Source organism: Candidatus Avelusimicrobium sp. (assembly GCF_051874775.1).
Lineage (GTDB): Bacteria > Elusimicrobiota > Elusimicrobia > Elusimicrobiales > Elusimicrobiaceae > Avelusimicrobium.
The window spans coordinates 1-56857 of the sequence record NZ_JBJEGE010000012.1 but is presented as its reverse complement, the minus strand read 5'-3'; the positions used below and the strand labels follow the sequence as shown (position 1 = coordinate 56857).

60 protein-coding genes and 1 tRNA gene (1 of these 61 cut by a window edge) are annotated in these 56857 nt (G+C 46.3%); 41 read left to right on the top strand and 20 right to left on the bottom strand.

Annotated elements, in window-relative coordinates; genetic code table 11:
- Positions 1-1028, bottom strand: the 5' end (the start) of a protein-coding gene (locus ACI351_RS03150; RefSeq protein WP_439733810.1) for a valine--tRNA ligase. The gene continues 1684 nt to the left of window position 1, outside the view; the window shows 1028 of its 2712 coding nt (coding positions 1-1028); its start codon is at positions 1026-1028; its stop codon lies beyond the left edge, outside the window.
- A gap of 114 nt (positions 1029-1142) precedes the next feature.
- Positions 1143-2792 (bottom strand): phosphoethanolamine transferase, encoded by a 1650-nt coding sequence (locus ACI351_RS03145; RefSeq protein ID WP_439733809.1) that lies wholly within the window; start codon positions 2790-2792, stop codon positions 1143-1145.
- Positions 2793-2880: 88 nt separating this feature from the next.
- Here ACI351_RS03145 and ACI351_RS03140 point away from each other — a divergent pair, with 88 nt between their 5' ends.
- From ACI351_RS03140 to ACI351_RS03065, 16 genes are all read left to right on the top strand, one after another.
- Positions 2881-3429 carry a hypothetical protein gene (locus ACI351_RS03140; protein ID WP_439733808.1) on the top strand — a complete coding sequence of 183 codons (549 nt, stop codon included), beginning with the start codon at positions 2881-2883 and terminating at the stop codon, positions 3427-3429.
- A gap of 49 nt (positions 3430-3478) precedes the next feature.
- The gene (locus tag ACI351_RS03135; protein WP_439733807.1) at positions 3479-3745 is read left to right on the top strand and encodes a hypothetical protein; all 267 of its coding nucleotides are present in this window, start codon (positions 3479-3481) and stop codon (positions 3743-3745) included.
- An 89-nt stretch (positions 3746-3834) separates the two neighbouring features.
- A tRNA-Ser gene (locus ACI351_RS03130) sits at positions 3835-3921 on the top strand.
- Positions 3922-4639: 718 nt separating this feature from the next.
- A complete protein-coding gene (locus ACI351_RS03125; protein ID WP_439733806.1) occupies positions 4640-5155 on the top strand; it encodes a cysteine hydrolase family protein in 516 nt (171 codons plus the stop codon).
- 9 nt (positions 5156-5164) lie between these two features.
- On the top strand, positions 5165-5941 hold the full coding sequence (locus ACI351_RS03120; protein WP_439733805.1) for a ribose-phosphate pyrophosphokinase: 777 nt from the start codon (positions 5165-5167) through the stop codon (positions 5939-5941).
- Positions 5942-5950: 9 nt separating this feature from the next.
- The gene (locus tag ACI351_RS03115) at positions 5951-7429 is read left to right on the top strand and encodes a nicotinate phosphoribosyltransferase (RefSeq protein WP_439733804.1); all 1479 of its coding nucleotides are present in this window, start codon (positions 5951-5953) and stop codon (positions 7427-7429) included.
- Position 7430: 1 nt separating this feature from the next.
- Positions 7431-8171, top strand: a complete 741-nt coding sequence (gene nadE, locus ACI351_RS03110; RefSeq protein WP_439733803.1) for an NAD(+) synthase — start codon at positions 7431-7433, stop codon at positions 8169-8171.
- The gene (locus ACI351_RS03105; RefSeq protein ID WP_439733802.1) at positions 8168-9055 is read left to right on the top strand and encodes an NUDIX hydrolase; all 888 of its coding nucleotides are present in this window, start codon (positions 8168-8170) and stop codon (positions 9053-9055) included. Before nadE (ACI351_RS03110) ends, ACI351_RS03105 begins: the two co-directional genes overlap by 4 nt.
- 12 nt (positions 9056-9067) lie before the next feature.
- Positions 9068-10078 (top strand): radical SAM protein, encoded by a 1011-nt coding sequence (locus tag ACI351_RS03100; protein WP_439733801.1) that lies wholly within the window; start codon positions 9068-9070, stop codon positions 10076-10078.
- A 172-nt stretch (positions 10079-10250) separates the two neighbouring features.
- Positions 10251-10754 (top strand): hypothetical protein, encoded by a 504-nt coding sequence (locus tag ACI351_RS03095; protein WP_439733800.1) that lies wholly within the window; start codon positions 10251-10253, stop codon positions 10752-10754.
- Entirely contained in the window at positions 10741-11298 is a 558-nt protein-coding gene (locus tag ACI351_RS03090) for a hypothetical protein (protein ID WP_439733799.1), read from the top strand. Before ACI351_RS03095 ends, ACI351_RS03090 begins: the two co-directional genes overlap by 14 nt.
- Before the next feature lies 1 nt (position 11299).
- Positions 11300-12172: a radical SAM protein gene (locus ACI351_RS03085; protein ID WP_439733798.1), complete on the top strand. Its 873-nt coding sequence runs from the start codon at positions 11300-11302 to the stop codon at positions 12170-12172.
- The gene (gene nadE, locus ACI351_RS03080; RefSeq protein ID WP_439733797.1) at positions 12169-13194 is read left to right on the top strand and encodes an NAD(+) synthase; all 1026 of its coding nucleotides are present in this window, start codon (positions 12169-12171) and stop codon (positions 13192-13194) included. Before ACI351_RS03085 ends, nadE (ACI351_RS03080) begins: the two co-directional genes overlap by 4 nt.
- Complete coding sequence (locus ACI351_RS03075) at positions 13157-14821, top strand: hypothetical protein (RefSeq protein ID WP_439733796.1); 1665 nt, start codon at positions 13157-13159, stop codon at positions 14819-14821. Before nadE (ACI351_RS03080) ends, ACI351_RS03075 begins: the two co-directional genes overlap by 38 nt.
- 367 nt (positions 14822-15188) lie before the next feature.
- Positions 15189-16430, top strand: a complete 1242-nt coding sequence (locus tag ACI351_RS03070) for a PD-(D/E)XK nuclease family protein (RefSeq protein WP_439733795.1) — start codon at positions 15189-15191, stop codon at positions 16428-16430.
- Between the two features lie 126 nt (positions 16431-16556).
- Entirely contained in the window at positions 16557-17531 is a 975-nt protein-coding gene (locus tag ACI351_RS03065) for a nucleotidyl transferase AbiEii/AbiGii toxin family protein (RefSeq protein WP_439733794.1), read from the top strand.
- A gap of 67 nt (positions 17532-17598) precedes the next feature.
- Here ACI351_RS03065 and ACI351_RS03060 read toward each other — a convergent pair whose 3' ends face one another.
- The 4 genes from ACI351_RS03060 to ACI351_RS03045 all read right to left on the bottom strand — a co-directional run bounded on the left by ACI351_RS03060 (position 17599) and on the right by ACI351_RS03045 (position 20678).
- A complete protein-coding gene (locus ACI351_RS03060) occupies positions 17599-18222 on the bottom strand; it encodes a DUF4405 domain-containing protein (RefSeq protein ID WP_439733793.1) in 624 nt (207 codons plus the stop codon).
- Positions 18223-18257: 35 nt separating this feature from the next.
- On the bottom strand, positions 18258-18854 hold the full coding sequence (locus tag ACI351_RS03055) for a flavodoxin (protein ID WP_439733792.1): 597 nt from the start codon (positions 18852-18854) through the stop codon (positions 18258-18260).
- Between the two features lie 26 nt (positions 18855-18880).
- Positions 18881-19264: a MerR family transcriptional regulator gene (locus ACI351_RS03050; protein WP_439733791.1), complete on the bottom strand. Its 384-nt coding sequence runs from the start codon at positions 19262-19264 to the stop codon at positions 18881-18883.
- Between the two features lie 112 nt (positions 19265-19376).
- Positions 19377-20678, bottom strand: a complete 1302-nt coding sequence (locus tag ACI351_RS03045; RefSeq protein ID WP_439733815.1) for a multidrug effflux MFS transporter — start codon at positions 20676-20678, stop codon at positions 19377-19379.
- Between the two features lie 7 nt (positions 20679-20685).
- Here ACI351_RS03045 and ACI351_RS03040 point away from each other — a divergent pair, with 7 nt between their 5' ends.
- The 6 genes from ACI351_RS03040 (at position 20686) to ACI351_RS03015 (ending at position 25703) form a co-directional block, all read left to right on the top strand.
- Positions 20686-21672 (top strand): HAD family hydrolase, encoded by a 987-nt coding sequence (locus tag ACI351_RS03040; RefSeq protein WP_439733790.1) that lies wholly within the window; start codon positions 20686-20688, stop codon positions 21670-21672.
- Positions 21673-21812: 140 nt separating this feature from the next.
- Positions 21813-23027, top strand: coding sequence for an iron-containing alcohol dehydrogenase (locus tag ACI351_RS03035; RefSeq protein WP_439733789.1), 1215 nt, complete (start codon positions 21813-21815; stop codon positions 23025-23027).
- Positions 23028-23181: 154 nt separating this feature from the next.
- Complete coding sequence (locus tag ACI351_RS03030) at positions 23182-23493, top strand: ArsR/SmtB family transcription factor (protein WP_439733788.1); 312 nt, start codon at positions 23182-23184, stop codon at positions 23491-23493.
- On the top strand, positions 23486-24475 hold the full coding sequence (locus ACI351_RS03025; RefSeq protein ID WP_439733787.1) for a permease: 990 nt from the start codon (positions 23486-23488) through the stop codon (positions 24473-24475). The genes ACI351_RS03030 and ACI351_RS03025 overlap by 8 nt, the downstream gene beginning before the upstream one ends.
- A 44-nt stretch (positions 24476-24519) precedes the next feature.
- Positions 24520-25068, top strand: coding sequence for a DUF3592 domain-containing protein (locus ACI351_RS03020; protein ID WP_439733786.1), 549 nt, complete (start codon positions 24520-24522; stop codon positions 25066-25068).
- A 26-nt stretch (positions 25069-25094) separates the two neighbouring features.
- On the top strand, positions 25095-25703 hold the full coding sequence (locus tag ACI351_RS03015; protein ID WP_439733785.1) for a hypothetical protein: 609 nt from the start codon (positions 25095-25097) through the stop codon (positions 25701-25703).
- Between the two features lie 40 nt (positions 25704-25743).
- Here the strand turns inward: ACI351_RS03015 and ACI351_RS03010 are convergent, their stop codons facing one another.
- Entirely contained in the window at positions 25744-27057 is a 1314-nt protein-coding gene (locus ACI351_RS03010; RefSeq protein ID WP_439733784.1) for an ATP-dependent DNA helicase, read from the bottom strand.
- Positions 27058-27128: 71 nt separating this feature from the next.
- Between ACI351_RS03010 and zupT the strand changes: the two genes are divergently transcribed.
- Positions 27129-27902, top strand: coding sequence for a zinc transporter ZupT (zupT, locus tag ACI351_RS03005; protein ID WP_439733783.1), 774 nt, complete (start codon positions 27129-27131; stop codon positions 27900-27902).
- Between the two features lie 48 nt (positions 27903-27950).
- Here the strand turns inward: zupT and ACI351_RS03000 are convergent, their stop codons facing one another.
- On the bottom strand, positions 27951-28709 hold the full coding sequence (locus ACI351_RS03000; RefSeq protein WP_439733782.1) for a hypothetical protein: 759 nt from the start codon (positions 28707-28709) through the stop codon (positions 27951-27953).
- Between the two features lie 62 nt (positions 28710-28771).
- Here ACI351_RS03000 and ACI351_RS02995 point away from each other — a divergent pair, with 62 nt between their 5' ends.
- Entirely contained in the window at positions 28772-29977 is a 1206-nt protein-coding gene (locus tag ACI351_RS02995; RefSeq protein ID WP_439733781.1) for an aminopeptidase, read from the top strand.
- A 113-nt stretch (positions 29978-30090) separates the two neighbouring features.
- Complete coding sequence (locus ACI351_RS02990; RefSeq protein ID WP_439733780.1) at positions 30091-30570, top strand: hypothetical protein; 480 nt, start codon at positions 30091-30093, stop codon at positions 30568-30570.
- A gap of 195 nt (positions 30571-30765) precedes the next feature.
- Here the strand turns inward: ACI351_RS02990 and ACI351_RS02985 are convergent, their stop codons facing one another.
- The 3 genes from ACI351_RS02985 to ACI351_RS02975 form a co-directional block, all read right to left on the bottom strand.
- The gene (locus tag ACI351_RS02985) at positions 30766-31389 is read right to left on the bottom strand and encodes an anaerobic ribonucleoside-triphosphate reductase activating protein (protein WP_439733779.1); all 624 of its coding nucleotides are present in this window, start codon (positions 31387-31389) and stop codon (positions 30766-30768) included.
- Between the two features lie 28 nt (positions 31390-31417).
- On the bottom strand, positions 31418-31639 hold the full coding sequence (nrdD, locus tag ACI351_RS02980) for an anaerobic ribonucleoside-triphosphate reductase (RefSeq protein ID WP_439733778.1): 222 nt from the start codon (positions 31637-31639) through the stop codon (positions 31418-31420).
- A 154-nt stretch (positions 31640-31793) separates the two neighbouring features.
- Positions 31794-33854, bottom strand: a complete 2061-nt coding sequence (locus ACI351_RS02975; RefSeq protein ID WP_439733777.1) for a ribonucleoside triphosphate reductase — start codon at positions 33852-33854, stop codon at positions 31794-31796.
- A 435-nt stretch (positions 33855-34289) separates the two neighbouring features.
- On the opposite strand from ACI351_RS02975, the gene ACI351_RS02970 reads away from it, so the two are divergent.
- Positions 34290-34544, top strand: a complete 255-nt coding sequence (locus tag ACI351_RS02970) for a hypothetical protein (RefSeq protein WP_439733776.1) — start codon at positions 34290-34292, stop codon at positions 34542-34544.
- Between the two features lie 46 nt (positions 34545-34590).
- Here ACI351_RS02970 and ACI351_RS02965 read toward each other — a convergent pair whose 3' ends face one another.
- Positions 34591-35067, bottom strand: coding sequence for a TspO/MBR family protein (locus ACI351_RS02965; RefSeq protein ID WP_439733775.1), 477 nt, complete (start codon positions 35065-35067; stop codon positions 34591-34593).
- Positions 35068-35194: 127 nt separating this feature from the next.
- Here ACI351_RS02965 and ACI351_RS02960 point away from each other — a divergent pair, with 127 nt between their 5' ends.
- The 7 genes from ACI351_RS02960 (at position 35195) to ACI351_RS02930 (ending at position 42018) form a co-directional block, all read left to right on the top strand.
- Positions 35195-35569, top strand: a complete 375-nt coding sequence (locus ACI351_RS02960) for an acetyl-CoA carboxylase biotin carboxyl carrier protein (RefSeq protein ID WP_439733774.1) — start codon at positions 35195-35197, stop codon at positions 35567-35569.
- A 9-nt stretch (positions 35570-35578) separates the two neighbouring features.
- Positions 35579-36973, top strand: a complete 1395-nt coding sequence (gene accC, locus ACI351_RS02955; RefSeq protein ID WP_439733773.1) for an acetyl-CoA carboxylase biotin carboxylase subunit — start codon at positions 35579-35581, stop codon at positions 36971-36973.
- Positions 36957-37421 (top strand): D-glycero-beta-D-manno-heptose 1-phosphate adenylyltransferase, encoded by a 465-nt coding sequence (rfaE2, locus tag ACI351_RS02950; RefSeq protein ID WP_439733772.1) that lies wholly within the window; start codon positions 36957-36959, stop codon positions 37419-37421. Before accC ends, rfaE2 begins: the two co-directional genes overlap by 17 nt.
- A gap of 45 nt (positions 37422-37466) precedes the next feature.
- A complete protein-coding gene (locus ACI351_RS02945) occupies positions 37467-38657 on the top strand; it encodes an aminotransferase class I/II-fold pyridoxal phosphate-dependent enzyme (protein ID WP_439733771.1) in 1191 nt (396 codons plus the stop codon).
- Between the two features lie 59 nt (positions 38658-38716).
- The gene (locus ACI351_RS02940; RefSeq protein ID WP_439733770.1) at positions 38717-39826 is read left to right on the top strand and encodes a GNAT family N-acetyltransferase; all 1110 of its coding nucleotides are present in this window, start codon (positions 38717-38719) and stop codon (positions 39824-39826) included.
- Between the two features lie 988 nt (positions 39827-40814).
- Positions 40815-41318 carry a type IV pilin protein gene (locus tag ACI351_RS02935; RefSeq protein ID WP_439733769.1) on the top strand — a complete coding sequence of 168 codons (504 nt, stop codon included), beginning with the start codon at positions 40815-40817 and terminating at the stop codon, positions 41316-41318.
- 289 nt (positions 41319-41607) lie between these two features.
- Positions 41608-42018 carry a hypothetical protein gene (locus tag ACI351_RS02930; RefSeq protein ID WP_439733768.1) on the top strand — a complete coding sequence of 137 codons (411 nt, stop codon included), beginning with the start codon at positions 41608-41610 and terminating at the stop codon, positions 42016-42018.
- Between the two features lie 61 nt (positions 42019-42079).
- Here the strand turns inward: ACI351_RS02930 and ACI351_RS02925 are convergent, their stop codons facing one another.
- Genes ACI351_RS02925 through rlmN form a run of 4 tightly spaced genes read right to left on the bottom strand, consistent with a single transcriptional unit; the run spans position 42080 to position 46108 of the window.
- Positions 42080-42595: a hypothetical protein gene (locus ACI351_RS02925; RefSeq protein ID WP_439733767.1), complete on the bottom strand. Its 516-nt coding sequence runs from the start codon at positions 42593-42595 to the stop codon at positions 42080-42082.
- Between the two features lie 9 nt (positions 42596-42604).
- Positions 42605-44659, bottom strand: coding sequence for a 7-cyano-7-deazaguanine synthase QueC (gene queC, locus ACI351_RS02920; protein WP_439733766.1), 2055 nt, complete (start codon positions 44657-44659; stop codon positions 42605-42607).
- Positions 44640-45077: a hypothetical protein gene (locus tag ACI351_RS02915; RefSeq protein WP_439733765.1), complete on the bottom strand. Its 438-nt coding sequence runs from the start codon at positions 45075-45077 to the stop codon at positions 44640-44642. The genes queC and ACI351_RS02915 overlap by 20 nt, the downstream gene beginning before the upstream one ends.
- A gap of 8 nt (positions 45078-45085) precedes the next feature.
- Positions 45086-46108, bottom strand: a complete 1023-nt coding sequence (gene rlmN / locus ACI351_RS02910; protein ID WP_439733764.1) for a 23S rRNA (adenine(2503)-C(2))-methyltransferase RlmN — start codon at positions 46106-46108, stop codon at positions 45086-45088.
- A gap of 145 nt (positions 46109-46253) precedes the next feature.
- Here rlmN and ACI351_RS02905 point away from each other — a divergent pair, with 145 nt between their 5' ends.
- The 6 genes from ACI351_RS02905 to ACI351_RS02880 are packed head-to-tail and all read left to right on the top strand — an operon-like array spanning position 46254 to position 51656.
- Complete coding sequence (locus ACI351_RS02905) at positions 46254-47741, top strand: hypothetical protein (RefSeq protein WP_439733763.1); 1488 nt, start codon at positions 46254-46256, stop codon at positions 47739-47741.
- Between the two features lie 33 nt (positions 47742-47774).
- Positions 47775-49046 carry a phosphopyruvate hydratase gene (eno, locus tag ACI351_RS02900; protein WP_439733762.1) on the top strand — a complete coding sequence of 424 codons (1272 nt, stop codon included), beginning with the start codon at positions 47775-47777 and terminating at the stop codon, positions 49044-49046.
- Positions 49046-49339, top strand: coding sequence for an FtsB family cell division protein (locus tag ACI351_RS02895; RefSeq protein WP_439733761.1), 294 nt, complete (start codon positions 49046-49048; stop codon positions 49337-49339). The genes eno and ACI351_RS02895 overlap by 1 nt, the downstream gene beginning before the upstream one ends.
- Positions 49340-49348: 9 nt before the next feature.
- On the top strand, positions 49349-49957 hold the full coding sequence (locus ACI351_RS02890; protein WP_439733760.1) for an MBL fold metallo-hydrolase: 609 nt from the start codon (positions 49349-49351) through the stop codon (positions 49955-49957).
- A 9-nt stretch (positions 49958-49966) separates the two neighbouring features.
- Positions 49967-50755: a prolipoprotein diacylglyceryl transferase gene (gene lgt / locus ACI351_RS02885; protein ID WP_439733759.1), complete on the top strand. Its 789-nt coding sequence runs from the start codon at positions 49967-49969 to the stop codon at positions 50753-50755.
- Positions 50748-51656, top strand: coding sequence for an RluA family pseudouridine synthase (locus ACI351_RS02880; RefSeq protein WP_439733758.1), 909 nt, complete (start codon positions 50748-50750; stop codon positions 51654-51656). The genes lgt and ACI351_RS02880 overlap by 8 nt, the downstream gene beginning before the upstream one ends.
- A gap of 70 nt (positions 51657-51726) precedes the next feature.
- On the opposite strand, the gene ACI351_RS02875 is transcribed toward ACI351_RS02880, so the two are convergent.
- On the bottom strand, positions 51727-52521 hold the full coding sequence (locus ACI351_RS02875; RefSeq protein WP_439733757.1) for an inositol monophosphatase family protein: 795 nt from the start codon (positions 52519-52521) through the stop codon (positions 51727-51729).
- Complete coding sequence (locus ACI351_RS02870) at positions 52518-54008, bottom strand: TM0106 family RecB-like putative nuclease (RefSeq protein WP_439733756.1); 1491 nt, start codon at positions 54006-54008, stop codon at positions 52518-52520. The genes ACI351_RS02875 and ACI351_RS02870 overlap by 4 nt, the downstream gene beginning before the upstream one ends.
- A 98-nt stretch (positions 54009-54106) precedes the next feature.
- Here ACI351_RS02870 and ACI351_RS02865 point away from each other — a divergent pair, with 98 nt between their 5' ends.
- Positions 54107-54595 carry a PTS sugar transporter subunit IIA gene (locus ACI351_RS02865; protein ID WP_439733755.1) on the top strand — a complete coding sequence of 163 codons (489 nt, stop codon included), beginning with the start codon at positions 54107-54109 and terminating at the stop codon, positions 54593-54595.
- Between the two features lie 4 nt (positions 54596-54599).
- The gene (gene def, locus ACI351_RS02860) at positions 54600-55124 is read left to right on the top strand and encodes a peptide deformylase (RefSeq protein WP_439733754.1); all 525 of its coding nucleotides are present in this window, start codon (positions 54600-54602) and stop codon (positions 55122-55124) included.
- 70 nt (positions 55125-55194) lie between these two features.
- Here the strand turns inward: def and ACI351_RS02855 are convergent, their stop codons facing one another.
- Together ACI351_RS02855 and gpmA are read right to left on the bottom strand one after the other, a co-directional pair.
- On the bottom strand, positions 55195-55728 hold the full coding sequence (locus tag ACI351_RS02855; protein WP_439733753.1) for a pilin: 534 nt from the start codon (positions 55726-55728) through the stop codon (positions 55195-55197).
- A 354-nt stretch (positions 55729-56082) separates the two neighbouring features.
- Positions 56083-56829, bottom strand: coding sequence for a 2,3-diphosphoglycerate-dependent phosphoglycerate mutase (gpmA, locus tag ACI351_RS02850; RefSeq protein WP_439733752.1), 747 nt, complete (start codon positions 56827-56829; stop codon positions 56083-56085).
- Positions 56830-56857 lie beyond the last annotated feature (28 nt).

Here is a 56857-nt window from a genome sequence, read left to right as displayed (position 1 = left end):
GTGGAAACGGCGTTGTTATATTTTTCTTCTTTCACAAGCAGTCCCGCCGCGTCCAAATCTTTGACGGTTTCTTTGCGGCACAAATCGCGGTCCATACCCAGATATTTTTCGGGGCAGTTGATCATCTTGCCTTTGTCGTTAATCACGCTGACGGCGGGCAGGTTGTGGCGCTGGCCGACTTCGTAGTCGGTCGCGTCGTGCGCGGGCGTGATTTTTAAGGCGCCGGTACCAAATTCCAGTTCCACCGCTTCGTCGGCAATAATCGGAATTGCGCGGTTCGCCAGCGGGATGATTACCTTTTTGCCCACCATATTTTTATAACGTTCGTCTTTGGGATTGACGGCGATAGCCGCGTCGGCGTAAATGGTTTCGGGGCGCGTGGTGGCGATGACGATTCCGTCGGACCCGTCCTCCCCTTTATAGCGCAGGTGCCACAGTTTTCCGGCGTGTTGTTCGTGTTCCACTTCAATGTCAGACAACGCGGTCGAGCAGCGTACGCACCAGTTGATTAAGCGTTTTCCGCGGTAAATATATTTTTTCTCCCACCATTGGCGGAAACATTCGTAAACGGCTTTGGCGCGTTTGTCGTCCATCGTAAAGCGAATATCGGACAAGTCCAAACTCCAGCCCATTTTGCGAAACTGGTTGAAAATGGCGTTGCCGCATTCGTTGTACCATTCCCAGACGGTTTCCACAAATTTTTCGCGGCCCAGATCGTGGCGGGATTTGTGTTCTTCTTTGGCGAGTTTCTTCTCGATTACGTTCTGCGTGGCGATGCCGCCGTGGTCCGTTCCGGGCACCCAGAAGGCTTCTTCGCCAAACATACGGTGGGAGCGGATGAGAACGTCCTGTAAAGTGTCGTTGAGAGCATGGCCCATGTGTAATGCGCCCGTGATGTTGGGCGGCGGGATAACGATAACAAAAGGTTTTTTGGTTTTATCGGCTTTGGCGGCGAAAAGTTTGGCGTTTTGCCATTTTTCGGCCAGCTTTTTTTCTACTTCTTGCGGTTCATACGCTTTGGGTAACATTTTTTATTCCTCGGTTTTTTAAATTACGTGATGTGACTTCACGCGTAACCTATTTATATTTTATCAATTATGAAGGGCAAAAAAACGCCCCCGCTTTTGGGCGGGGGCTAAAGGTTAGTTTTTGCGCGGTAGCGGATACGTTCGGCATTCTTCAAAGAAATCTAAACTCTTGTCGTATGCCGTGCTGTCTACTTCCATTAATGAAAGAAGCGAATGGGAGATGTTGTCGTGCGAAAATTCTCCTTCTGCCGCTTTTTTCTTTAAACATTCATAATCCAAGTGGTCGGATTTTTTCATTACATCGCTCATCCAGATGACCATTGGAACGGATGTCTGCTCTTTTGGCGCGATGGAGTACGGAAGCCCGTGCAGGTAAACGCCGTTTTTGCCCAAGGATTCCCCGTGGTCGGATACGTACATCATACCGCTTTCGTATGCGGGAAATTTTTTAAGGATTTCAATGACGCGCGCGGCGATATAATCCGCGTACAAAATGGTGTTGTCGTATGTGTTGCGGATTTGTTCCTGCGTACAGGTTTGGATTTCTTCCGTGTCGCAGGTAGGGGTGAATTTCTTAAATTCCGGCGGATAGCGGCGGTAGTACGTTGGGCCGTGGCTGCCGATGGTATGCAGAACAATGAAAGCGTGGTCTTTAATGTTTCTAAGGTATTCTTCCAATCCGTCCAGCAGAATTTCGTCTTTGCAGTAGGTACCGTCGCAGAAGCGTTTGTCTTTCAAGTCCATTTCCACGTTGGGTACGCGCTGGCAGACGCCTTTGCAGCCGTTGTCGTTTTCTTTCCACAAAATTTCATAGCCGGTTTGCTGTAAAAGGTCCAGCAGGTTTTCGGTATATTTTGCGTCGGTGGGGTTGAAATCTTTGCGGGAGGTAAAGGAAAAAATCGCCGGAACGGATACCGCCGTCGCCGTGCCGGCGGATTGGACGTTTCTAAAGTTGACGATATCGTGTTTTTTCAGCTCGGGATTGGTTTCCCGTTCATATCCGTTTAACGAAAAATTCATCGCGCGGGATGTTTCTCCCAGCACTACGATAAATACCGTTTTTTCTTCGTCCGGATAGGGCACGTGTTTGGCTGTTTCGTCCAGTTTCGTAAACGGACGTTTCTTTTGGTGCTCGATTTGAAAATAGCGGACTGTGGCGTACAGATAGTTGTGCGGATTGACGAGTCGGCGGACTTGATTGTTATTGCGTCCGAACGAGGCGTATTCCTTATATACAAACGGTGTAAGGACAAGTAAGCCTGATAAAAGTATGCCGCATCGCGCCAGACGGGCTAAAATTTCTTTCCAAAACGGTTTAAAAACGAGCTTGACGCGCGCCAGCCATACGGCGGGTAAAATGCCGCCTAAAAATAACCACAAAACGGACAGCGGCGTAATTAAATCTTTCACTTCACCCGGGTGCGTTTCAAACGTGTTGCGGATCATATCTGCATCAATAAATGTGCCGAACTGAAACATCAAGTAATTGGTTGCGCCGGAAACAATAAGCAGCAGTATCAGCAGCGGTTTGCCCACATACGGAAGGAGCAGCAGGCTGAACGCCAGATACATCAGCGTAAACACCACAAGCGGTATGGAAAGCATAAACAGTATATCCGTAAAGCCGGAGATTTCAGTACGCGTCCACACAAAGCGCCAGAAACTGCAGTTTAAAAACAGCAGAAACCAAGCACTGAGTAACGCCGCCACGCGGACGGCGGGAATTTCGGGCCTTTTTGCCAAAAGGGAGAATAGTTTTCTCATATATTAATATTGTACTTTTTGTGCTTGAGACTGTATAGTGTGGAGTAAAGTCCAAGCAAAAGGCGCCAAATTATGCGAAAATATACGTATGAAGAAAGTTTTAATCCATTTAATTGCTTACCCCGCTGTAGGCAAGTTTACTGTAGCTAAGGAACTGGTGCCGATAGCGGACGGACTGTTAATTGACAACCACTTAATCAATAACGTGTTTTTCAGCGTGACGGATTTGTCCAAAACGCTTCCGCCCCAGGTGTTTGGGTATTTGAATAAAACATATGATTTATTATTTGATTATTTGGTTTCTATTTCGCCCGACAAACCGCTTATTATGACGAATTGTCTAACGGATGACGAGAACGATTTGTCGTTCGTGGAGCGCGTGCGCTCGTTTTGCCGCGCGGCGGGGTACCGGTACGCGCCCGTAAAACTGCTTTTGGGGGAAGAAGAAATTTTAAAGCGTCTGCCGTCTGCCGACCGCAAAGCCAAAATGAAATTAACCGATGAAAAATTATTTAAATCGTTCTGTGCAAAACACCCGCTCATTACAAAACTGCCGGAAGCCAAAGAGCTGGACGTAACGGGTTTGTCCGCTGCCGAAACGGCGCGCGCGGTGCTTGAACTGGCGGCGGAAAACTAATCCGTTTTTTTTGTGTGCGGACGAAAGAAATTTGGACCAAACTAAGGAAATGAAAAAACACGACATTACCGCTTCGCAGGAAATTGTGGAAGCCGAAGTGCTGGACGAAAACGGCCGGCCGGTATTTGAAAGGCAAACGCCGAAAGATTCCGCCCGCCCCAAAGGGGATACGGGGGGAGTATTGGGCGGAATTTTGGTGCTTTCGTTTGGGTTTATTATGACGCTTTTCGTAGCCGTTTTCAGCATTTGTATTCTCCTGCCGCTGATGCTTATCGGGCGGTTATTGGGAATGGAAATCAAGCGGTTTACGCGTTAAGCTGTATAGGGATTGCGGAAAACGCGCTTCCAACGCCTGCGCTAATTTGCTATAATAAACAAGTAATCAGTATACCGCACACCGATTTTGGAGAGGTGGCCGAGCGGTTTAAGGCACAGTCCTGGAAAGACTGCATACGGGAAACCGTATCGAGAGTTCGAATCTCTCCCTCTCCGTATTTTAGTTTTGCTCTATACGCAATATTCCCCGTCAGGGTTATTCCCCGACGGGGATGTTTTTGTAATACCCGGGGAAACCATAGGCGGGAGCCTATGGAGGAGAGGAAACGCCGCGCTAAAAATCGTAGATTTTTCTTTGTAGTTGGCGCGGCCAAACAGCATAGCTGTTTGAAACGCGCGAAGCGTAAAAGCCACGGGCGGGAGCCCGTGGCAGTTTACACCATAACAGGTACTTAATAATTAAACTTCGCCCGATTGGCGGTACCGGCCGGCCTATTCTTTCAGTCCATTTTAACTCTAATTCCCGCGCGGTTAAATGTGTATAGTTTTGCATATTCTCTCCTATAAACATTCACGCTTCTTCTGGGCCTAGAAGTCAAGTCCCTTAGAAGGAAAGGATTTTTTCTATATTATCTGCATTAAACGTAGATTTCCAACCTTTTTTACTTTTCAGCAAAAAATCATAATCCCTACGCAAAAAAACAAATTCCGCTAAGGCTTTTACAGCATATTCATTGATTACTTCTTTCTTGTCAATATATGCCAATCCATATACTATCCAACGCCCTATAAAATGCAAAAACACGACACTTATACTATACAACTAGCATAAGTATTGAAGGAAACAATATCACTAGGAGAGTTATACCCTTGACAAATATATATATTATCATTATAATATTATTAAGATGATATTATCACAAAAGGAGGGCGCATGAAAATACTGATTGTAGTAGATATGCAAAAAGATTTTATAGATGGTGCATTGGGTACAAAAGAAGCTATAAACATCCTTCCGGCCGTACAAGCTAAAATAAAACAGTATAAAAAAGAAGGAAATCCAATTCTCTTTACGCGTGATACTCATTCTGAGGAGTACCTTCATACGCAAGAGGGAAAACTGCTTCCTGTACCCCATTGTATTAAAAACACGTCCGGTTGGCAAATTGATCCGTCTCTAGATACGGCAAATGCCACCTTACTTGATAAGCCCTCTTTCGGCTCGCTTGCTCTAGCGGAATGGGTAAAGCAACACTATCCGCAAGTACAAGAAATAGAACTTATTGGCTTGTGTACCGATATTTGTGTATTATCAAATGCGATTATTTTGAAAGCAGCTTTTCCGGAAGTAACCATATCGGTTGATTCTTCGGCTTGTGCAGGAGTAACCCCTGCCAGCCACCGCAACGCATTAGAAGCAATGAAAATGTGCCAAATTCAAGTAAAATAGGAGAGAATCATGATTTACATCAATGATCACAAACTTGTCCCCAGTAAATTTCCTGATGGAACATTACGTTTGAATATTATCCCTATTAGTGGTTCAGTTGAACTGCTTTGGCAGTTTGAAGATAACGAAGAATTAGTTGTGCTTTATTTTGCTGTAAAGCATTTACGGGACCATGGAACCACCAAGTTGACGTTACGTATGCCGTATATTCCCAATGCCCGTATGGACAGAGTAAAGAATGATGATGAGGTTTTTACCCTTAAATATTTTGCGGATTTCATTAATTCGTTGCAATTTGATAGTGTAATAGTGCGAGATCCTCACTCTGCGGTATCTCTGCAACTAATTGAGCGAATAACTTGTGAAGATATCCGCCCTTTTATTACCAAATTGTGTGATACCCTTTTAACACAACAGGATGTCGTCTTTTTTCCGGATGCAGGTTCTTGCAAACGTTATCAAGGATATTTGAATCATAATTTTATTTATGGAGTCAAAGAACGGGACTGGAAAAGCGGCAAAATCCTTGGCTTGCATGTAGAAGGTACAATCCCCCCGGCCCCGTTCAATGTGTTAATTATAGATGACATATCTTCGTACGGAGGAACTTTCTATCACTCGGCTAAAAAGCTCAAAGAATTGGGCGCAGATAAAATTTGGCTTTACGTGACCCATTGTGAAAATAGTATTCTGGATGGAGAGCTAATTAAAAGCGGGTTGGTAGAAAAAATATATACTACCCGCAGTGTATTTACAAAGCAACACCCATTAATTGAAATTATATAGGAGAAAATTATGAGAATTCCACCCTTATTATTATGTGACTTTTATAAAACTGTTCATAGCGAACAATATCCGGCCGGTATTACCAAATTAACATCTTATTTCACGCCACGTATGTCCCGGCTGGATGGACAGGATAAACTCGTTATGTTCGGTTTGCAAGCGTTTATTAAAAAATACTTAATTGAATATTTTAATGAAAACTTCTTCAACATTCCCAAAGAAACGGCCCTTACCGAATATAATCGTATCCTATCGCATACTTTAGGCAAGGGAGCTTATCAAGATGATAAAATCGCACAACTTCATGATTTGGGTTACCTGCCTCTTGAAATCAAAGCTATTGCCGAAGGGACACGGGTGCCTGTCAAAGTACCCATGATTGAAATCAGTAATACACATCCTCAATTTGCATGGTTAGTCAATGCAATTGAGACGCTTATGAGTTGTTCGTTGTGGCATCCTATGTTAAGCGCGAATGTGGGTTATAATTACCGGCAGATTGTCAATAAATATTATGCACAAAGCGTGGAGGATAATGTACCGCGAGCAAGGGCTTTGGGGGATTTTAGTATGCGCGGTCAAGAGAGTTTGGAAAGTGCTATTGCCAGCAGTGCAGCGTTCTGTCTATCTTTCTTAAACACGGCTACGGTTCCAGCTATTCCTTGGTTAGAACATTATTATAATTGTGATTGCACGAAAGAACCCGTTGCTTTCGGAGCTATTAGCACAGAACATTCCGTGATGTGCAGTAATTACGCAGTGGACGGTAATGAACGTGAAATGATTAAACGTTTACTTACGAAAATTTACCCACACCATTCCTTTTCTATGGTCAGCGATAGTTATGATTATTGGAATTTGGTAGACAAATTAGTAGTAGAATGTAAAGATGAAATTCTATCCCACGATGGAACTTTATTAATACGCGGAGATAGCGGCGATCCCGCTGAAATTGTTACTCAAACAGTTTTTCACTTATGGAATACATTTGGCGGTACTGTAAACAGCAAGGGTTATAAGGTGCTTAATCCACACATTAAAGCTATTTATGGGGATAGTATTACCCCTCAACGTGCCGAAAAGATATTCCGCACGCTAATTGAACATGGGTTCGCTTGCAATAACGTATCTTTGGGAGTAGGCAGTTTTTCTATGCAATGTTTAGAAGAAAATCAAGAGTTCAAACCTTATACACGAGATACATTTGGAATTGCTGTGAAAGCCACCTATGGAGAAATAGGAAAAAAACCATTACTGATTTTTAAAAATCCCAAAACAGATGATGCTCATTTCAAAAAATCTCAACGTGGTTTATGCCGTGTTTTTTATAACGAACAAGGCGAAATCACCTATCAAGATGGTTTTGATGTTCATAACTTTCCGACACTGGAAGAAAACTTACTGCAAACCGTTTTTAAAGACGGAAAGTTAATCAAGCAATTTACGTTGCATGAAATACGCAACACCTTGCATGGAGGTAATTTCTAATATGGAATTTGATGCGGCTCAAATAAAAGTTGATTTAATTAACTGGTTGCAACATATTTTTGCAACGAATGGCCCCTCTTGTAAAGCTGTAATTGGTATTTCAGGCGGCAAAGATAGCACCATAGCAGCTGCCTTATGCGTAGAAGCCTTGGGCAAAGAGCGGGTATTTGGGGTGCTGATGCCGAATGGTAGTCAGCATGATATTGAATACTCGTATGAGATCGTCAAGCATTTGGATATCGCCCATTATGAAATTAACCTCAAAAATCCTTATAACTATATCATCTCGGAAATAAAGAAAAATATAGAGGTTTCCAACCAAACTCAAATTAATTTGGCTCCCCGCTTGCGTATGGCGGTGTTATACGCTGTTTCTCAATCCGTAAACGGACGGGTAATTAACACATCGAATTTGTCGGAAATTTGGGTGGGATATTCTACCCGCTATGGGGATAGCGCAGGCGATTTTGCTCCGTTAGCGCAACTTACCGTTACGGAATTAAAACAGCTTGGACATATACTGAATTTGCCGATTCATCTGGTAGATAAAACCCCGGAAGACGGACTCAGTGGCAAAAGTGATGAAGAAAAAATGGGGTTTTCCTATGCGCTGTTAGATGCCTATATTCGCACAGGACAATGCGAAGATTTACAGGCCAAGGCCCGCATTGATGCATTGCATACGCAAAATGAATTTAAACGTCTGCCAATGCCAAGTTTTCCGTATAAAGGGACACTATGAACGAACAAGAATTTTTACAACAATACAATCTGCAGCAATATCAACGCCCATCCGTGGCGGTGGATATGGCTGTTTTTTCTGTGGTACGGCATAGCGTTTCAAATTATCGCAAACTGCCAGAGCAAAAATTGTCCATACTGCTGATTGAACGGGCTGAACATCCGTTTCAAAACCAATGGGCTTTGCCGGGCGGATTTGTTCATCCTGGCGAAACAGTAGAAACAGCCGCACAACGTGAACTAGAAGAGGAAACTGGAATTAAAGAGGCCGATCTTAGCCAACTGCATATATTTAGCGAACCCGAACGAGATCCGCGGGGGTGGATTATTTCTTCTTCGTTTATGGCTTTAACGGAAATCACTCAATCCCTTTCGTCTTGCAAAGATGCTAAGCAAGCCAAATGGTTTACGTGCACATACACTACGCTAGAGGAACAAACAACGCAAGAGACAGAAAGCAGTTATCAAATCCTCCAACGCAATAAACTGACGTTACAAAGAAATGATATGGAATTAACAGCAGTTATTGAGGTCAAACAAACATTATCTTTGTATAACCGAAAAACTACTTATACCGTTGTGGAAAATACGGGGCTGGCCTTTGATCATGCCAAAATTATTGCCTGTGCAATTACGGCACTACGCAATGACTTGGAAAGGTCCACAGATGCCTTTCGGTTTTTACCGGAAACCTTTACCCTGACGGATATTCAACAAGTGTATGAAACCATTTTGGGGAAGAAACTACTAACAGCAAACTTCCGCCGAAAGATTGCACCTTATGTGATACAAACCAACCGCCAAACTACCGCCCGTGGACATCGTTCGGCTCAACTATACAAACGCAATAAAGCCGCGTTTTTAGGAAATAAATCCTTCAAATAATTCGGAGAAATTATGCCTGGTATCAATACATTCTCCTTTGACTTACATGCCATGTCAGAGAAATATACCTTTGTTCCTTTCCTCAAGGATAAAGAAATATACACTAATTTTAACTTTTCGGTCTTTTTAGATGACTACTGCAATGCGGATTGTAAATTTTGTGTAGCAAACATTCGGTGTAAAACAGAAAATAGAAAAAACATTTTTGGAAAGAACTATGATAAATATTTAAAATCGTTAGATAAGATATTTGCTTTTTTGCGGCCTTTCAATCCGACGATATCCTTAACAGGCGGAGAACCTACTTTATTCCCATTATTTGACGAGGTGGTTTCGTTGGTAAATCAATATAATTTTCGCATTCGTGCCGTTACCACTAATGCCTCCCAACTACTAAAAAACAATCAGCGTATCTTAAACTGCTTAATCAAAAATAATTGGACGTACTTAAATCTTTCGCTGCCGCACTGGGAACAGAAACGCATTGAAGAAATTATGAGGTACAAAGATACATATCCATCTTCTTTTGCTGATTTACTCAGCCAAGCACATCAAGCAATTAAAGGGACTTGTGTTAAACCGCGCTTGTCCTGTGTACTCTTAAAAGAAGGTGTAAACGATTTGACATCCTGTGAAAGGTACGTTAATTTTTACAACCAACTGGGGTACAATAATTTTATTTTTAGACAACTGACCTATTTTAACGGTCAGGACACAAACCAAGATATTGTCCGCTACAATGAACAAAATGTGGTTACCTGTGAAAAAATATGGCAGGAAAATGATGTGCAAGGTAAATTTACGTTATTTAAGCGGAATATCGGCTACTACTATTACGTGGAATTGTATAAATATGCAAACAGTACCATTGCCTTTGAAGCGGCCGATTTAGCCAAACGTAAACAAGAAATGCAAAAATACAACTACAATAAAGTGTTTGAAGTAGTTTATCATCCAAACGGCAACTTATGTTCGGGTTGGGATGGGACTCAAGAAATATTGCTAAACTATCAGGATTTATAATATGCCCTCTACACGGTTATATATCAATATTACGAACCACTGCAATGTGGCCTGTCCGTTTTGCTGTATGTATTCTTCCCCAGCAAAGCGCACCTTTATGCCCCTGCAAAAATTTACGGAGATACTATCTGCTCATCAAGATTATGAACTGCAATTAGAAGGAGGGGAACCTATGCTGCACCCCCAGATTAAACCTTTTTTGGAACAGGCATGGGCAGATCCGCAATGTAAAAGAATTATCCTCCTTAGCAATGGTCTTAATTTGCGCAATAACTTACAGGATATAGTTAATTGGAGAGGGGTTTCTCAAACACCGACTGTTCTTAAAATCAGCGTTAACTCTTTTTTGATGGAACAACATCCCCGTTTTTTATTTGAAATTGCCCTGGCCATACAAAATATTCAGTTTATTGCCAACTTTTCTATTCAACTAAACGTACGCAAATCCTACGAAGACCCTTTTGATATAGAACAAGAACTAAAAAAGTACAATCTGTTATCCTTTGCCAGTAACATTTTCTACTTCAACAGGTATGGACGGCTCAAAGAAGATAAACGATACGGCAAGATTGTTATTAACCAAAATATTGATATGTGGAAGGTATATGCCTCGGACGGAACCTGTTTTAATACCAATTTAGTTGCAAGGAGTGAGTACGAAAATGAACTCCATTAAAAAACATCCAGCACATTTTTCCTTAAACCTCGGGAAATTACTTCTACATAATAACGGACAAAATCCACGCATTACGTATTACCAATTATCCGAATTATTTTCTATTCCAAAAGAAGATTTAAATTCAGCGCGGTTTCAAGAGTTTGTGATTGATGCCTGCCAAACCACAGATAACACACCGTTAGTTAATTTGTTGACTGATTTACAAAAATACCTGAGTGAGTTTACGGTTCGTACGTTGTTAATCAGTTCTGTACAGCAGGCAGAAATTATTAAGCCGTTCATCTCACATATACGGTTAATTGAAAGCATCAATCCGGAAGTTTTAACCGATTTTCCTATACATAAAACGCGGTTGGCTTGTTCTTCTTGGGAAGAATTGCAAAAAGTGCAACAATACCGCTATTATATTTACCGCAACCCATTACCCCAGCAAATGGATCTACCCTTTGAATTTATTAAATGCACCAAAACCCCGGAATACAACATTTCATATTACCGGGACGGGGATTTTATATACAGTGTTTATAAACAAGGAGAATAATATGCGATGCAAAATGTTAAGTGTAATCGTTGGCAACAGTGCGTGTGTGGCTGCGTGCCCGTACTGCGTGTCCGGAGAAGCTCCAAATGCCAAAAACACCCAAACGCCCATCGTCAATTGGCGCAACTTCCGTATTGCATGCAAGGCTGCAGATCGGTATGGCGTGGATACTGTAATGCTTACAAGCCGCGGCGAACCCACTTTGTTCCCGCAGCAAATTACCGACTATTTAGAACACTTGCATCCATTTCCCTTCCCGTTTATAGAATTGCAAACAAACGGCATCCCTTTGGCACGAAGTCCCGAAAAATACACTCCGTTTTTGAAGAAGTGGTATGAATTGGGGCTGACTGTAATTACGCTATCAGTAGTCAGTCATTTGTCTTCTAAAAATCAGCCGATTTACGCCCCGCATGGCCAGTATATTGATTTACCTTCTCTGATTCGATTCTTGCATTCGTTTGGATTTACCTTGCGTCTAACCTGTGTACTATGCAAAGGTATTACTTACACTCCTGCCCAAGTGTGGGAATTTATCCAGTTTGCCAAACAAAACCAGGTGGAACAAGTAACGCTTCGCCCTGTAAATGATGAGTTTAGAAGGCCGTCTGCTAAACAATGGATTGAAAAACATCGCTTATCCCCTCGCGACAAACAAGCCATTACACGCATGTTGGAAAAAAAAGGACACCGTTTATTAGAACTAGGCCGAATTGGTACCGTGTACGACGTGGAAGAACAAAATGTTTGTTTCAGTGTTCCGCTTAATAAATACACAATAGAAACAGACCCGAACCAAATTCGTCAGTTAATCTTCTTTCAAGATGGACACCTGCGTTATGAATGGGAAATGCCCGGAGGAAACTTGTTATGAAAGTATATAATCCGCCTACAGATTTACATTTATCAACAACCCTTCAGCAATACTTAGCACAAATTCGCAAAGAGCGAGCATTCTGTGCTTGTGATTATCTGCAAGAGAAGGCCATGCTTTTAGCCCGTTACTTAGACAGCTATCGTTTGCAAGCCTGCGTTCTAGGAGTAAGCGGCGGAGTAGATTCTGCGGTGGTGTTGGGCATTTTAAAGTACACGGCCCAACTGCCCGGCTCTCCCCTTAAATACATTTACCCTTTGATGATGCCAGTTTCTGATTCCTCGGGAACGACCCACCAGGCCGAAGCTACCCAACGGGGAAAGGCTCTTTGCCAAAAATGGGGTTTGAAACCGTATGTTATTGACTTGCACGATACCAATCAAGCTATGCGAACATCCGTAGAAACTGCTCTGCAAGTACAAGCGACCGATTGGGCTATTGGGCAGCTGGTTTCTTGCAGTCGGACTCCGATTGTGTATTATGTTGCTAATCTATTAGTTCAAGAAGGTAAGAAAGCCCTTGTTTGCGGAACGACCAATCTAGATGAAGGTGGTTATTTAGGATTTATGGGAAAAGCATCCGATTGTATGGTGGACTTACAACTTATTTCTGATTTGCATAAATCTGAGGTATATGCGTTGGCCCGACACTTAGACGTATTACCCGATATTTTGCAAGCAGTGCCTAGTGGGGATATGTACGATGGCCGAAGTGATGAAACCGTGTTCGGTGCCCCTTATGATTTTGTAGAATTGTATTTGCATTATTTGAATTTGACTGTTTCGGAGCAAAACCAATTATTAGACGGCTGGGACGATACAACTCGCCAACAATTTAACACTTTGGCAGCTAATTTGGAGCGTCTCCACCGCTATAATGCACACAAATACATGGTAAAATCTCCGGCGGTACACTTAGACATATTACCTAGCACCGTCAAAGGCGGTTGGGATAATTCCTATCCGGATTGGAAAGTGGTTTTGTATGAAAAAAACACTATGGGAACAGATCGGTGTTCCTAAAAATGCAACCCGTCAACACATAGACAAGACTTATTTATCGGTACCGCATAATCCGGCCACACGTTTGGCATGGAAAGTGTTGCGCGATGATTTTTACCGGGATATATATGCCAAATATGAGGATCTTGCTATCGTAAAGAAAGCCGGGTTCTTAGAAGATAATTTCGAATTACAAGACATATCTCTGTTACAGGATATGACATTTCGGACAACGCCGTTGCCTTTGATAAAAAACCTTCCCAAAAACGCTCATCCGATTGTATTACTCAGTACCGGAGGATTCTGCCCTCTGCACGAAGGGCATCTTCAAATGATGTACTTAGCCAAAGCCGCATTGGAATCTGCAGGGAAACAAGTGGTTGGCGGCTATTTCTCTATTTCACACCCCAGTTATGTGAACACTAAAACAAATGTACACGGAACACCGGGATCCTGGCTTTATGATTTACAAAAGCATTTGACTTCTCATCCCTGGCTACTTGCTGACCCCTGGGAAAGTTGTTATGTGCCTTCTTTCGTTAATTTTACAGAAGTTATCACTCGTTTGCAGCGGTATCTGCGTGCCTATTTTCACCCTAACACGCAGGTTGCTTATGTGTTTGGTTCTGATAATGCATGGTTTATGTACTGTTTTGAAAAACGAGGGTTAGGAGTATGTGTTGAACGCACGGGAAGCAGGGAATTATTTAAACAATTAAAAGCAAAACTGGGTTCCGAGCGGTGCTTATTTGTTCCGAATAATACTCCTCATGCGGCGGCCAATTCTACTGCACTGCGTACTTCCGTAACAAATATAGAATCGGAGGGGGCCTTGCATTATTATGTGCGCAACGAAGGGACTCCTTCGGTAGAACATTTTCCCTTGTCTTCAAAAGAATTGGTTCAAATTCAACAATATTTCGCTAACGAATTTATACGCATCTTAAAAAGCAGCATAGATGAAAAAGCGACAATATCCACCGTTTTTGCCAAACAGCAAGTTGAACAAGCCAAACAACTGTTAAAGGGCAAAAAAACAATCAGTTTAGATCATTTATTTATAGCTGACTATAATGTATCATTAAGCCGGGTATTCCGCTTGTGTGCCACAAACGGATTTCCCAGCGGTTATTTCGGCGGAAAAAGCCCTCTTACAGAGCAATTAAATGCAATTGTTCCAGGGAAATATATCTTGGTAGATGATGACCGGGCTACTGGCGGTACCTTAAAAATGTTTTATCAAGCGTTACCAACCCATGTGTCAATCAGTAAGGTTCATTTACTTATTAATCCACAAAACACTATTCCCCATGAAATATTAGATTTACGGGATTTCTTGCTAGGGGCGCAGTATGGTGGCCTATGCGTGCAACTGCCTAATGGAAAATACGCACGTACACCGTATTTATTACCCTATGTATCCCCATCCGCACGCAGTACGATTTTGCCCTCACAGGAACTATCTTTTTCAAAACAGGTCTGGCAGTTAAATTATCAAATTTTCAGTCAAACTAGCTGCCCAGTTTGTATGCGCAATCTTCCTTCTGAAACAAACACCTTCCTAAGTTATCTGGGTTTTTCTATGAATGAAACCGTGGCCAAGATATGCCAGTATCACCTAGACCGATTGAGTTGGGCAGGCCATTAACTGCGACTCCGCTAAAATCTTCTGGGTTATATACAAGTGCTTTAGAATTAATGTGACTTTCAATTGGGTATAAACAAATATCCTCCGGAGCAGCCGGGATGGTAACATCGGAGCCCTGAGCATCATTACTGTCTAGAGGTGGCAACCTGTTACTCGCGTATCCCAGGATCAATGGCAAAACCTTACAGAAACACCGGCTTAGCCGGTAATCTTCTTTAGATAAAAACCCGCCGTCGGCGCGTTCCGGCAGGCCGCTTTTTCCGCGTCCGCCAAGAAAGAACGAACCCATCGCTCTGTTAGCCAATTAAATAGAGCGACAGACATTTGTCGGCCATTATATGTAAAATAAGCATATAAGGAGGGGAAAATGAATGGCAAATCTCACATTGAAAGCCTGTTAAAACAGGTTACCGAAATCAGACTCCGGCACGAAGAAGAAGCGCGGCGTACGGGTGAAAACTGGAATGTGTTTTACGCGATAGGCAAAACCTCGTATGAAAGAGAACTGCTGCATTCTTATTTTATTTCCGTCTTGTTGAATCCGAAATATCCCGCCGGAAAGGGCAGTATATTTTTGAAATTTTTTTTAGAAACCTTGGCGGAAGCGTGCGAAGAACAGTTGGATATTTCCGTGTTTTGTACGGGGAATGTTAAAATTATCACGGAAAAAAATATCGGCCCGATCACAAAAGACTACGAAAGCGGCGGCCGTATAGACATCTTTATAGAAAACGGCCGACAACAAATCGTTATAGAAAACAAAATATACGCTGAGGAACAGCAAAACCAGTTATATCGGTATCATAAAAAATATCCGAACGCCATACTGTTTTATCTAACCTTAAATGGCAAAGAAGCCACCAAAACGGGGCTGAAAGATTTACAGCCAGGCCAATATATCTGCATCTCTTACAGATACCATATTTTAAAGTGGTTGGAGAAATGCCAACAAGTAACCGCCGGACGGTCGGAATTTCAACTGCTTGATGCGGCAATCCGGCAGTATATGGGATTAATCAGCGATTTAACGGGACAAGGGAGAATACCGAAAATGACAAAAGAAATAGTGGACGTGTTAAGCCAAAACAAAGAAAGCATAGAAAGTGCATACAATATACATAGCAGTTATGTGCAGGCGCAAAATAAAATCGTTGCAGATAGGTTTCTCCGTCCGATTGAAACTTTTGTAAAGAATAAGTATGGGCAGAATATTGAGTTAAAAACAAGGCGTAAGGACAGCGGCGTTATTGTTGAATTTTATTTACTTGTGCCGGATTGGAAAAATATAATAATACGGTTTGACAACGAAGACATTAAAATTGACAACGAAACGGTTCTGGGCATTTACGGTTTCGGGTTTAAGCAGGAAAAAATGGGCGATTTGGAAGCAAATAAAAAAATATCCATTGCTGCCGCCCATCTGGAACCGGAAACGCAAACCCGTTGGTGGCCGTTTATAAACCGCATAGACGACTATCCTTTTTGGGAAAGGGATACGATAAACTCTTTGTTTGATAATGCGGACACCGTCATACAGTATTATCAAGCAAAAATTATTCAACTGTTTGCGCTTGCGGAAAAGCTGAAATCAAACGGAGTAGAATTGTAAAGCTGTAACGAGCCGACTTTTTTAGCTGCGTTTGGGTGTGGTACAAATTGTCCGACATTCTGTTGTCGCTTCTTGGTTTTATAATTTAAGATAAGCAAACAAATTTATCAATAAAAGGGTAATGAGATGACAAAGAACGAAATGACAAGGGAACAAGTGGCTGGTGCCGCGGGCCTGATTCATAAAGAATTGGCGGCGCTGGCACTCTCCGCAGGTAACAGTACTCAAGAAATGCTTTACCGGTATTTACAGGATCGGTTTTTGTACTTGCTGTCGCACTCCGCGTATAAAGATAAATTTACGTTAAAAGACTATTCGCGGCCTGAACCGGAGGCAAACCTCCGTACTCGTGCGGCAGAACTTCATTTTCAAAAGGCAAAGCTGCAAATCACGCCGGATACACGCTTGGAAGAAATCCGGCGGGCGATGCCGGATTTACGGCTGAAGGAGCTGACGCGTTTGCATTTGCCCGAGATAAACCAAGAAATGGATATCGGTTGGATAAAATACGCATTTACGGAAATTTGTGACGGGATTATTTTCGATAAGACTTCTGTAACGGTCTCCTATGCGGACGGAGGGGAAAATCAAGACCGCGTGCAAATTTTTCTGACAGCGGCTTTAGGGGCGTCTGCGGTCAAAATGCGTTTTTTTGTAGATTTTGAAAATTTTACTTTGCCGAAAGAAAAACGCCGGTTCTTGCCCGTATTGAAGTTTTTTTCTCTTGTACATACGCCCTCCGCTTTGACAGCTCCCGCCCGTTTGCAAACTTACAGTGCGGAAAAGGTGGCTGCCGAAAAAATTTGTGCAATCAAAGCGGCTCCTGCGTCGGCGGTAAATATGTGGGATTGTTACGAGCTTTATTTAGCGGCGACAAAACGCCCATTGGATAGGGATACCCTTAAAGACGGCCTGCGGGAATTGTTTGAAGGGAGAGAAGGCGTTTATTTGGCGGATTGGTTTTTGTTTAATAAAGAAAATCTTCCACATCAACAACTGCGGTGGGAAGTGTTTTTAAACGCTAACGGGCTGACGGACACTGGAATAAAAGATTTTGAAATGGTGTGGGCGCGTATTGCGTCCGCTCTGTGTATGTGTTGATAGCCCTTTTGCCCGGTTATGGACGGCGGAAAAGTAGAAGAGCGTTGGAAGCTCGTTGCCTCGTAAACTATTTATGTAAACGTTTAACAAAGAAAACGTGTATGAGGAGCGTAAAAAAACCGGCGGAAGCAATATGCAGTAAAATCCCCGCGTCGGCGGACGGAGCGGGAGAGGAAAAAGTTTCCAAGAAGAATAATTTTTTCCACAAGCTAAGCGCAAAGCAAGCATACAGTCCGCCCGCAAACCAGACGGCGCTGCACGCGCGGCGCAGAAAAACGCGCTTTGCCGGCCGGACGGGGGGAAGGTGGAGCCCGACGTGCGCTCCCGTTAACACAAGGCCCCAGTAGGCAGCGCAAAGGTGTATTTTTCGCCACAGAAGCGAACCGTTTAAATCCAAAAATCCGAATACGTGCTGGGAAATCATTGCGCCGGAAACGGCCGTCAGCACGAAGGCCGACAGGAGCAGCAAATTTACGGTTGCCCATATCAAACGGCGCGCGTTATACGGCCCGCGGAAGAGGGAAACATACCAACGGAAATTCAGCGTGTTGTGCAAGAGGAGAAGAATAAACAAAGCAATGCCCATCCGCTCGTGGCACAGGACGCCCGTCCACGGTACGGCAAACATCAATAAAAGGAGGACGCTCATCAGCGCATCCGCGAAAATCCGGCCCGTTCGTTTCCAGCGCATATCCGTCCTCCTTAAACCAAGTTTTCTTTACTATACTATTTGGCGGCGCCCAGTTGGGCCAGCCACGCGGCGAGCGTCTTTTCGTTTGCGCCGGAAGAGCGGCCGGGGAACGTCATCGCGGTGCCGAAAGTTACGCCAGCAAGTTGTTTCTTCATATCGCGTTCGCAGTTTTGCATACCGCCGCCCCCGTGCGTGAAGAACGGCACAACGGTTTTACCCTTGAAATCGTATGCGGCCAAAAAGGCGGCAACCGCCGGAGCATAGGTGCCCCACCAGTTAGGTGAGCCGACAAAAACCATATCGTAATCTTCCCAGTTTTCCGGTTTGGACGTGAGTTCCGGTTTGAAGCCGGCCTGAATTTCTTTTTTCGCTTGCGAGGTCATCGCGTTATACGCTTCGGGATATTGGTGTGAAGTGGTAATTTCAAACAGCGTTCCTCCCGCGGCTTGGGCGATTTGCTTGGCGACGGCCTCGGTGTTGCCGGAATACGAATAATACACCACCAGCACTTTTTTGGGCTTTTGCGCTGTGGGCGTTTGTCCGGTTGCGGCGCCCGGGGCCGCGGCGTTGGTGCAAGCGGCCATAGAGCACGTCATCAAAGTTGTAAACAGCAGATTTGTGGTTGTTTTCATAATTTCTCCTTTCAGCGAAAACGGATTTAACCCTCTTTTAACAGTTTTTTCTCGCACGATACGATTTTTTCTTCGTACACTTCAATTTTATAGTTAAGGCGTTTAAGCACTTCCTGCATTTCGGCAATGCGCGCAGCCAGTGCGTCGCGTTCCTGTATTAACAGGTTTTTGCGTTTTTGCAGGGTGCGGTTGCCGCGGCGGAACAGCGCCACATATTCAATCAGCGTTTCGATAGACAGCCCCGCCCCGCGCATACATTTGATAAATTCCACCCAGCCGCAGTCTTGCGGGGTATAATCCCGTATGCCGCTTTCTTTTCGGTGTACGGGGGGAATTAAACCCACTTTTTCATAATAGCGAAGGGTGTCGGCGGGCAGGCCGTACTTTTCGCTTACTTCGGAAATGGTCATAGAAACCTCCTGAAAATATTATAAAGTCTGGAGTTGGCTCCAAGTCAAGCGAATTTAAAAAAATCCCTTCTCCTGCATATCGGGAGAAGGGTAAGAGCAAGTTGCGGATAGGTTATTTTTTTAGAGCAATCAGCCCGCACGTAAGGGAAAGTGTGGCACAGGCGGTAAATGTAATACCCGTGGGCAGTAAAATATTGCCAAGGCCCACTAACGGGGAGACTAATCCTCCAAACAAAAAACACACCGCTCCGAACAGGGCCGACGCCGTTCCTGCGCGTGAGCGTTCGGCGTTCATCGCAAGAGTGGTGGCGGCGGTAAACGTAAGGCCCATCGCAAGCAGCATAATAAAGAGTAAACTTTCAAATAATACGATGGACGCCCCGCTTTGCAACGCGCACAAAACCGCCACACTGCATACCAACATTCCGATACAGCTGGTTAAAATACACGTTTCCAAGTGTTTAAATTTAACGGAGAGCGCCGCTCCCATCCCGATAGCTACCGCGTTGGCGGCAAAAAACAGGCTAAACGCAAACGGACTGAACCCGTAATACTGTTGGATGATAAACGGCGACGCAGCGATATACGCAAACAAAAGCGCTTGTGCAAAGCCCATTTGGAGCGTGTAAAAAAGGTAGTGGCGGTTGGAAAACAACGGTTTAAATAGGGCAAGGGCTTTTATTAATTTTTGTTTTGTCCGCCGTTTGGTGGAAAGCGATTCTTTAAAGTGAAGGCACGCCGCCCATACCACTACACCCAACGCAAATAAAACGCCGAATACACCCCGCCACGAGGTTACTTTCAGCACGCTTCCGCCAATAACGGGCGCGGCTACCGGAGCAATTCCGTTGATGGCGCCCACCACGGCAAGTGCGGTAGCCAAGTTGCGGCCTTTAAATTTATCCGTGGCGATGGAGCGGGAAATAACGATTCCGCCCGCCGCCGCCATCCCCTGCACGAGGCGCATCAGGATAAACAGCCGGATATTCGGCGCAAAAATACATCCCGCCGTGGCCAACAGGTATAACACCATAGAAATCAAAAGCGGTGTGCGGCGGCCGTATTTATCACTTAACGGGCCGAAAACGATTTGGCCCACTGCCAACCCCAACATCGAAAACGTCAGTCCCAGCTGTACCATAGATACGCTGACGCCGAAGTACTGCGTCATAGCGGGGAGGCTGGGCAGGTACATATCCGTTACAAACGGCGCAAACGCCGTCAGCATACCCAGAAAGACAAATAAAAAAAAGGCCGAATTGCGCCTTTTAGTGGAGGATCCCTGCCAGGTTTTTTGTTGTTGTTTCATATAAAAATTATATCTTTTTTGTGGGAATTTTAGAAAAAGATCAAAAGTCCCGCTCGGCGGATAGGCCCAACTTTTTTGCGGATAATTTTGGTAAAAAAGTAAAATATATATAATGAGAAAGACTCCTATTTTTATATTTTCGTTGGTTTTGAGTATTTTGTTGGGTATTCCTGTAGGCGTTTGGGCACAGAAGAATCCGATTGCCCTTGTCCGTCAGGGAATGAAAAAATTTCCTGCTTCTGCTGTAGAACGCAAAGTCGTGCGGGCAGTGATTCATTCTTCTCCGGTTATTCTTTCCGGCGGGCTGAAGGGAGGGCCCTCTGTCAAGGAATCAGTAAAAGTCAAAACAGAAATTTCTGCCCGCAAGATTACAGCTTCTCCGGTTAAAGTTTCTTTATCTTCTTCTTTCTCGATTGGGCGGGGGACGGAACGGATATTTCCCGGTAAATCCGTGGTTGATGCTGTAATTTTTGATTTGGACGGAACACTTTTAGATTCTCTTTCAGCGTGGGAACATTCCGGCTCGAATTTTTTACGTACGCAAGGTATTACGCCGCCGGAGGGATTGGATGAACAGTTATCCACGATATCGCTGATGGCCGGGGCGCGTCTGCTTAAAGAACAGTTTGCCCTGCCGCAGGAGCCGGAAGAAATTTTGCGTCTTACGCTGGAACCCGTCCGTCGCCATTATTTCGAGGATATTCCCGCCAAGAACGGCGTGCCCGAACTGCTTCATATGTTAAAAGCACAAGGGATTAAGCTGTGTGTGGCTACAGCGTCGGACCGCGAACTGACTGAAGCGGCTCTGTCGCGTTTGGGGTTATTGGATTTGTTTGATTTTGTGCTTACTTGCGACGAGGTGGGTTTGGGAAAACGAAGCTCGCTGATCTATGAGGACGCTCTTTACCAACTGGGGACAGTTAAATCCCGTACTTTGGTAGTGGAGGACGCCCGTTACGCGTTGGAAACCGCCAAGAGAGCCGGTTTTTTAACGGCGGGCGTAGCTGATCCGCACACGCCGGCAGAGGACGCACAAAAAATCCGCGAGCAGGCGGACTATTACATCGAGTATTTTTTAGGCGGTGTATTTAAAAAATAAGATTTTCAGGTTGTTTTCAGCCCCCCGTTTCTTAGGAAGCGGGGGGTTTTGCCAACTAACCTTTTTTTATCTTTGCGGAAAAAATATAAAATGGGTATAGTAAAGAAGTAGGCCTACTAAAATCAGGAGGGTAACAAGTTATGTGGGAAAAAGACATTAACATTAACGAAGTACGCGAAATCCGCAGCCGCACGACCGTTTATTTCGGCGTGGGGGCAATTGCCAAAATCGCGGATATTTGCCAAGATTTAAAAGCTAAAGGGTTAGATAAAATTATCGTGATGACGGGCCGCGGCGCATACAAAAAAACAGGTGCGTGGGATTACGTTACCAAAGCGTTTGCCGAAAACGGCATTTCGTATGTTCATTACGATAAAGTAACCCCGAACCCGAACACTCACCACGTTAACGAAGCCGCTAAAATGGCCGCCGAGTTCGGCGCCAAAGCGATGCTTGCCATCGGCGGCGGTTCCGCCATTGACGCGGGCAAAAGTGTGGCGATTTTGATGAAAAACCCCGGTAAAACCGCCGAAGATTTGTACGAGTTTAAATTTACGCCCACCGAAGCCGCGCCGATTATCGCCATTAACTTGACGCACGGCACCGGTTCCGAAGCCAACCGCTTTGCGGTGGTAACGATTGAAGAAAAAGATTTCAAACCCGCCATCGCGTACGACTGCATTTACCCGATGTATTCTATTGACGACCCTGCTTTGATGACGGGCCTGTCCGAAAATCAGACGCGCTACGTGTCTATTGATGCGGTCAACCACGTGGTGGAAGCCTCCACTACCAAGGTCGCTTCGCCGTATGCGATTGATTTGGGGATTTCCGTCGTCAAACTGGTGGCCGAATACCTGCCTGTTGCGCTGAAAGACCCGAAAAATTTGGAAGCGCGTTACTTCCTTGCGTATGCGGCCTTGATTGCCGGTATTAGCTTTGACAACGGCCTGCTGCACTACACGCACGCGCTTGAACACCCGCTTTCCGGCGTGAACCCGAATTTGACGCACGGTTTGGGTTTGGCGATGCTGCTGCCCGCCGTCATCAAAAACATTTATAAAGCCAAACCCGCCACACTGGCCGACGTGCTTGCGCCGATTGTGCCCGGGCTGAAAGGCTGCGCCTGTGAGGCCGATAAAGTGGCCGAAGGGGTAGAAAAATGGCTGTTCTCCGTGGGCTCTACGCATAAGCTGGAAGACGAAGGCTTTAAAGCGGCCGACGTGGATAAGCTGGTGGAACTGGCGTTTAATACGCCGTCTTTGGGCGGGCTGTTGTCCATTGCGCCGACCGAAGCCACCAAGGATGCCGTCCGCGCGATTTACACCGAATCGCTCAAACCGTATACCAAATAAGCTGTTTTGACGTAGAAAAAGCCCCGCCGAAAAGCGGGGCTTTTTGCGTGCATAACTGGCACTTGTATATTTTCCAATTTGCCAACACAGTTTGACAAAACAATTATTATAATTCTATAATTCCAGTATAATGGAATTATAAATGGGGATAAATATGAAAATAGAAAAGTATGTAACGGTTTTTGAAGCGTTGGCACAGGCCTCCCGTTTAAAAATTTTTCGTTTGTTGGTTAAGGCAGGAGGAAACGGTATTTGTCCGTGCGCGCTGGCCGAACGGTTAAAAATGCCGCGCAACACACTTTCTTTTCATTTGGCGTTGCTGACGCAGGCGGGGTTGTGCTGTTCGGAACGGAAAGGAAAAAATTTATTCTATCGGGCACAGTGCGGCGCAGTGTCGGCCGCGGCGGAATTTTTGTTAAAAGACTGCTGCGGGTGCAATAGACCGAAGGAGAAACAAAATGTTTGATATGTTTACCCGCTTTGCCGATTGGGGCGTTACTCTTTTGGGCGTTTCAAAAACAACTGCTTTCGGCGCGTCCGTGCATTTCTTTTTGGAAGATTTTACAAAAATCATTGTTTTAATTTACGTATTGATTTTTACGGTTTCGTTATTCCGCTCTCAGTTGTCGGCGGAGAAGGTGAAAGCGTATTTAAGCGGAAAAAGCCGTTGGTACGGATATGTACTGGCTGTTATACTGGGGATTGTAACTCCTTTTTGTTCTTGTTCGTCTATTCCTCTGTTTATCGGGTTTATGGCGGCGGGTATTCCCTTTGGCGTGACGATGGCTTTTTTGATTTCTTCGCCGCTGGTGAGTGAAATTGCCGCCGTATTATTAGTCGGCACGCCGGAGGCGGGGTGGTTGGCTGCGGGGATATATGTGCTGTCCGGGTGTTTAATTTCCGTACTGGGCGGTTATTTGTGTGACCGGTTTCGGTTGGTCCGGTGGATTCAGCCGGACGCTTTTGTACCGGAGAAAAAATCCTCGCCCTGTTGCTGTTGTTGCGGAAAAGGGCGTAAAAGCCGGATATTTCGGATAAAAGAGTTATTAAAATATGCGCACTCCTACGCTTGGAATACGCTTTGTGAACTGTTTTGGTATATTTTAGCGGGGTTGTTGGTGGGGGCTTTTATTCACGGTTATGTTCCGCAGACGTTTTTTGCCGACTGGTTGGGCCGCAGAAACTGGTATGCGGTGCCTTTGGCTTCTGTGGCGGGAGCGCCTTTGTATGCCAGCCACGCAGGAGTAATTCCGGTCATCCAATCGTTAATGGGCAAAGGGGTGCCGTTGGGGACGGCGCTCGTCTTATTGATGAGCATAACGGCCCTTTCATTGCCGGAAATGATTATGCTCAACCGTGTATTAAAATGGAAACTAATCGGTTGCTTCTGCGCGTTTTTAATTATTTCTTTTATCATAACAGGTTATTTGCTAAATATGTTCATTTAAATTAAGCCCCGCCGAAAAGCGGGGCTTTTTGTTATACTGTAACTATGGAAAAAATAATTTTAACGGGGATTTTTGTTCTGCTTGCCGTATCGTTTGCGTGGGGCGGCGTGTCGTTGTACCGTCAGGCAAAACTGCGCGGGGAAAGAGCGGGCTGCGTGTGTTTATTGTGTTTTTTATCATCGTTTGTCTGCGGCGTTTTTGTGGCTAGACAATTTCCGATGGAAACCATAGGAGCCCTTTTTGCCGCAGTGGGCGGAGTTTCTTTTTGGAAGGAATATCGCTTTTTTAAACGCGCGATTATTGTGCACGGCGTGGTAACGGGGGTTAGCGGGCGGATCCCCGGCAGTCGAGAGGCCGTGTATGCGCCTGTCGTACAGTTTGAATTTGACGGACAAGTCCGTCAGGTAACGGGAACAACTTATTCTTCTTTCAAACCCAAAACAGGAACGCCGATGAAGGTGGGCGTGAATCCGCAAAATATAGAGGATGCGCGGGTATACCAAAAATCCGGCCTAATCCTTACTGCTGTAACGGCTGTTTTAGGGATAGTTTTGCTTATTATTGCGGTACATTCACACATAGCCGGAATATAAAAATAATGCGGGGGTAAAACGGTACTATGGATACATTTACAATTTTATTTGCAACGGTTGTTATTATTTTTGTGGCTGCACCATTGGTGGTGTGCGGTGTGTTTCTGCCTCGTTATATGAGGAAGATGCGTGAAGGAAGGATGGATACCTTGTATACGAGTGGTGACAAAGTGTTTATCTTGGCGCTTGCTGTTGCAGTTTGCTGGCTGTATAATCATTTTCCCCAGGAGACGATCGGCCTTTGTTGTGCTGTTTTGGGTGGTTATTACTTGTGGGAGGGGTACCGGTTTTTTACCCGCTCGGTTATGGCGGACGGCGTGATAACAGATTATAGGATCAGCTCGTCCTTGTTTAACTTTAGAAAAATGTATATACCCATTGTACAAGTTGTATTTAAGGGGCAAGTTCTTAAAACAGAGGTATGGAGAGGAATGCACTACTACACAAAGCCTAAAATAGGAAAAACGGTAAAGGTGGGTATAGACCCCGATTTTTGCCCAATACCCCGGGAAAATATAGGACCGTTGGAAAAAGTAAAAAATATGAGATCTGTACGGATATACGACATATCCCAAAGGATAATCTTTTTGTTCTTCTATGTAGCGGGAATGGCTGTATTGTTAAGCGCTATTTAGCGGCCCTTGGCTGCATCTCCCGCATTTTCATTGGAACATTTTATGCCGGAACGCGGTTGCCGCGGACGTATTCAAAGAATTGTTTTACGCGCGCATCGCACAATACGTCGCGTACCATAATATCTTTTTTGAGGTGTACGCCGGAGAGCGTGCGGCAGCGGCTCAGCGCCACATACGTCTGCCCCGTAGCGAACGCGCCGCGGCCGATATCCAAATAAATGTTGTCAAACGTCAGCCCCTGCGATTTGTGAATTGTAATCGCCCACGCCAGTTTCAGCGGATATTGTTTAAAAAATCCTTTTACGTTCGGTTCCAGTTTTTGCGTCAGCGGATTAAATTCGTATTTGACGTCCTCCCACACGTGCGGTTCCACTTTATACACACAGCCTTTTAATTCCACTTTAATAAAATCCGGCCCCAAGTCGTACACGGTGCCGATGTCCCCGTTTACCCAGTCGTCGTCGTTGACAAGCATCATAATCTTTGCGCCTTTTTTGAGTTTTAATACCTGTTCGGCGGGGGGCGTTTTCTTTTGAAAAGACTCGTCCGCCGCGGCGTTATATGTAAATTCTTCGCCGGAGAGCATAGACAAATAATGCAGATTCCGCCAAGAGGCTTCGCGGTTGGTGGGGGATAAAATAATGCAGTTTTCAAAATTTTCGGGCAACTCAAACGTTTTGTGCGTGTTGAGCAGCGCGTCCAGTTCCGGCTGGGTCACGCGGCCTTCGCGGATGAGGTTGAGCAGCCGCGCAAACTCCGGATCCGCTTTTTGGCGGAAGATACGTTTAAGTTCAAATACTTCCGTCGGCAGGCGGCGCAGGACGTGCGCTTCAAAAAAGTACGGGCTGGGATAAACCTGCCGGAAATAATCAAACAGTCCGCCGGAAGCCTGTTCTTCTACGGGCGGAAGTTGAAATAAATCGCCGAATAATACGATTTTTTTGCCGCCGAACGGTTCGTCCGAATGGGTGGAGATTTGGAGGATATGGTCAATCGCGTCCAAGAGGTCGGCGCGGAGCATAGATGCTTCGTCGATAATAATGGTGTCCACCGCGTCCACCGTTTTGCGCGGGAGACGTTTTAGGTTTTCTTTGTCAAGCAAGTTGCCCGGTTTTAAATGGAAAAATGAGTGGACGGTCTGGCCGCGCACATTGATGGCCGCCAGCCCCGTGGTAGCCAATACGACGGTATTTTGCGCCGAATGTTCGGCAAAATACCTAAGGAGCGTGGTTTTCCCCGTGCCCGCGCGGCCCGTGATAAAAATGAGCGGTTTAACCGGCGGCTGCGCCTCCAGTAAGGCTAGCGCGTCTTTAAATTCATCCGTTAAAATAATGGGGGATTCGTTAGCGGACATACTTTATTATAGCAATTCGGGAATAATCTTTTTAGTTGAGCGGTGCGTTTAATTTTCTCTATAATATACCTATGGAACATTCGGTACTTGTTGCGTTGTTTTTAAGTTTTTTGGCCGGAGCCGCCACTTCCGTGGGCGGACTCCTTGCGTTTGTCATCAAAAAGGAAAATCTGTCCGCGCTTTCGCTGGGGCTTGGGTTTTCAGCAGGCGTGATGATTTACGTATCGTTTATGGAAATTCTGCCGCAGGCCTCGGAGTCGTTATCGGCTGTGTACGGCGGAAAGACGGGCGAGTGGCTTAGTACGGGGATTTTTTTCGGCGGGATTGTGCTGGCGTGGCTGATTGATACGCTGCTGCCGTCACATCACGTGGAAGAACATACCCTGGATCAGTCTGCCAAGTTAAAACATTTGGGTTTGTTTACCGCGCTGGCGCTGGCCGTTCACAATTTTCCCGAAGGGCTTGCCACATTTATGGCGTCTATGAAAGACGCCACCCTCGGCGTATCTATCGCCGCGGCGGTGGCGATTCACAACATTCCGGAAGGGGTGGCCGTCGCGCTGCCCGTTTATCACTCTACAGGCTCGCGTTCCAAGGCGTTTTGGTACAGCGCGCTTTCCGGTATGGCTGAGCCCGTAGGTGCGCTGCTGGGGTTTTTACTGCTGCGGTCGCTCCTTGGAGAGCGGGCGTTTGGCGTGATGTTTGCCCTCATTGCGGGAATTATGATTTATATTTCTTTAGACGAACTACTTCCCACCGCGCACGAGTATGGCGAAGGACATAAAGTCATTTGGGGCGTTTTGGGCGGAATGATGATTATGGCACTTTCGTTGCTTCTTTTTTAATAAAAAAAGCTCCCGTTTTTGGCGGGAGCTTTTTCATTTTAGATCAACTTAAAAAATCAGCGGCGCAAACCAAAACGAAATAATCATACCCAGCGAATAACTGGTAACATTCATTACTGTGCTGAGTATCAGTGCGTCTTTTATGGGCATTTTGTGCGGATTCATTAAGCGTATAATTACCGCTTCCGCAAGCAGGCAGAACAGCCACAGTAACGCCGTTTCTTTTACAAATTGTACAAAAAGCAGCCACGCTGCCGCGGTGGACAATACATTGCTAATCGCTACGCTGTACAAGATAGTAAACGGTTTTTGCGTGTACATCAAATAAGCCAGTGCGGCCAGTATTTCAAGCAGTAAAATAATAACGAGCGATACCCAAGCGTCTGTGCGTGCCCAGGCAGGTGTTTCGGACAGGACTTCCGCCGGTTCCACTGTTAACGAATCGTTCCCTACATATACGTTGAAGCGGGAACGCAACGAATCGGGCGCGGGGAAAATGTTACTTTCACGTTTCGTGCCGTCCGCAAATGCGATAATCAATTTCTGAAAATTATCGTATTCATACGCCACGGAAGTGCACGCTCCCGCCCCGCAGTACAGTTTTTGAATCCCGTAATGCCCCAGCGGCGCGCTTTGGATGCATTGGTTGTCGGCACATTGGATTTGCTCGCTGTGCAGCGGGTCAATCAGCGGTTTTGCTTGCGTATTATAAATAAAGGAAAATTCCATTTCCGGTTTAGGCGATACATTGGCCCACAGCGGGGAACAGGCGCAGAAAAGTAATATAAAAGCCAATAATTTTTTCATTTTTTTACCCGATAGTCTTTATTTTGTATTATAACATTAATACCAGTAGAGGGGGAACGGAAATGTTTTTGACCAAAACGCAAAATGAAAAATATGCCGATGTAATGATTTGGGCCCTGCAAACGGCCCGCCGCAACGGAAAATTTAAAAAGTACGATTCCGTTTTACTGCGTACGGATACGGCCGCCTTGCCTTTGGCGGAAGCTATTTATAAAAAATTAATCGCTGCGCGGTTTAACGTCATCACCCGCATTAACGCGCCGGAGGCTTTTTCCAAGGCGTTTTATACAAACGCGGACGACAAACAATTATCGTTTATCTCGGCAGGCGAAAAAGAATTTCAAGGCGGTATCAACGGACTGATTTCACTGCGCGCGCCGGAAGATTTGACGCATTTAAAAGACGTGAGTCCCGCGCGTATCGCCAAAAGCGCGGTGGCGCATAAACCCTTGCGTGAAATTTTGGACGTACGCGAACAGCAGGGGCTTTTTTCTTGGACGCTGTGCAACTATCCTACGGAAGAACTTGCCAAGCGCGCGGGGTTGACCGCCAAAGAGTACGCCGGCCAAATCGCCCGGGCGTGCTTTTTGAACGAAAAAGATCCCGTTAAAAAATGGAAAGAAGTTACCAAACAAATTACCGAAATCGGCAAGTGGCTGTCCTCGCTGCCGGTTGAAACACTGCGCGTGGAGTCGGCGCATATGGATTTGGAAGTATTATTGGGCGAAAAACGCAAATTTATTGCAGGGGGCGGGTGCAATGTGCCGTCTTTTGAAATTTTTACCTCGCCCGACTGGCGCGGTACGCGCGGCGTGTATTTTGCCGACTTGTCGTCCTACCGCAGCGGCAATTATGTGCGCGGCGTAAAGCTGGAATTTAAAAACGGCCGCGCCGTTAAGGCGGACGCCGAACAGGGCGGCGAGTTTGTACGTAAAATGTTGGCAATGGACCGCGGCGCGGCGCAAATCGGCGAGTTTTCGCTGACAGACCGCCGTTTTTCCAAAATCACCAAATTTATGGCCGATATTCTTTATGACGAAAATTTCGGCGGCAAATACGGCAACTGCCACGTGGCTGTGGGCGCGAGCTATGCCGATACATATTCCGGCCCACAGAGCCAATTAGATAGAAAACTTAAAGAAAAACTCGGTTTTAATGATTCTTCCTTGCATTGGGATTTGATTAATACCGAAGATAAAACGGTCACTGCCCGCTTGAAAGATGGTTCCAAACGCATGGTGTATGAAAAGGGGCAGTTTAAATACTAGGTCCCAGACAGGACCCAAAAGGCCATAGGTCTTTAGACCCTTGTCGCAGACGGATTGATTTCTTACACTAAATATATAAGCAAAGAATTTTTGTATCACACAAGGAGACGAGTATGAAAAAACTATTGGTGATGTTACTGGCCTTGACAGTATTGGGATTGCCGGCTTTTGCCCAAACATCGGCTGCTGGCAAGGATCCTGTGAATACTGCGTACAGAAAAGTGGCACAGGCCGTGTTCGATACCCAAGACGAAATTGCTAAAGGAAAAGAGGCTGTATTAAACAGTTTAAAATACTTCCGTAAAGTGACGGAAGAAAGAAAAGAATTTAACGGTTCTTTTTCCCTGCAGGATATGATGTCTTTAATGGATAGTTATTTGGATTTGTACAGTAAATCTCAGGCGGCGGCGCTGTCCTTGAATGAAGAAATTAACAAGCCCATTAAAGCGGGTTGGGGCAGCACAGTAACTATTCCTCAGTTGATTAGAGATAATATCCAATACGTATTCCCAGGGACTTCTACGGCGGATGATTTGGACACATTTGAATTTCTGTTATGCAAGAAACCGGAAAAACCGGCCAGCCAAAAATAAAGGTCTTATTCACAAGCCGCAGTAATTTTAAATAAATATCCCCGAAGCAAGAACCTCGGGGATATTTTTTGGGGTATCATCTGCGGGCAACCGATCACTCGTGTTTTGAGCAATCTTTTAAGTTAGAATAACAGGAAAAATCAAGGTATCAAGAATAAGAAAAGAAACAAGAGGTTTTAATAGCTACACTACAAGTTAAATCTCTTTATGCAGCACTTTCAACGCGGTTTTTTCTTTGGCAACGGGCAGACATTCCTGTACGCGGTAGTTTTTGCCGTTGAAACATTGGGTAATGACAGAAATGTCCGCGTCCGTTAACACTTCTTTATCGTAGGTGGTGCGGAATTCGTATTCTAACCCGCTTTGACGGATGAGATCGATAGACTGTTTCAACACTTCCGGATTAAAATCTACGCCGGTAATCAGCGCATATTTTTCCAGCGGCGCCTTAATGTCCATTGCAATATAATCCAGTAATTTGGCATCTAAAAGCTGCCGCAGCATTTCCGGACGGGTGCCGTTGGTGTCCAGCTTGGTGGCATAACCCATTGCTTTTAAATCAGTTAGAAATTGGGGTAAGTCTTCGTGCAGGGTAGGTTCCCCGCCAGATACAACAACGCCTTCCAAGGTGCCTTGGCGGCGTTTTAAAAAGGAATAGATTTCTTCTTTGGCAACGGGTTCGGAAAACAGGTGCGGATAAACCAGTTCCGGATTGTGGCAGTAGCGGCAGCGGAAGTTGCACCCTTGGGTAAACACCACTGCGGCCGGCCGGCCCGGAAAGTCTATTAACGTGAATTTAATCAGTCCGCCTATTTTCATCCGAACACCGTTGCGTGAAAGTATAAGCTTATTTGTCGCTGGCGCATTCACAGCCGCAGCCGCAGGAGCCGACGGTCATCGTTTTGCGCATCGCAAATTCTTCTTTTTTGCCTTTGTTCCAGTTCTGTACGGGGCGCAGGTAACCGACTACGCGGGAGTACACTTCGCATTTGGAACCGTGCGTTTCGTTCATTTCCTGTTTGAGTTCGGAAATTTTGTTTTCAATGGCTTGTTTTTCTTGAGCGGTCATAAGGTTTCTCCTAATTGATAATTTGTTGGGTTGAAAGTGTGCGGGTCCGTGAAAACCCGTACTTTTATTATGGCACTTTGCGGGTGCGTATTCAACCTCTTTTTTTGGTTATTTTAACCGTTAAAAATAACCAAAAAAAGTAATCAGTGAAGAACTATTTGCTGTAGAGCTGTTCTTCCAAAAGTTTTACTTTGCGTTCCAGTTCCTGCATCCGTTCGGCTTTACACTTGGGACATTCAAAATGTTCGCCTTCGATGTAGCCGCATTTGGGGCAGACGCTGAACGTGGGCGTGATAGAGAAGTACGGCAAGGTGTATTTCTCGCATACGGTTTTGATGAATTTCTTCATCGCTTCCAGATTTTTAATCTTTTCGCCGGTAAAGATGTGCTGTACCGTTCCGCCGGTGTATTTGGACTGGATGGTGCTTTGCAAATCCAGCATTTCAAACACGTCGTCCGTGTAGTTTACGGGCAGCTGCGAAGAGTTAGTGTAGAAAGGCTGGTGTCCTTGTTGATACAATTCTTCGTTGGCGCAGATAATTTCGGGAAATCTTTCTTTGTCCAGCTTTGCCAAACGGTAAGAAGTACCTTCGGCGGGCGTGGCTTCCAAATTATAATTGTTGCCGGTTTCTTCCTGAAATTTAACAAGTGTTTCGCGCATAAACGTCAGCACTTTTTCGGCAAAAGCTTTTCCTTTTTCGGTACCGATGTCCTCTCCAATCAGGTTGACGGCCGCTTCGTTAAGGCCTACGAGCCCGATAGTGGAGAAGTGGTTTTTCCAGTATTCGTTAAAGCGCTGGCGCACGGAGCGCAGATAGAAACTCATATACGGATACAGGTTGCCTTTGGTAAATCGTTCAATCACTTTACGCTTGATTTCCAAGCTGCTCTTGGCTACTTCCATACGGTTCTTCAAATTGGCGAAAAATTCGTCTTCGGTTTTGGACAAATAGCCAAGGCGCGGCAAATTGATGGTTACTACGCCGATGGAACCCGTTAGGGGGGCGGAACCAAACAGTCCGCCGCCGCGTTTTCTCAGCTCGCGGTTATCAATACGTAAACGGCAGCACATCGAGCGGGCATCCTCGGGGTTCATGTCGGAGTTGATAAAGTTGGCAAAGTACGGAATACCGTATTTAGCCGTCATTTCCCACAGCGGGGTAAGTTTAGGGTTGTCCCAGTCGAAATCTTTGGTAATGTTATACGTCGGAATCGGGAACGTAAAAACGCGGCCCTTGGCGTCGCCTGCCAGCATAACTTCGCAGAAAGCGCGGTTGAGCATATCCATTTCCTCTTGGAACTCGCCGTACGTTTTGTCCTGTAGTTTGCCGCCGATGATGACGGGCTGGTCTTTATAATAAGAGGGTACTGTTAAATCAAGCGTCAGGTTAGTAAACGGTGTTTGAAACCCCACGCGGGTGGGCACATTTACATTAAATAAAAATTCCTGTAAGGCTTGTTTGACTTCATCATAAGTCAGTTGGTCGTAATAGATAAACGGAGCCAACAGGGTATCGAAGTTGCTAAACGCCTGAGCGCCGGCGCTTTCGCCTTGGAGCGTATAGAAAAAGTTGACTACTTGTCCGAGTGCGGTGCGCAGGTGTTTGGCGGGCTTGCTTTCGGCTTTTCCGACGACGCCCGTAAAACCGCTGAGGAGTAAATCCTGCAAATCCCAACCCACGCAGTAGGCTCCCAACAGGCCCAAATCGTGCAAGTGAAAATCTCCTTCTGAGTGCATCCGCTTTACGTTATCCGGATAAATTTTATTAAGCCAGTACACTTTGCTGATTTCAGAAGAAATATAGTTGTTCAAGCCCTGAAGCGAATATCCCATATTGCTGTTTTCGTTTACCTGCCAATCGATTTTTTGCAAATACTGGTCCACCAAATCCACATTGAATTTAGAGGTAATTTCGCGCATACGGGCGTGCTGGTCGCGGTACAAGATATAAGCTTTGGCCGTTTTGTGGTAGTTAGACGTTAACAATACATCCTCCACAATATCCTGCACGTTCTCCACATTGGGGACGGTATCAGAGTAAAGCTGTTGGATAATGTTAATTGCGCGGATGGTCAGTTTTTTTGCGGTTTCCGCGTCAAATTCTCCGGTGGAGTCGGCGGCTTTGGCAATAGCTTTTGTAATTTTTTTAGAATCAAAACGTTGTGTGGTACCGTCTCTTTTGACGATATGGGTAATTACTTCAGAGTTTTCCATAATTAAGTTCCTGATCGAGATATTAGCCGCAGGAAAAAATAAACGGCTTTTAAAATTTTGACAAAATCCAACCTAAAATGCAAATCACGTCTAAGCAGGTGAACTTTGAAACAACCGGATTTTTTAGTCTTCGTCGGAAAAAGCAAGTTGTTTTAACATCCGGCGGGCGCACGCGGCGGCTTTTTCTTATTAGTAATTATTACTAATAATATAGAAGCTGTCAATTTTTTTTTGGACCTATAAAAATAATGGTTAAAAAATAAGTAATTTTTAGGCAAAAAATATTTTTTGATGCTATCATCAAATATTTTAATTTGGCCGAAAAAAATATTTCCCGAAGGAAAATCTCCTTTTTCTGTGCGTTCTAACCCTCTTTTGGGGTTGACGGCGCGCGGGTGAAACTGGTTTAATTAAAAAAGAAGGAAAGGGGGGGTTATGGACTTTTACCAATGGTGTGTACTTGTTGCGGTAGCAACGTTTGTTGTGCTGGCGGTGTTTGCAGTGCGCGCTCTCTTGCAGATTACGCGCACGGCCGAAGCTGTGGAATATCTGGCGGTAACTACTGCCGAGAATGTGGAGAAAACGAAAGGTGCGTTTAGTCTGATTGAAAACGTATCCTCTTTGTTAGATTCTTCTTTTTATAAAGCAATGAAACTGGGTATTGATTTAGTCCGGCGTATCCGCAAGTAATGCTTTGGTTAGTTTAAAAAGCCCGCTTTTGGCGGGCTTTTTCGTTTTAAGGGTTAAGCAGCCAAAAACCCATATTTAAATAAGCCGCGTAAGCCAGCCATAATCCATACGGTAGAAGCAGTATCCCCGCCGACCGGCTGGCACGCCAGAAAGCGTAGGCAAGCCATATCCCCTGTATAAGCATAGCCGCAAGCAGCAGTAAAGCTGTTCCCGTTAAGTGCAGTCCAAAGAACAGTGGTGTCCAACAGGCGTTTAACAATAATTGCGTCCAAAACGGGAATAGTGCTTTTTGGGCATTTTTCCCGCTTAAGTTTTTAAAAACCAAAAAGGCAGCTGTTCCCAACAAAAGATATAATACAGCCCAAGCCAAACCAAAAATTGCATCCGGCGGGGTGAGTAGCGGACGATTTAACGCGTGGTACCAATCCAAATTTTGCTGTACCACGGAGGAACTCGTCAAGCTTGGCAACTGGCAGATAGCCAGCCAAAAAAGTAAGATCAATGTTTGCTTTACTGTTTTCATACAGACAGTATAACAGCTGTTTTTCTCCGTCCAAACAGAAAAACGGGTTAGACGTTTAGTAGCGGCTCAGGCTTAAAAATGGTAAAATAATTTCAATTATATTTCTATCTTTATATCCGAGGATTTTATGGACACCAAACTCATTACGGAAATTACCGGCTGGCTGAAAACCACCGACTTGGCCGAATTTTGCTACGAAAAAGACGGCGACTGTATTGAAGTGAAAACGAAAGAAGCGCTTCCGGATCCCGCCCATTTTGAATGTTCCCTTACGGCGGTAACGGCCCCTGCAGTCGGCATTTACCGCGCAGCGGACAAAGGCAAAAACCTGGTTCTAAAAGAAGGCCAGACCGTAAAAGAGGGCGACGTGCTGGGTTTGGTGGAAACCGTCTCTCAAAAACATAAAATTACCGCTCCTTTAAGCGGTAAACTCCGCGTAGTAACCGCGCAGGACGGCGCGCCCGTGGAATTCGGCTTGCCGCTTTTCTTTATTGAAAAATAGGAACCGTCTATGGCCGCTGAAATCAAAATTACTCCTTTTAAGAAAGTTTTAATCGCCAATCGCGGCGAAATTGCCCTGCGTGTGATTCGCACGCTTAAAGAAATGGGCATCAAGTCTGTTGCTATTTATTCGGAAGCGGACCGCAGTTCGATGCACGTACGTATGGCTGACGAGGCCGTTTGTATAGGTGCCGCTCCGTCGCCCCTTAGCTATTTGAATATTGATGCCATTGTTACCGCCGGCAAAATTACCGGTGCGGACGCAGTACATCCGGGATACGGTTTTTTGTCTGAAAATGCGGACTTTGCCCAAGCCGTTGCCAAGGCCGGTATGACGTTTATCGGGCCGACTGCCAAAGCTATTGAAATGCTGGGCGTCAAATCCACCGCGCGCGAAATCGCCGTTAAAGCCGGCGTGCCGATAACCCCTGGGTCTGACGGCGTAGTAGGCAAGAATTTCCGCGAAGTGGCCCGCAAAATTGGTTTCCCGATTATGATTAAAGCTTCTTTGGGAGGCGGCGGCAAAGGTATGCGCGCGTGTCTGAAAGAAGAAGATTTGGAACGTATGATGAAAACCGCACAGGGCGAAGCCAAAGCCAATTTCGGCGACGACCGCGTGTATTTTGAAAAACTTGTTTTAAATCCGCGCCATATTGAAGTACAAGTGGCGGGCGACAATTACGGCAACGTCGTGGCGTTTGCCGAGCGCGACTGCAGTATGCAGCGCCGCCACCAGAAACTGGTGGAAGAATCCCCGTCTCCGTTTGTGGACGAAAAAACGCGTGCCAAACTGCGCGAAGCCGCGTGTAAACTTGTCAAAGCCGCCAAATACCGCGGTGTGGGTACGGTGGAATTTTTGATGGCGCAAAATAAAGAATTTTATTTTATGGAAGTCAATACGCGCCTTCAGGTGGAACATCCGGTAACGGAATCCGTCTGCGGGCAGGATCTTGTTAAAATGCAAATCCAAATCGCACAAGGAGAACCGCTTCATATCACGCAGGAAGAAGCCTCTGTGATTAAATGCCACGCCATTGAGCACCGCATTAATGCCGAGGACAGCGAACGTAACTTTATGCCTTGCCCCGGGACTATTGAAGAGTGGATTCCCGCTGGCGGGTTGGGCGTGCGCGTAGACAGCCATATCTATACGGGATACACAATTCCCAGCTATTACGATAGTTTAATTGCCAAGCTGATTGTTACCGCACCCGACCGCGCGCATTTGCTGGAGCGCAGCCGCCGCTGTTTGGGCGAATTCCAAATCGGCGGAGTCAAAACGACGATTCCGTTCCATCAAAAAATCGTCAATAACCCCGATTTTATTGACGGCAATATGGACACGGGGCTTATAGAACGTATGATGGCCGCGGAAAAGGAAGAGATCGGTGAAAGCAAAAAATAAAATTTTGGGCCCGCGTTTGCTTAAAAAATTTGTGGACGAACAACGTGCCGCCGGAAAGAAAATTGTATTTACGAACGGATGTTTTGATATCCTTCACGCCGGACACGTAAGCGTGCTGGAATTTTCCCGTGCCAAAGGAGACGTGCTGATCGTGGGTATGAATAGCGACGCATCTGTGCGCCGCCTAAAAGGCCCCACGAGACCGGTCAATACGCAGGCTGACCGCGCGCTTGTGTTAGCTTCGCTAGAGAGCGTATCCGCCGTTAGTATTTTTGAAGAAGATACGCCGTACAATTTAATTAAGCTCGTCCGGCCGGACGTGCTGGTTAAAGGCGGGGATTATAAACTGTCGGAAATCGTAGGAAGAGAATTTGCAAAAAAAGTGGTGCGTTTTGCGCTGTTAAAAGGGCGTTCCACTACTAATATTATTAAAAAGGTAAGTAAATAACCCTCGGGGCTTGGGTTCCGATGGTTGCGCCGAAAGGATAAAAATATGTCTGATATTTTTGAGAAATGCAGAAATTTCAAAGACGCTAAAATCGCTATGCGTATGGGGATTTACGGCTATTTCCAACCGATTGAATCCGCGCAAGGCCCCGAAATTGTGTTAGGCGGAAAGACCTATATTATGGCGGGTTCCAACAATTATTTGGGATTAGCCAATGATCCCGAAATGAAAAAAGCCGCCAGTGATGCCGCCCTTAAATACGGTTCCGGCGTGGCGGGTTCGCGCTTTTTAAATGGCAATACCAAGGCGCTCGACGAATTGGAACAGCGCATCGCTAAATTTAAACGCAAAGAAGCGGGACTTATTTTCTCCACCGGATATCAGATGAACTTGGGCGTGGTAGGGTGCCTGCTTAAAAAAGGTGATTATGCGATTGTAGACAAGTTGGACCACGCCAGCATTTTGGACGGCGTTAAACTTTCCGATGGTGAAATGGTTCGTTTTAAACACAACGATATGGCAGATTTGGAACGTGTAATTTCCAAACTGCCCGAAGAAGCCGGAAAATTGATTATTGTTGACGGCGTATTTAGTATGGAAGGGGATATCTGTCCGCTGCCGGAAATCGTTAAAATCGGCAAGAAATACGGCGCGCGTATTATTGTGGACGATGCGCACGCAACGGGCATTTTGGGTAAAACGGGCCGCGGCACCTGCGAATATTTCGGTCTTGAAAACGGCGAAGTGGATCTTGTGGTCGGCACCTGTTCTAAAACCTTTGCTACCGTCGGCGGTTTTGTAGTGGGCGATGCGGATATTATCCATTACATCCGCCATAATGCCCGTAGCCAGATTTTTTCCGCCGCTTTGCCGCCCGCTTCTGTGGCGTCCATTTCCAAGGCGCTGGAACTTATCGAGAACGACACCTCCCGCCGCGATAATCTTTTCCGCTTGACTGATAAACTTAAAAAAGGTCTGCGCGAACTGGGGTATGACCTTGGCCACAGCACGACTCCCGTGATACCCGTGCACGTGGGCAGCAACGAAAACTGCTTTAAAATGTGGAAAGCACTGCACGAGTTGGGGATTTTTTCAAACCCTGTTGTCAGTCCCGCGGTTCCTCCCGGGCAGGCGCTGATGCGTTTGACACTGATGGCAACGCATACCGATGAACACGTTAGTAAAATTGTTGACGCCTTTGCCCAAGCGGGCCGTATGGTCGGCGTGATTAAATAGTTTCTATCCGGCAAAACCCCGTCAAACGGCGGGGTTTTGTTTTTTTAGAGGGGGGATATATGTCCGTAGAAATCCGTCAAATTACCGATAAAGCATTAAATGCTTTTGTAAATTTCCCGTTTGAACTATATAAAAATGACCCATACTGGGTGGGCGAACTGAAAGGCGATACAAAAAAACTGTTGCGTGCGGACAATGCGTTTTGGACGCACGGTAAACGCGCTCTTTTTATGGCATATAAGAACGGAAAGCCCGCTGGACGTATTGCTGCCGTTGTTAACGATGCGTTTAATGAATACCATAAAGAAAATATCGGTTTTTTCGGTTTTTTTGATTGTATAGAGGACGAAACAGTTTCTTCTGCTCTGTTTACTGCGGCCGAAACGTGGCTGCGGGGCCAAGGGATTACTGCTGTGCGCGGGCCGGCTAACCCGTCCAGCAACCACGTTTATGGGCTCTTGGTGGACAGTTTCGATGCTATGCCCTCCATTATGATGCCGTATAATTATCCTTATTATGCCCAACTGATTGAAAAAGTGGGTTTTAAAAAAGTAAAAGATTTACTGGCCTTCCACCGCACAAAAGAAGATAAATTTTCCGAGCGGTTTATGAAGGTTTGTGCGCGCTGTGAACGTGCGGCAGGAATTACGCTTCGGCGGTTGGACCTTAGAAATTTGGCGAAAGAAGCCGAGATTATCCGAGAAATTTACAATAAAGCGTGGGCGCAGAACTGGGGTTTTGTGCCGCTTTCCCAGCGCGAAATGGCCGATATGGTGGACGAACTCAAACTGATTGTCCGCCCTGAGGGCACCTGCGTGCTGGAAGTGGACGGCGTTCCTGCGGGATTCTATATTGCCATTCCAAATATGAATCACGCGCTTAAAGAGCTGAAAGGCTCTTTGGTAAACCCGTGGCGCGTACTCAAAGCAGTGCGTGCGTGGCGCAAGATTAAGGACGCGCGGCTGATTATGTTAGGCGTATCGCCGGAGTTCCGCAAGCGCGGGATTGATTTGATTTTGATTAAGCACATTATCACGCACGGCGTGGCGGTATGGAACGAGGCGGAACTATCTTGGGTGCTCGAAGATAATGACGGTATTATCCGCGGGATTATGGAGTGCGGGTGTCATCAAAGCAAGCGTTACCGCCTGTATGAGAAGGGGTTATAAACTGCTGATGTTAACTTGCGATTTACGCATAAGGAACGGAAAGGATTTTTCCGTTCCTTATGTCTTTTAAGGGCCAACAATTTGTCAAATTCTGTTATCTTGGGCGTGCCTTGGGCTTGACGTGCCATCAGGCACGCCTGTGCGCCCAACTAGCCCGCCCAATCTAAAGCGAATTTGGCAAATCAGGCAATCTTCTGCAATATTATTCTGTCCTGCACGGCACTTGAATAATAGCTGATGTGAACTTTAGATTAGCGCACAAACCGCAAAGAAATTTTCTTTGCGGTTCGTTGCTTTTATGGGCAACCATTTTCCATATTTGGCTAACTTTGCGTTCCCTTGCCCTTGACGTGGCTACTACAGCTACGCCGATGCGGGCCACTGGCAACGCAAAGTTAGCGCAAATCTGAAAAATCAGCCGAAGCTATGCAATGTTATTTTGTCCTGCACGGCGTAGAGTAACGGCTGTTATAAAATAAAGTTATGCTGAGGAGGGCGGCCCGCAGGGTCTCAGCATCTACCGATTTTCTTGCCGTCATCCTGAACTTGTTTCAGGATCCAGTAAAACAAGAATACTTTTTCTGGCAAAAACAAAAAAGGCCTTATCCTTCCCACAGGAATAAGACCTTTTTGTTTTTTGTGTCCGGTTGGCGGGTCCCCTCCCGCGTCCGGAACGGATGAAATCGATATGTTTACTTTATCGTTTTATGCGTCCCCCGCCAAGCGGAAAAAAGGATTAGTTTTTGGGTGTCTGCCTGAGGGCCTTGACCCGTTTTTTTTTTTTGATAACATAGGGAAAATCAAAGTTTGGCGGCTTAGTTTGTATATGTCATTTCTGAGGGTAAGCAGCGTGTAGCGTTCGGGAAGCTGTCGTTTTTAAGAGTACGAGATTTCGCACTACAACCCCATAAACCACCTTATAGGCAGGCTCTTACGGAAAGACACAACCAAACGAAAAAACTGCCAAACTCCGTAAAGGAGTTTTGAAATGAAAGGTTTTACACTTATAGAACTGTTAGTCGTTGTTTTAATTGTTGGCATTTTGGCGGCGGTTGCTCTGCCACAGTATGAAGCAGTAGTGGCCCGAAGCCGTTACCAACAGTTGATCACGGCAGGCAATGCCTTGGCAAAAGCACAAGAGTTGTATTATATGGCCAATGGCTCCAACCCGACAAATTTCGACGAGATGGATATTTCTATGGGGCCACCTCTTGAGGAGTACGTAGTTGCCATAGACGGATATGGCAATCAGTTGTTTCAGCGGTGGAATTGGGGACATTGTTCCTTGGCTTTGTATGGCAACGGCGGCCGCATTCAGTGTTCGTCTGTATACAAAAATGTTCCTACCTATACGTCGTATAATTTTGGACAGCAACGTCTTTGCCATTGTGCGCCTTCCGAAGCGGTTTGTCCGCGTGTATGTAAAAGTGAAACGGGTCTTAAAGAACCGACTCGGATTTTTGGGAGCTATATAGAATATCAATTCCCATAAATAAAAACTCCTAAAAGTTGCTGCTCCCGATAAGGGAAAGCTACAAGTAAAGCTCTGCCCAACGGCGGGAGTTCCGCAGCAATAAAATATCTCGGTTATATAGAATGGTTACCGGTTGGGCTTTTAAATAGGGTAAGAACGCTGCCGGATAGTGCGTGTCTTTTTTACCGCTCACAAGTACTCAAAGCATAAGCGCAGTGGTGTTCTATAAGACATCAATAAAAACATTCCGTTTGGTGTGCATATTTGATAAAATGAAAAAAACGCAGTGCACTTACAAGGGGTTTGTATGTCGATTGGTGTAGTAAAACAATACAGCGTATTTTTGATTAACGAGCCGGGTGCGCTGAAAAAATTTGCAGAATTTTTTGTGCGCGAAAATGTAGGACTTATTGCCATTTCACAAGACGTCCGTTACGATGCGGCGGTATTGCGGCTGGCTATCCCGTATGATCGGGAAATCAGTCACGCACTGACCAAGGCCGGTTTCACCAGCGTAAAAACGGACGCCATTTGTATAGATGCACCCGACCGCGTAGGGTTGGCACGCGATATCGGCGCCGTGCTGTTTGAGCAAGGTATCAACATTACCACCATTTACGGTGCCGCGGGGCAAGGCAACACCAGCCGTTGGATTGTGGTGGTAAACGATATTACAAAAGCTCTAAATGCGCTGGAAGCTTCCGGTTTGTTTGAATAAATTTCCCACGAAAAACGCCCCGCCTGAAAAGCGGGGCGTTTGATATTAAGCAGGGCGGCAATTACCGCATTTTGCGTTTGGCTTCTTTGATCTGTTTTTTCCACGCTTTTTTTGCTGCTTTATATTTACGTTTGGCTTTGCCGGACAGTAAATCTTCCACCCGCTGCGCTTTGACGGCGGGAAGGTCATCTTCTTCGGCTTTTATTTTCGCTTCCCAGTTATCCAAATTGGCGCGTTCGGCGGCGATACGGGCTTTTACGTACGCGATTCCCGCATCCACCCCTTGCGAAACTATCTCCGTAAGCTGTGCCTTAATGGCAGGCTTTTCGGCTGCCGGTGCTTTGCGGTAAGCTTTGACCAATTTTTTGATGAGCTTGCGGCGCGCTTTAAACTGTTTCTTCTGTTCCGCCGGAGTCAGCGTTTTTGCTGATTCTTCCGGTTTGACTACGGCGGCTTCTACAGGAAGATTACATTCGGCCGCAGCTTCCGCCTTCACATAATTTTCCGCTTTTTCCGTTTTGGCGAACGCGGCGGCGGCAAAAACGCATACGGCAACCGTCAAAAATACTTTCTTCATAAACGCTCCTTAATCCAAAGACGTATCGCGTATGCCCGCTTCGGCGAACCCTTTAGCGCGCAGTTTGCACGAATCACAATGCCCGCACGGTTTTTTCCCGCCGGCATAGCAGCTCCACGTCAGTTCAAACGGCACTTTGAGTTTGGCCGCCAACTGCACGATTTGCGTTTTAGACAAACGCATCAACGGTGCAAGTACCTCAATTCCTTCTGTTACGCCCATCTTGGTGCCGCGGTTTAGCGCATCGGCCGCCGATTTAAAAAATGCGGGAGTGCAATCCGGATAACCGGAGAAATCAACCGCATTCGGACCGGCGATGATTGCGTCTGCGCCGATAGCATCTAACAGCGAGCCCGCAATCGACAAAAATATCAAATTTCGCCCCGGCACGTAGGTGGAAGGAATACCCTTTTTGGGAATATCTTCCAACGCCACATCGGGAATTTGTTGGTTCTTGTCTACCAAAGAGCTGGAAACCAACCACGGCAGATTAAGCGTAATCAGATGATGTTTTACGCCTAAATTGCGCGCAATCATTTGTGCGGCTAATACTTCGCGGTCGTGACGCTGACCATAGGAAACGGTCAGTACTTCACATTCATAGCCGTGTTCAATGGCCCAGTACAAACAAGTGGTAGAATCCAGCCCGCCGGAAAATAGCACAATGGCTTTTTTCTTTTTTTCGCCGCCGTCAAAACCGGAATTTTTACCCGAAAACGTTACTTCGCCCGCTAACGGAATTTCCTGTGCGGGGGAAAGCTCCTGCGTCTGTTCTGCGGGCGGCATCGAGCGTTCCGGTTCCGTTTTTTGAACAACGGGCTCCTGCTGTTGCGAAGCGGGTGCGGCCTGCACATCAGATGATTGTACTGTTTGCGAATCTTTGTTTTCTGCCGGCTGCGGGCCGGTTTCTTTCGGTGCATTTTCTTTCATCAAGGAGTCAAAAGGATCGTCACTATTCAATGTATACGTTCGTTCCCGTGTGGAGGAAGATGACGAGTTTTTAAAAAGAGATTCTTCCAGTTCTTTTTTCTCTTCTTTTACGGAACGGACAATGCCGGAAAAGAAATTTTTTATTTTAGATTTCGCTTCTTCCGCTTTCGGATCGGCCGCTGCGGAGACAGCTTTTTCTTTTAAATTTTGAGCTTCATCTTTAACCGATTGGGCAAAATCACCGAACAGATTTTTAAACGAGGAGATTTTGGCTCCGGTTGTTTCTTCCCGTGTGGGCTGTTCTTGCACAGCAGGTTCTGTGGAGGCAGAAACGTCCGTTTGTACAGGTGATTGCGCGGCGGGCGCATTTGTTTGAACGGGGCCTTCATCTTCAGACTGTGGGGTAACAGTCTGTGGGGTAACAGGGGGCGGGGTAACAGCCGGCACGTTTAACCAACGTGCTTCGGAGCCGAACGGATGGCAGACAGCAAATGCGCCGTCCTTGGCAAAAGTTAACTGTGGGACTACGTCAAGTCCGTTTATTTTAAACGCCAGACGGGAATCTTTTTCGGCTGTTTTGGGGCCGTTCTGATGAAATTCCGTCATACGCATCGTGTTACTAAACTCACCCAATGCCTGTTGCGGTGTACCAACGCCCTGGATATAATCTTTTAAAGCACCGGCGCATAAGATGTCCTCTTCTTCTCCGGAACTGAATAACGCAGCGGGAACTAAAAGAACGTCTTTGTCTTGGTTAGCCAAAGCTTCCGTTAATGCATAAAAATTGCAGAATCCGCCCAACAGTACCGTACTGCTTCGGCGTAACGCCCAAACGGCTTTACAGGCGGACGCAGCCAACAATAGTGCTGGCTGGCGGGCAGAAGATTTAGACGCCAAAAAGGGCGAGTTATCTGCGTGGGCGGAAGAGAGCGGTTCATCGGAAAACGCTTCAAAGTCTGCGTGATGTGCCAAAAAAGCATCTGCCTGCTGCGCAGTTTCAAACAGCAAAACATCCTTCTTACCCCTGTCCAACAGCGCACACGCGGTGGTTGCACCGCGAAGCACGTCAATTACAACGGCCGTGCCCAACCAAAAAGAACATTCTTCTTTTCCTCTAGCGATCAGTACGTTCATTTAAAATCCCCAATACTTTAAAATCTTCAATAGCTTTTTCGTCGGCTTCGCTTAATTTGTCCACATATTTGATGGCGTAAATGATAAGCGTTACGCGCGGATTGCTTGCGCCGTCTTCCGCACTGTTATACTGCCCGATTTGAATGGCGTCCGCCCCTTTGGAGGCGGCAATTTTCCGTCCCTTTTCCACACCCATAAGCAGGGTATCGCGGTCCGGTTTTAAATTTTTAATACGGAGCAGCCCCAAGTTGCCGTACGGACGCGTAACATCTTCTCGTCCGCTGATGATTTGCACGTCTTTGGCTTTTGTGGGCGGAAAATCCGGTCCTATCGGTATCCAGTCCACATTGGTTTGGTCGAGCGTCGCACACGCTGAGAACAAAGCGCAAAATGCGGCTAAAACCCATATTTTCTTCATCTGTCCTCCTATCTCTGCTGCGAGGCTAACTGCCCGCAGGCGGCTAAAATATCATTACCCATACTCTTACGAATGGTTACACCAATACCCATACCTTTGAGGGCTGCGGCAAAATCTTTCACCACGCGGTCGCTTGTCTTTTCACCGCGGCCCAAGTTGCACGCAATTAAATTGACGTGTAAAAGATAATTGTCTTTCACGGAATAAATCCAATCCGCCAATTTGCGGATATGTTCCGGCCGGCTGTTGACGTTTTCAATTACCGAGTATTCCAAAAATACTTGGCGGCCCGTCATTGCGATATACTCTTCCAGGGCTTTTTTAAGGTCGTCCAAATCGTAGCGGCGGTTGACAGGCATAATTTGGCTGCGTTCCGCATTGTCGGCATTATGCAGGGAAACGGCCAAGTTGGCCTGCGGTAAATCTACCGCTAGTTTATGCAGTTTGTCCGCAATGCCGGACGTAGAAACGGAAATATGCCGCGCACCGATGTTCAGCTGGTCCGGACGGGATAAATCCCGCGCCGCTTTCACGACGTTTAGATAATTCAAGAGCGGTTCCCCCATTCCCATAAATACCACGCTGGAAATACGTTCGCCCAGTTTTTCTTTGCGCACATACTGGTACCACATTAGGACTTGATCGGTAATTTCCTCTTGCGTCAAATCGCGTTTAAAACCCATTTTCCCCGTACTGCAAAACGCGCAGCGTAACGGACATCCCACTTGGCTGGAAACACATACGCTCCACGTGTCCTGTGGTTTTAACAAAACGGTTTCAATCTGGAGCCCGTCTTTAAGCGTTAACAGTGCTTTTGCCACTTTATCTTCCTGTGAACAAACAATTTTACTTACTTGAAAAGACAAAATTGGACGGTCCTCAGTCAGTTTGGCGCGAAGATTCGCTGGCAGGGAAGATGCGTTCTCCCACGATGAAATGCCGTGTTTAAAAATTGCCTCCTGCACTTGTGCGATGCGGTAGTTGGGCAGCCCCGCGTCTTTGATATATTGTTTTACGTATTCAAAATTCATACATTCGTCCTTACAAAAATCTTATACTTATTTTAACATTTTATGGCGTTTAATCCTATCGTACGCGCTCGTGCGCGCACTCATTTCAAATAACCCTTATTGCGGGGATGAAAAAATCGCTCTTTTTTAGTATAATACTGGCACGATGAGTGAAGATATTAAATTTAGCACCGCCGGCTTCCGTGCCGTTACCGCGGACGGACTGACCGTCCAGTCCGTACAGCGTCTTGCTTACGGGATTTCCGAACACGTGTTGGAACATCCTTTCTATGGATTTGAAGGTATCGGGTACCGCAAGCATTGTGCGGAACACGGCAAAAAACCGAAAAAACCCCTTGTATTTGTGGGGTTTGATACGCGTTTCCTTTCTAAACAGCTTGCGTATGTAGCCGCCAACGCGCTTGTACAAAGCGGCGTGACCGTGCATATGGCAGAGTTCCCGTTACCCACGCCGGTGGCTGAATGGGCCGTTTTGAACGAATGTGCCGTCGGCGCGGTGGTTATTACCGGCAGCGAGGCTGAATACTACGTTAACGGCGTAAAATGGATTTCGTACTACGGCGGTATTGCCAACAACGAAATTATAGAGGATATCGAGAAACGTATTCCTTCTCCCTCCGCCCAAATTTTAAAAGCCTCCTCCACCGAATTTGGTTCGTTAAATGCCGCAGTTACCCTTACCAAAGATTTACGTAAAGGATATATGGCCCATTTGGAACAGATGATCAACGTAAAAGCGCTGAAGAAATCCAAATTAAAAATTGCTGTGGACCCGTTGTTCGGTACGGCTAAAAACTATTTTAGGGATTTTTTGGAAAAATTTGGCGTAACCGTGGAAGGAATCCACGAAGGAGACGATGTACTGTTCGGAGGAGTAGTACCCAATGCGGGGCCGGTCAGTTTGGCGGAACTCAAAAAACTGGTAACGTCAAAAAAAATGCACTTGGGCATTGCCTGCAATCCGGATTGCGACAAATTCGGCATTATCGACGCTGAAGGAAACTGGGTGTCCCCTAACGAAATCGCGCCGATGCTGTTGGACCATTTGGTGCGTAACAAAAAAATCAAAGGCCGCGTGTGCAGAAGCGTGATTACTTCCACCCTTATTGACCAAGTGGCCAAAGCCAACGGCCTGATGCTGCGCGAAACGCCCGTGGGTTTCAAATATATCACCGAACTGATGATTACCGGCCAATATATTATGGGAATGGAAGAATCGGGCGGTCTTGCCGTAGCCAACCATATTCCGGATAAAGACGGCCTGCTGGCGTGTTTACTTGTAGTTGATATGCTGGCGACGGAAGGAAAAACGATCAAGCAAATTAAAAAAGATTTTTATAAGAAATACAAACAATTGTTTGACCAAAAAGTCAGCATACCTAAGACGGAAACGGAAATTAACCGCATTATGGAACGGTTGGACATTCGGCCTCCGCTTTCCATTAACAAGACGTCCGTGTGGAGAATCGATTCTACGGACGGATTCAAGTTTATCTTAAAAGGCGGCAGCTGGTTGGCAATTCGTCCGTCCGGCACCGAACGTTTGATTCGTATGTACGCGGAAGCAATGGATGAAAACCTGCCTGCTGCGCTCATCAAAGAAGGCAAAAAGATAATCGAGAGTATTATTTAACGGCCGCGTCTGGCGGCCAAAGGGGGTTGTATTATGGCTCGCATTAAAAAAATTACGGCACGGGAAATTTTGGATTCCCGCGGGTATCCGACCATTTCCGCCGACGTACTGTTAGATGACGGAACTACCGGCACCGCTGCGGTGCCCAGCGGCGCGTCCACCGGCTCGCACGAAGCGCTTGAACTGCGCGACGGCGGGGAACGCTATAACGGAAAAGGCGTATTAAAAGCCGTGGAAAATGTGGAGCGCATTTCCCAGCAGCTGGCGGGAATGGACCCGTTTGACATCCGCCTCGTGGATGAAAGCATGATTGCCATGGACGGGACGGAAAATAAATCCAATCTGGGTGCCAATGCCACGCTGGCCGTTTCTATGGCTGTGCTGCGCGCCGGCTGCCACAGCGCTAAACTGCCGCTTTACCAGCATATCCGCAATGTCTATGAACTTAAAGACGAAAAATATGTGATGCCTGCGCCGATGCTTAACATCATTAACGGCGGCAAACACGCCGATTCGGGATTAGACGTACAGGAATTTATGATCGTACCCACCGTGCCCAAGACGTTTGCCGAAGCCTTGCGCGAAGCGAGCGAAACGTACCATTCTTTAAGAAACGTGTTAAAAGCCGAAGGAATGGTCATCGCTGTGGGCGACGAAGGCGGATTTGCACCAAAAATCGCCAAGCACGAGGATGTGCTCAAAACTATTTTGGCAGCTGCCAAAAAAGCCGGTCATCCGGAAATTTCTTTAGCGATGGACTGCGCCGCAAGCGAATTTTTCAAGAACGGGGCTTACCACTTTGAAGGCAAAGATTACGACGCCGAACAAATGGCTGCCGTTTATGCCGGTTGGTGCGCCAAATATCCTATCGTTTCCATTGAAGATCCGCTCCAGGAGGATGATTGGACCGGCTGGCAGTATATTACCAAAAAGCTCGGCAAGAAAATTAACTTGGTAGGAGACGACTTGTTTGTGACCAATTTCAAACGTCTCCAAAAAGGTATCGAGTTAAAAGCCGCCAATTCCATTCTAATTAAGGTTAACCAAATCGGTACCGTATCCGAAACTATTGACGTAATGGAACTGGCCAAACAAAACGGGTATTCGCGTATCGTATCGCACCGTTCCGGTGAAACGGAAGATACGTTTATTGCTGATCTGGCTGTGGCTACTAACGCGGGAGCCATCAAAACCGGCGCACCCGCCCGTTCGGAACGTACGGCTAAATACAACCGCCTGCTGCAGATTGAAAGTGAGCTGGGCGAAAAAGCTGTCTACGCGCAAGACCGCGCTTTTAAACGCTAATGACGCAGAGACTGGCCAAACTTTTCTTCAACAAATCACTGCTGCTGGCTTTAGGGTCCGCAGCAGTGGTTATATTTTTGCTGGGCGGTAGTTTTTTAAGTTTAGTACACAATAAATTGGAACTGCGCAAGCTGACACGCCAAAGCGCTGCGTTAGATAAAGAATACGAAAAACTCCTTGCCCAAAAAGACTTATTGGAAAAAGAAGATCCGGCTTATTTAGAACGTATTGCCCGCACCGAATACCACCTGGTTAAACCGAACGAAACGGAATTTCGCTTTCGCACAAAATAAGGATTTGTTATGAACATTGATGTTATCAACCTAGGTCCGATGGACAACTGCACCTACCTTGTTACCGAAGGGCAGCAAGCACTGCTGATTGATCCGGCGTGGGATATGAATTTTTTAAAACATACGCTGGAACAAAAAAAATTAATGCTGATTGCCGTATTTTTTACGCACGGACACTTTGACCACGTTAAATTTGCCCAAATACTTTTGCAGGAAACGGGCGTTAAGGCATATCTTGAAAAAAACGATGTGGAGCTTTCCGGCATTGACCCGCAGTTTTTACATATTTACGAAGGTGCGCAGACTTTGGATATCGGGCCGTTTCATATTAATATTATCCCTACCGCCGGCCATACGGCGGGCGGCGTGTGTATTCAAATCGGTAACGCTCTGTTTACGGGCGATACTCTTTTCCCGGGAGCGTGCGGACGGGTAGATTTACCTTCCTCCAACCCGCGGGAAATGCGCAAAAGTTTATTAAAACTTTCCAAGCTTCCGGAAGATATGCAAATTTTTGCGGGTCACAGCTACGGCGGAAAATGCAGTTCTACCATCGGGTACGAACGGTTGAAAAATCCGTTTATGCGCAACGCCATACGCGATAAGGAAATTTTATAAAGGAAACGTATGCACCCTGTACTTTTTAAAATTGGCTCCTTTGAACTTGCCAGTTACGGCCTGATGACCGCACTCGGTTATGCGATGGCCGCGTTTTATTTGCTGCCGCGCCTGAAAAAAATCAATTTGGATAGAGACACCTTCTGGAATTTGATTTTTATCGCATTTATGGGGGCGCTGATTGGGGCAAAACTGTTGTTTATCATCGTGTCTTGGCCGCAGCTGGGGGCAACAACGGCTGAAAAAATTGCAAACATTTTTCGGGATTTTAGGTACGGATTTGTATTCTTCGGCGGGATGATTGTATCTGTATTTTCCCTTATTTTCTATATGAAGAAAAAGGGTCTTGCCGTTTTCAAAACATCCGACTTTTTAATTACCGCCCTGCCGCTTGGCCACGCGCTCGGGCGAATAGGATGTTTTTTGGCGGGCTGTTGTTACGGACGCCCGACGGATATGCCTTGGGGCGTGACGTTTACCGATCCGCACGCACTTGTTGCGCCTGAACTATTGGGCGTACCTCTCCACCCTACACAGTTGTATGAAGCGGGCGGGAACCTTGTTTTATTTTTTATCCTGCACAAACTTTATAATAAACCACACAAGAACGGAATGATTTTACTGGCATACATTTCCTGTTATGCATTTATGCGGTTTATCATAGAATTCTTCCGCGGAGACTATCGGGGAGCGTTTATTTTTGGGTTATCTCCCTCGCAAACAATTTCGCTTTTAACCGCGCTGGCTGCCGGAGCGCTTTGGATTTATCTACAGAAAAAGGAAACAAAAAATGGCTGAAAAAAGAACCGTTATATTTCAAGGATATTCCCGCCGTTTAGACGTGTTCGTATCCGACGAGTTGGAAACGCTTTCGCGCTCTTTGGTGCAAAAACTGATCAAAGACGGAAAAGTTACCGTCAACGGGAAAAAAGTGAAACCGTCTTGGCCGCTGACTGAGGGCGAAACGGTGGAAATTGAACTGCCCGAAGCGGGAAGTAAAACCAAACTATCCGATTTAATTATTCACGATGATAAAGATTTCTTCGTTCTCATTAAGCCTGCCGGAATGCTGGTGCACCCGCAAAGCCCCGTGTGGGAGGAACATCCCGAAGCAGTATTCTCGGCTGAAGAAACTTTGGTGTCCGTCATTTTGGCAAATCCGCCTAAAGGTTTCGATTTATCTACTGCCCGCGCAGGTCTTGTGCACCGTTTGGACCGCGAAACAAGCGGCGTAATGGTAGTGGCTAAAAATCCGGAATTTCAAGCAGAAATGGTATCGCTTTTTTCCAACAGGGAAGTACATAAAACGTATCACTCTATCGCCTGTGGAGAAGTGCCCGATGAAGAAGGAATTATTGATGTGCCGATAGGCCGCGTGGCGGGCGGAAAAATTAAAGCATCCGATGTCGGTCGCGAAGCCGTAACCGGTTACAAAGTGCTGGAACGAAAAAACGGGTTTACCTATATCGAACTTTACCCTAAAACGGGTCGTACCAACCAGTTACGCGTACATTTAAGCTGGCTGGGATACCCCGTACTTGGCGACTGGTTGTATAAAGGCGCAACGGCGGACCGTTTAATGCTGCATGCGCGGCGGATAGCATTTAAACATCCGTTTACAGGAAAGAAGCTAAATTTTGAAGCCCCCGTTCCTCCGGATTTTGAAGCGGCTTGGAAACGCGTAACGAAAGAGAAATAATTAAAACATCGCCCGTAAAAAGCGTTTTTGCAATACACGGGGAAAATCCATCGTTAAAAACGATTTAAAATCAGCATTTTTCCGGTGTTGTTTGGCGGAGGATTTGCAGCATTTGCGTGTGGATTCGTCCGTTAGTGGCCAGGAGCGTTTTGCCATAATCTTGAATGTGTTTGAATTTTTTTCCGTCAAATCCCGTTACTTTTCCGCCCGCTTCCTGTAAAATCAAGATACCGGCCGACACATCCCACGGGTTCAAAGCGTCTTCCCAGTAGCCGTCGGCGCGTCCGGCGGCCAGCCAGCACAAATCCAACGCGGCCGATCCCAACCGGCGCACATCGTGTGATGCGTTTAAAAATCCTTCAAAACGTTTGAGCAGCGCCGGCATCCGTTCAAAACGGTCGTATGGAAATCCGGTAATCAGCAGAGAGTTTTGCAGTTTGGCCGTTTTGGAAACGTGGATTTTTTTACCGTTTAGCGTGGCTCCTTTGCCTTTTTGGGCCAAAAAGGTTTCGCCCGTAACGGCGTTTTTTACGCCGCCTAAGATAAGTTCTTTCTTATAAAAGAGCGCGATGGACGTGCTGCATTGGGGAAAGGTGTGGGCAAAATTAGTGGTTCCGTCAATGGGGTCCACTACCCAGATGTAATTACTTCCTGTATTTTTAAGGCCGTTTTCTTCGGCCAAATAATCGTGCTGCGGGAAATTTTTGCGGATGACGGACAGTACGGCCTGCTGTGCGGCTACATCGGCCGCAGTAACCAGATTGGCTTTGCCTTTCAGTTCGTAACCCACTTTGCCGAATTTGGCGCGCACCACTTTGGCAGCCGCTTCCAAGGCTTGTTGCAGAACGGTAAATTCTTTTTTCATTTTTTCAGATTCAGTACGTCCGCTGCTTTCAGTTTATTTTCTAAATCCAACATTGCTTTGCAGTCGTCCTCGTTATACATCAGTACTTTTTTTAGTAAATCATCGTTGCCGGTTTTCAGCCAGTTGGTAAAATAAACCATACTGTCCATTGCGCCGCAGTCGTCCTGCCGCCAGTTAAACCCGAAGGCGGGCGCGGCGGCTTTTAACGAGAAACTCGGCGCGGGCAGATAAAAAGCTTTATTGACGGCTACTTTTAGGTCATAGCAAATATTGCACAACGCTTTTAGTTTGACTGCGTCCTGCCGATTTTTGTCCGCCAGATTTTTCATTTTTTTGACTTCGTACTCCGTCCAATGGTAGAGGGCAGTATCGGAAAAATCTTTTACATAATCGTAAAATTGTTCGAAAATTTTAATTTCTTCTTCCGGCGTTTTGGCCACGAAGCTGACGTACTTATCCTCTTCTTTATCCCAAATTCCGATTAGGTAGACGAAGGAGACGTTGTCTTTGGTAAATGTTTCCGTCGCTTCGAAATCAAAATACAAATTGTATTTTTTTACGGGCGGGGGAAAGTAGCCCGCTTCGCGCAGCACGGGTTTATTGTGCAGATAGGCTTGGGCATTATAATAGGAATCAGTGGCGTAGGGTTCTTCCAGAATACCGCGCAATTTTTCGAGCCCTGCGCGCGCGACGTCGTCGGTCGTGTGCATACCGTTGATTTTTAGGCATTGGCGCATTTCAGTATTGAGCGCGGGCAGCATTAATAAATCTTTGCTCTGGGTGACGGTCTTGTTGGCGTATATGCGCCACGGTGCGCCGGCGGCTTTGGGCGGTTTGTGCGCTTCGGGCTTGGCGAGCCCGTCGCGGATATTGCGCCAGTAGGCCATCTCGCGGGCCAAGCGGTCACAATGGTCTTGATATTGCACATTAATTTGGCGGTCCTTTAAAAATACGCGTGCGTAGTCCGGCGTATATTTTTGCGTAACGCCCAATATGCGGTTAAGCAGACAGACCTGCAGTGCGTAATGTTCCTTTAAATCGTGCGCCCGTTTGAATTGGTATAAGCGGTAATGGTAATTTCCGAAAACGCTTTTAGCGTCGTCAAATCGGACGAGCAGATTGACGCTGCCGCAGGTATTCTCCGGCAGGTTCCACAGCAGGGCGTTGGCAATGGCGGATTCCCCGCGCGCCATAGCGGCCAGCGTATTTTTAAAGCGTTCGGTTTCGTCGCCCGCGGAAATAAACACGACGCCCTGAAATTCTTTTTTAATCCATTCGTCGCGGGTGTGGCGGTCGGTGCGTATTTTTAAATTTTCGTAGCGGTTGGCTTCGGGTACGGCTTCTTCGCGCGGGGCGTGAAATGTGCACCATATGCTGAACGGATCTTCCAAAAGCGTATACATTCGGGAAGCGTTAAAATCCCGCTTATCAGGGGTGCGGCCGTCCGAAAGGGTATTAAATAAAAGTTGAAGGTCTTGCTCTGTCATTCTAATAGCTATTTTATCTTTTTTAGAGCGGGAATAAAACCGTTTTCTGCCCGCTTGCCAATGCAGTGTTTATTTTGGTAGCATACAGTCTTACGGATATGACGGAAATTTTACAAGAAAAAATTGCTTCCGGCGGATTGTTAACTCTGGATAAAATTTTACCGGTAACCGGAGAAACGGACAAGAAAACGCTTATTTTCCGGTTGGTGCAAACTGCCTGCCGCGGACTGGCGCGGGTGGACGTTGCCGAGGCGGCGGCCCAAGTGCTTAAGCGCGAGGAAGGCCTTGGCACCGCGCTTGAAACGGGGTTGGCTATTCCGCACGCGCGGTTGGAAGAATTGGACGATTTTGCCGCGGCTGCGGCGGTTTTATACCGTCCGCTGGCGGATGAAAAGCATCCGCAAAAGCCGACAAAGGTGATGTTTTTATTCTTGTCGCCGGATAATCCCTCTTTTTTTAAACGCCATTTGCAGCTGTTGTCTTTTTTGGCCGAAACTTTTCAGCCGGCTCTTGTGGAAGAACTGGCAGGGGAACAGAATCCGGCGCGCGTGGCGGAAATCCTTGCCCGCGTGAATATGGTAAAATAACTGTATGGCAATACTGCGCGTAACCAAATATGGCGAAGATATCCTTCGCCAAAAATTAAAACCTGTTGATTTTGAAACGATTAAACCCATTCTGCCTAAACTTTTGCAGGATATGGAAGAAACGTGTCTTGCGGTGCGCGGCGTGGGGCTGGCGGCCAACCAAATCGGGTTGGATTACCGTCTGGCGGTTATTTTAATACCGGAGTCTGACGAAGAAAATGCGCCGCTCAAACGTTACGTTATTATTAATCCTGAAATCGTGTCCATGCGCGGCGAAAAATTAGAAGAAGAGGGATGTCTTTCGCTGCCAGGGCTGTGGGCCGAGGTCAAGCGCGCCACGGACGTTACGCTTAAATATATCGATGAAAACGGCAAGGAACAGGTCAAACGCGCGCGCGGGTTACTCGCCAAGGCGTTCCAGCACGAAGTGGACCACTTGGACGGAAAACTGTTTGTCGATTTGGTGGACCCGAAACTCAAGCCGGAGTTAAAAAAAGCTATTAAAAAGCTGCGGCCGAAATGGAACTGATTTTTTAGCATAATGCGCCCCGGAACAAAACAAAGTTCCGGGGCGTTTTTGGTGTTGGAGTTGCGCAGCGTCAGCGGAAATAATCGTAGCCATGGTAATTGCGTTCGAACGTAAATCCCATGACTTTGGTGCAAAAATCTCCTTTGGCGTAGTTGGTGCGACTGGCTATTTCTACACAAAACAGTTCGTCTCCGGAGGATATTTCGCTTTTAATATACGCGAATCCGGCGCACGGGTACGGGCCTTGGGTAAATACGGCGAAAAGATCGTTCCATAAATCACTTTTGCCGATGATCAGGGCGTAATCTTTCCCCTGTTTTAACGTCTTTCCCGCTCCGACGCTCAGGCCGCAGGCCGTTCCCGTTTGGGAGGGGAGCGGGAAATCAACGTCCAGCGCGTCAAAATCTTCCGGCCAGCTTCCGTTTGCCAGGAAGTAACTTTGTACGGCTTTGCCCAGGCCGTTAATAGCCGTATACAGCTGTGCGCCGCGTGATTTGGTTACTGCTTTTTGGTACTGCGGCAGGGCAACGGCGGATAAAATGCCGATAATGAGTACGACGACCAGTAGTTCTATAAGGGTGAATCCCTTTTTTGTTTTTTGCATTGAGTTCTCCTTAATTTCTGTTTTTGGAGAACGCGCTGCAAAAAAACGGCTGCCATATCCGAGCTAATCCTAGTAACCCAAATATAAACAGCCGCGGTTTGCCGTCCTTGCGGGCGGCAAACACTTGACGCAAAACAACCGGGTAATTAGTCCGTTTATTTTGCGTCCGAAACGACTGTTCTTGGACTAGGATTATGCCTTTGGCGTACCAAAAGCGCACCGTATGCCTTATACGGTTCCAAAAACAGATTAAATTTGTAACCGGGTTTTTTCGGACCCGGGGTCCAACAATAAAACTCCTTTGCTGGAATGATTTATTTTAGCATATTTGTTTTTTTGATAGACGGCCCGGGTCTATTTTGTCTTACCTTGTGCGGCTACGGCGGCCATTTTGCGTTGGATTTCTTGCGGATTTCCCAAAAAGTAATCTTTTTGCAAAATCCGTCCGTTGTTAAATTCAAACACGTACGGCACGCCCGTGGGCAGGTTTAAATTGACGATTTCTTCGTCGGACATGTTTTTTAAATACTTTACAATCCCGCGTAAACTGTTGCCGTGCGCCGCCACCAAAATTTCGTCCGCATCGGCCAAACGGGGGAAAATCACTTCTTCCCAGTACGGCATTAACCGTTCCACCGTGTCTTGTAAAGATTCCGTCAGCGGCAAATAGGCCGGCGGAAGGTTTTCGTAGCGTTTGTCGTTTTGCGGTGCGCGCGGGTCGTCCGGACTTAATGCGGGCGGGCGGACGCCGTAACTTCTGCGCCAGATTTTTACTTGTTCTTCTCCGTACTTTTCGGCGGTTTCGGCTTTGTTGAGGCCTTGCAATGCGCCGTAATGTTTTTCGTTCAGCCGCCAGTCTTTTTCTACGGGCAGCCAGTCTTGGTCCAGTGCATCTAATACTTCGTTTAGCGTTTTGACCGCGCGTTTTAAGTAAGATGTATACGCCGCATCAAAATAAAATCCGGCTTTTTTTAGCAGTTTTCCGGCGCGGCGGGCTTCGCGCAGCCCCAGCGGCGTCAGGTCTACATCCGTCCAGCCCGTAAAACGGTTTTCCAAATTCCATTGGCTTTGCCCGTGGCGCAAAAGTACGATTCTCTTCATAAATCTCCTCCTTTATATTGGGGAGTAT

Coding starts and splice junctions, on each gene's coding strand:
- gpmA (WP_439733752.1), bottom strand. CDS start 56,829: ATGAAGAGAATCGTACTTTTGCGCCACGGGCAAAGCCAATGGAATTTG.
- eno (WP_439733762.1), top strand. CDS start 47,775: ATGGCTCGCATTAAAAAAATTACGGCACGGGAAATTTTGGATTCCCGC.
- ACI351_RS03040 (WP_439733790.1), top strand. CDS start 20,686: ATGAGAAAGACTCCTATTTTTATATTTTCGTTGGTTTTGAGTATTTTG.
- ACI351_RS03090 (WP_439733799.1), top strand. CDS start 10,741: ATGAACTCCATTAAAAAACATCCAGCACATTTTTCCTTAAACCTCGGG.
- ACI351_RS03140 (WP_439733808.1), top strand. CDS start 2,881: ATGAAGAAAGTTTTAATCCATTTAATTGCTTACCCCGCTGTAGGCAAG.
- ACI351_RS03010 (WP_439733784.1), bottom strand. CDS start 27,057: ATGTCCGCTAACGAATCCCCCATTATTTTAACGGATGAATTTAAAGAC.
- accC (WP_439733773.1), top strand. CDS start 35,579: ATGGCCGCTGAAATCAAAATTACTCCTTTTAAGAAAGTTTTAATCGCC.
- ACI351_RS02930 (WP_439733768.1), top strand. CDS start 41,608: ATGTCGATTGGTGTAGTAAAACAATACAGCGTATTTTTGATTAACGAG.
- ACI351_RS02870 (WP_439733756.1), bottom strand. CDS start 54,008: ATGACAGAGCAAGACCTTCAACTTTTATTTAATACCCTTTCGGACGGC.
- ACI351_RS03030 (WP_439733788.1), top strand. CDS start 23,182: ATGAAAATAGAAAAGTATGTAACGGTTTTTGAAGCGTTGGCACAGGCC.
- ACI351_RS02970 (WP_439733776.1), top strand. CDS start 34,290: ATGGACTTTTACCAATGGTGTGTACTTGTTGCGGTAGCAACGTTTGTT.
- ACI351_RS02985 (WP_439733779.1), bottom strand. CDS start 31,389: ATGAAAATAGGCGGACTGATTAAATTCACGTTAATAGACTTTCCGGGC.
- ACI351_RS03095 (WP_439733800.1), top strand. CDS start 10,251: ATGCTGCACCCCCAGATTAAACCTTTTTTGGAACAGGCATGGGCAGAT.
- nrdD (WP_439733778.1), bottom strand. CDS start 31,639: ATGACCGCTCAAGAAAAACAAGCCATTGAAAACAAAATTTCCGAACTC.
- queC (WP_439733766.1), bottom strand. CDS start 44,659: ATGAACGTACTGATCGCTAGAGGAAAAGAAGAATGTTCTTTTTGGTTG.
- ACI351_RS03125 (WP_439733806.1), top strand. CDS start 4,640: ATGAAAATACTGATTGTAGTAGATATGCAAAAAGATTTTATAGATGGT.
- rlmN (WP_439733764.1), bottom strand. CDS start 46,108: ATGAATTTTGAATACGTAAAACAATATATCAAAGACGCGGGGCTGCCC.
- ACI351_RS02865 (WP_439733755.1), top strand. CDS start 54,107: ATGACGGAAATTTTACAAGAAAAAATTGCTTCCGGCGGATTGTTAACT.
- ACI351_RS02990 (WP_439733780.1), top strand. CDS start 30,091: ATGAAAAAACTATTGGTGATGTTACTGGCCTTGACAGTATTGGGATTG.
- ACI351_RS02960 (WP_439733774.1), top strand. CDS start 35,195: ATGGACACCAAACTCATTACGGAAATTACCGGCTGGCTGAAAACCACC.
- nadE (WP_439733803.1), top strand. CDS start 7,431: ATGGAATTTGATGCGGCTCAAATAAAAGTTGATTTAATTAACTGGTTG.
- ACI351_RS03065 (WP_439733794.1), top strand. CDS start 16,557: ATGACAAAGAACGAAATGACAAGGGAACAAGTGGCTGGTGCCGCGGGC.
- ACI351_RS03135 (WP_439733807.1), top strand. CDS start 3,479: ATGAAAAAACACGACATTACCGCTTCGCAGGAAATTGTGGAAGCCGAA.
- ACI351_RS02895 (WP_439733761.1), top strand. CDS start 49,046: ATGACGCAGAGACTGGCCAAACTTTTCTTCAACAAATCACTGCTGCTG.
- ACI351_RS03015 (WP_439733785.1), top strand. CDS start 25,095: ATGGATACATTTACAATTTTATTTGCAACGGTTGTTATTATTTTTGTG.
- ACI351_RS03115 (WP_439733804.1), top strand. CDS start 5,951: ATGAGAATTCCACCCTTATTATTATGTGACTTTTATAAAACTGTTCAT.
- nadE (WP_439733797.1), top strand. CDS start 12,169: ATGAAAGTATATAATCCGCCTACAGATTTACATTTATCAACAACCCTT.
- ACI351_RS03100 (WP_439733801.1), top strand. CDS start 9,068: ATGCCTGGTATCAATACATTCTCCTTTGACTTACATGCCATGTCAGAG.
- ACI351_RS03060 (WP_439733793.1), bottom strand. CDS start 18,222: ATGCGCTGGAAACGAACGGGCCGGATTTTCGCGGATGCGCTGATGAGC.
- ACI351_RS02965 (WP_439733775.1), bottom strand. CDS start 35,067: ATGAAAACAGTAAAGCAAACATTGATCTTACTTTTTTGGCTGGCTATC.
- ACI351_RS03120 (WP_439733805.1), top strand. CDS start 5,165: ATGATTTACATCAATGATCACAAACTTGTCCCCAGTAAATTTCCTGAT.
- ACI351_RS02915 (WP_439733765.1), bottom strand. CDS start 45,077: ATGAAGAAAATATGGGTTTTAGCCGCATTTTGCGCTTTGTTCTCAGCG.
- ACI351_RS03105 (WP_439733802.1), top strand. CDS start 8,168: ATGAACGAACAAGAATTTTTACAACAATACAATCTGCAGCAATATCAA.
- ACI351_RS02945 (WP_439733771.1), top strand. CDS start 37,467: ATGTCTGATATTTTTGAGAAATGCAGAAATTTCAAAGACGCTAAAATC.
- ACI351_RS02890 (WP_439733760.1), top strand. CDS start 49,349: ATGAACATTGATGTTATCAACCTAGGTCCGATGGACAACTGCACCTAC.
- ACI351_RS03085 (WP_439733798.1), top strand. CDS start 11,300: ATGCGATGCAAAATGTTAAGTGTAATCGTTGGCAACAGTGCGTGTGTG.
- ACI351_RS02995 (WP_439733781.1), top strand. CDS start 28,772: ATGTTTTTGACCAAAACGCAAAATGAAAAATATGCCGATGTAATGATT.
- ACI351_RS02940 (WP_439733770.1), top strand. CDS start 38,717: ATGTCCGTAGAAATCCGTCAAATTACCGATAAAGCATTAAATGCTTTT.
- ACI351_RS02935 (WP_439733769.1), top strand. CDS start 40,815: ATGAAAGGTTTTACACTTATAGAACTGTTAGTCGTTGTTTTAATTGTT.
- ACI351_RS02855 (WP_439733753.1), bottom strand. CDS start 55,728: ATGCAAAAAACAAAAAAGGGATTCACCCTTATAGAACTACTGGTCGTC.
- ACI351_RS03055 (WP_439733792.1), bottom strand. CDS start 18,854: ATGAAAACAACCACAAATCTGCTGTTTACAACTTTGATGACGTGCTCT.
- ACI351_RS03020 (WP_439733786.1), top strand. CDS start 24,520: ATGGAAAAAATAATTTTAACGGGGATTTTTGTTCTGCTTGCCGTATCG.
- ACI351_RS03075 (WP_439733796.1), top strand. CDS start 13,157: ATGAAAAAAACACTATGGGAACAGATCGGTGTTCCTAAAAATGCAACC.
- ACI351_RS02880 (WP_439733758.1), top strand. CDS start 50,748: ATGGCTGAAAAAAGAACCGTTATATTTCAAGGATATTCCCGCCGTTTA.
- lgt (WP_439733759.1), top strand. CDS start 49,967: ATGCACCCTGTACTTTTTAAAATTGGCTCCTTTGAACTTGCCAGTTAC.
- ACI351_RS03025 (WP_439733787.1), top strand. CDS start 23,486: ATGTTTGATATGTTTACCCGCTTTGCCGATTGGGGCGTTACTCTTTTG.
- ACI351_RS03050 (WP_439733791.1), bottom strand. CDS start 19,264: ATGACCATTTCCGAAGTAAGCGAAAAGTACGGCCTGCCCGCCGACACC.
- def (WP_439733754.1), top strand. CDS start 54,600: ATGGCAATACTGCGCGTAACCAAATATGGCGAAGATATCCTTCGCCAA.
- ACI351_RS02975 (WP_439733777.1), bottom strand. CDS start 33,854: ATGGAAAACTCTGAAGTAATTACCCATATCGTCAAAAGAGACGGTACC.
- ACI351_RS03035 (WP_439733789.1), top strand. CDS start 21,813: ATGTGGGAAAAAGACATTAACATTAACGAAGTACGCGAAATCCGCAGC.
- ACI351_RS03145 (WP_439733809.1), bottom strand. CDS start 2,792: ATGAGAAAACTATTCTCCCTTTTGGCAAAAAGGCCCGAAATTCCCGCC.
- ACI351_RS02875 (WP_439733757.1), bottom strand. CDS start 52,521: ATGAAAAAAGAATTTACCGTTCTGCAACAAGCCTTGGAAGCGGCTGCC.
- ACI351_RS03070 (WP_439733795.1), top strand. CDS start 15,189: ATGAATGGCAAATCTCACATTGAAAGCCTGTTAAAACAGGTTACCGAA.
- ACI351_RS03000 (WP_439733782.1), bottom strand. CDS start 28,709: ATGAAAAAATTATTGGCTTTTATATTACTTTTCTGCGCCTGTTCCCCG.
- ACI351_RS02905 (WP_439733763.1), top strand. CDS start 46,254: ATGAGTGAAGATATTAAATTTAGCACCGCCGGCTTCCGTGCCGTTACC.
- ACI351_RS02925 (WP_439733767.1), bottom strand. CDS start 42,595: ATGAAGAAAGTATTTTTGACGGTTGCCGTATGCGTTTTTGCCGCCGCC.
- zupT (WP_439733783.1), top strand. CDS start 27,129: ATGGAACATTCGGTACTTGTTGCGTTGTTTTTAAGTTTTTTGGCCGGA.